This is a genomic window from Butyricimonas faecihominis, from assembly GCF_033096445.1.
Taxonomy (GTDB): domain Bacteria; phylum Bacteroidota; class Bacteroidia; order Bacteroidales; family Marinifilaceae; genus Butyricimonas; species Butyricimonas faecihominis.
This window is the reverse complement of the sequence record NZ_AP028155.1, coordinates 4,750,880-4,808,550: the sequence shown is the minus strand read 5'-3', so window position 1 is coordinate 4,808,550 and position 57,671 is coordinate 4,750,880. Positions and strand designations below refer to the sequence as shown.

The 57,671-nt window shown below is 41.8% G+C and carries 46 protein-coding genes (2 of these 46 running past the window's edge); 6 read left to right on the top strand and 40 right to left on the bottom strand.

Annotated features, from left to right (window positions below; all coding sequences use genetic code 11):
* From R8806_RS19885 to R8806_RS19855, 7 genes are all read right to left on the bottom strand, one after another.
* Positions 1-827, bottom strand: partial view of a RelA/SpoT family protein gene (locus R8806_RS19885; RefSeq protein WP_087421716.1) — the beginning only. It extends 1,381 nt beyond the left edge of the window; the window shows 827 of its 2,208 coding nt (coding positions 1-827); its start codon is at positions 825-827; the stop codon falls past the left edge of the window.
* A 110-nt stretch (positions 828-937) separates the two neighbouring features.
* Positions 938-1,762, bottom strand: a complete 825-nt coding sequence (gene murI / locus R8806_RS19880; RefSeq protein ID WP_087421715.1) for a glutamate racemase — start codon at positions 1,760-1,762, stop codon at positions 938-940.
* Between the two features lie 104 nt (positions 1,763-1,866).
* Positions 1,867-2,403 carry an OmpH/Skp family outer membrane protein gene (locus R8806_RS19875; RefSeq protein ID WP_087421714.1) on the bottom strand — a complete coding sequence of 179 codons (537 nt, stop codon included), beginning with the start codon at positions 2,401-2,403 and terminating at the stop codon, positions 1,867-1,869.
* Between the two features lie 168 nt (positions 2,404-2,571).
* Entirely contained in the window at positions 2,572-5,118 is a 2,547-nt protein-coding gene (locus R8806_RS19870) for a BamA/OMP85 family outer membrane protein (protein ID WP_087421713.1), read from the bottom strand.
* Between the two features lie 5 nt (positions 5,119-5,123).
* Positions 5,124-5,852 carry an isoprenyl transferase gene (locus R8806_RS19865; RefSeq protein WP_087421712.1) on the bottom strand — a complete coding sequence of 243 codons (729 nt, stop codon included), beginning with the start codon at positions 5,850-5,852 and terminating at the stop codon, positions 5,124-5,126.
* 81 nt (positions 5,853-5,933) lie between these two features.
* Positions 5,934-6,839: an NAD kinase gene (locus tag R8806_RS19860; protein WP_087421711.1), complete on the bottom strand. Its 906-nt coding sequence runs from the start codon at positions 6,837-6,839 to the stop codon at positions 5,934-5,936.
* Positions 6,840-6,873: 34 nt separating this feature from the next.
* Positions 6,874-7,539, bottom strand: a complete 666-nt coding sequence (locus R8806_RS19855; RefSeq protein WP_124317108.1) for a CBS domain-containing protein — start codon at positions 7,537-7,539, stop codon at positions 6,874-6,876.
* A gap of 136 nt (positions 7,540-7,675) precedes the next feature.
* Here R8806_RS19855 and R8806_RS19850 point away from each other — a divergent pair, with 136 nt between their 5' ends.
* The 4 genes from R8806_RS19850 to R8806_RS19835 all read left to right on the top strand — a co-directional run bounded on the left by R8806_RS19850 (position 7,676) and on the right by R8806_RS19835 (position 11,604).
* Positions 7,676-7,930: a hypothetical protein gene (locus tag R8806_RS19850; RefSeq protein ID WP_087421709.1), complete on the top strand. Its 255-nt coding sequence runs from the start codon at positions 7,676-7,678 to the stop codon at positions 7,928-7,930.
* Positions 7,931-8,105: 175 nt separating this feature from the next.
* Positions 8,106-9,671: a DUF4301 family protein gene (locus R8806_RS19845; protein ID WP_124317109.1), complete on the top strand. Its 1,566-nt coding sequence runs from the start codon at positions 8,106-8,108 to the stop codon at positions 9,669-9,671.
* A gap of 120 nt (positions 9,672-9,791) precedes the next feature.
* Positions 9,792-10,715 carry a polyprenyl-phosphate transporter gene (locus R8806_RS19840; RefSeq protein ID WP_164719684.1) on the top strand — a complete coding sequence of 308 codons (924 nt, stop codon included), beginning with the start codon at positions 9,792-9,794 and terminating at the stop codon, positions 10,713-10,715.
* A gap of 148 nt (positions 10,716-10,863) precedes the next feature.
* Positions 10,864-11,604 (top strand): shikimate dehydrogenase family protein, encoded by a 741-nt coding sequence (locus R8806_RS19835; protein WP_124317111.1) that lies wholly within the window; start codon positions 10,864-10,866, stop codon positions 11,602-11,604.
* A gap of 12 nt (positions 11,605-11,616) precedes the next feature.
* Here R8806_RS19835 and R8806_RS19830 read toward each other — a convergent pair whose 3' ends face one another.
* From R8806_RS19830 to R8806_RS19715, 24 genes are all read right to left on the bottom strand, one after another.
* On the bottom strand, positions 11,617-12,150 hold the full coding sequence (locus tag R8806_RS19830; RefSeq protein WP_118304875.1) for a hypothetical protein: 534 nt from the start codon (positions 12,148-12,150) through the stop codon (positions 11,617-11,619).
* A 143-nt stretch (positions 12,151-12,293) separates the two neighbouring features.
* Positions 12,294-12,674 carry a hypothetical protein gene (locus R8806_RS19825; protein ID WP_087421705.1) on the bottom strand — a complete coding sequence of 127 codons (381 nt, stop codon included), beginning with the start codon at positions 12,672-12,674 and terminating at the stop codon, positions 12,294-12,296.
* Positions 12,675-12,733: 59 nt separating this feature from the next.
* Positions 12,734-13,654 (bottom strand): S1 family peptidase, encoded by a 921-nt coding sequence (locus tag R8806_RS19820; RefSeq protein WP_221230354.1) that lies wholly within the window; start codon positions 13,652-13,654, stop codon positions 12,734-12,736.
* A gap of 190 nt (positions 13,655-13,844) precedes the next feature.
* Positions 13,845-14,348, bottom strand: a complete 504-nt coding sequence (locus R8806_RS19815) for a TlpA family protein disulfide reductase (RefSeq protein ID WP_124317112.1) — start codon at positions 14,346-14,348, stop codon at positions 13,845-13,847.
* Between the two features lie 39 nt (positions 14,349-14,387).
* On the bottom strand, positions 14,388-15,473 hold the full coding sequence (locus tag R8806_RS19810) for a thioredoxin family protein (protein ID WP_164719685.1): 1,086 nt from the start codon (positions 15,471-15,473) through the stop codon (positions 14,388-14,390).
* A 14-nt stretch (positions 15,474-15,487) separates the two neighbouring features.
* On the bottom strand, positions 15,488-16,018 hold the full coding sequence (locus R8806_RS19805; protein ID WP_124317114.1) for a DUF4843 domain-containing protein: 531 nt from the start codon (positions 16,016-16,018) through the stop codon (positions 15,488-15,490).
* Between the two features lie 8 nt (positions 16,019-16,026).
* Entirely contained in the window at positions 16,027-17,472 is a 1,446-nt protein-coding gene (locus tag R8806_RS19800) for a RagB/SusD family nutrient uptake outer membrane protein (RefSeq protein ID WP_151412148.1), read from the bottom strand.
* 17 nt (positions 17,473-17,489) lie between these two features.
* The gene (locus R8806_RS19795; RefSeq protein ID WP_151412149.1) at positions 17,490-20,756 is read right to left on the bottom strand and encodes a SusC/RagA family TonB-linked outer membrane protein; all 3,267 of its coding nucleotides are present in this window, start codon (positions 20,754-20,756) and stop codon (positions 17,490-17,492) included.
* Between the two features lie 143 nt (positions 20,757-20,899).
* Complete coding sequence (locus R8806_RS19790) at positions 20,900-22,066, bottom strand: FecR family protein (RefSeq protein ID WP_124315767.1); 1,167 nt, start codon at positions 22,064-22,066, stop codon at positions 20,900-20,902.
* Between the two features lie 96 nt (positions 22,067-22,162).
* A complete protein-coding gene (locus tag R8806_RS19785) occupies positions 22,163-22,702 on the bottom strand; it encodes an RNA polymerase sigma factor (protein ID WP_124315768.1) in 540 nt (179 codons plus the stop codon).
* 158 nt (positions 22,703-22,860) lie between these two features.
* Positions 22,861-23,964, bottom strand: coding sequence for a TlpA disulfide reductase family protein (locus R8806_RS19780; protein WP_124315769.1), 1,104 nt, complete (start codon positions 23,962-23,964; stop codon positions 22,861-22,863).
* On the bottom strand, positions 23,957-25,066 hold the full coding sequence (locus R8806_RS19775; protein WP_164719547.1) for a thioredoxin family protein: 1,110 nt from the start codon (positions 25,064-25,066) through the stop codon (positions 23,957-23,959). The genes R8806_RS19780 and R8806_RS19775 overlap by 8 nt, the downstream gene beginning before the upstream one ends.
* 11 nt (positions 25,067-25,077) lie before the next feature.
* A complete protein-coding gene (locus R8806_RS19770) occupies positions 25,078-26,214 on the bottom strand; it encodes a TlpA disulfide reductase family protein (protein WP_124315771.1) in 1,137 nt (378 codons plus the stop codon).
* 49 nt (positions 26,215-26,263) lie between these two features.
* Positions 26,264-27,742: a PKD-like family lipoprotein gene (locus R8806_RS19765; RefSeq protein WP_124315772.1), complete on the bottom strand. Its 1,479-nt coding sequence runs from the start codon at positions 27,740-27,742 to the stop codon at positions 26,264-26,266.
* 17 nt (positions 27,743-27,759) lie between these two features.
* Positions 27,760-28,458, bottom strand: coding sequence for a DUF4843 domain-containing protein (locus R8806_RS19760; RefSeq protein WP_124315773.1), 699 nt, complete (start codon positions 28,456-28,458; stop codon positions 27,760-27,762).
* Between the two features lie 17 nt (positions 28,459-28,475).
* A complete protein-coding gene (locus R8806_RS19755; protein ID WP_164719548.1) occupies positions 28,476-29,936 on the bottom strand; it encodes a RagB/SusD family nutrient uptake outer membrane protein in 1,461 nt (486 codons plus the stop codon).
* Between the two features lie 29 nt (positions 29,937-29,965).
* Positions 29,966-33,361 (bottom strand): SusC/RagA family TonB-linked outer membrane protein, encoded by a 3,396-nt coding sequence (locus R8806_RS19750; RefSeq protein WP_124315775.1) that lies wholly within the window; start codon positions 33,359-33,361, stop codon positions 29,966-29,968.
* 105 nt (positions 33,362-33,466) lie between these two features.
* Positions 33,467-34,630, bottom strand: a complete 1,164-nt coding sequence (locus R8806_RS19745; protein ID WP_124315776.1) for a FecR family protein — start codon at positions 34,628-34,630, stop codon at positions 33,467-33,469.
* A 308-nt stretch (positions 34,631-34,938) separates the two neighbouring features.
* Positions 34,939-35,514, bottom strand: coding sequence for a sigma-70 family RNA polymerase sigma factor (locus R8806_RS19740; protein WP_087421690.1), 576 nt, complete (start codon positions 35,512-35,514; stop codon positions 34,939-34,941).
* A gap of 56 nt (positions 35,515-35,570) precedes the next feature.
* Positions 35,571-36,641 (bottom strand): A/G-specific adenine glycosylase, encoded by a 1,071-nt coding sequence (gene mutY, locus R8806_RS19735; protein WP_124315777.1) that lies wholly within the window; start codon positions 36,639-36,641, stop codon positions 35,571-35,573.
* Positions 36,642-36,764: 123 nt separating this feature from the next.
* Positions 36,765-37,250, bottom strand: coding sequence for a Dps family protein (locus R8806_RS19730; protein WP_229782459.1), 486 nt, complete (start codon positions 37,248-37,250; stop codon positions 36,765-36,767).
* A gap of 131 nt (positions 37,251-37,381) precedes the next feature.
* On the bottom strand, positions 37,382-39,001 hold the full coding sequence (locus tag R8806_RS19725; protein WP_124315778.1) for a SusD/RagB family nutrient-binding outer membrane lipoprotein: 1,620 nt from the start codon (positions 38,999-39,001) through the stop codon (positions 37,382-37,384).
* Between the two features lie 12 nt (positions 39,002-39,013).
* On the bottom strand, positions 39,014-42,103 hold the full coding sequence (locus tag R8806_RS19720) for a SusC/RagA family TonB-linked outer membrane protein (RefSeq protein WP_124315779.1): 3,090 nt from the start codon (positions 42,101-42,103) through the stop codon (positions 39,014-39,016).
* A gap of 168 nt (positions 42,104-42,271) precedes the next feature.
* Positions 42,272-44,377 carry a M3 family metallopeptidase gene (locus R8806_RS19715; RefSeq protein ID WP_124315780.1) on the bottom strand — a complete coding sequence of 702 codons (2,106 nt, stop codon included), beginning with the start codon at positions 44,375-44,377 and terminating at the stop codon, positions 42,272-42,274.
* Positions 44,378-44,549: 172 nt separating this feature from the next.
* Here R8806_RS19715 and R8806_RS19710 point away from each other — a divergent pair, with 172 nt between their 5' ends.
* The gene (locus R8806_RS19710) at positions 44,550-45,749 is read left to right on the top strand and encodes a C1 family peptidase (RefSeq protein WP_229783026.1); all 1,200 of its coding nucleotides are present in this window, start codon (positions 44,550-44,552) and stop codon (positions 45,747-45,749) included.
* A gap of 49 nt (positions 45,750-45,798) precedes the next feature.
* Here R8806_RS19710 and R8806_RS19705 read toward each other — a convergent pair whose 3' ends face one another.
* The 5 genes from R8806_RS19705 to R8806_RS19685 all read right to left on the bottom strand — a co-directional run bounded on the left by R8806_RS19705 (position 45,799) and on the right by R8806_RS19685 (position 52,896).
* A complete protein-coding gene (locus R8806_RS19705; RefSeq protein WP_124315781.1) occupies positions 45,799-47,586 on the bottom strand; it encodes a vWA domain-containing protein in 1,788 nt (595 codons plus the stop codon).
* Positions 47,587-47,596: 10 nt separating this feature from the next.
* The gene (locus tag R8806_RS19700; protein ID WP_124315782.1) at positions 47,597-48,445 is read right to left on the bottom strand and encodes an AAA family ATPase; all 849 of its coding nucleotides are present in this window, start codon (positions 48,443-48,445) and stop codon (positions 47,597-47,599) included.
* Between the two features lie 106 nt (positions 48,446-48,551).
* Positions 48,552-49,460, bottom strand: coding sequence for an Rpn family recombination-promoting nuclease/putative transposase (locus R8806_RS19695; RefSeq protein ID WP_124315783.1), 909 nt, complete (start codon positions 49,458-49,460; stop codon positions 48,552-48,554).
* A 139-nt stretch (positions 49,461-49,599) separates the two neighbouring features.
* On the bottom strand, positions 49,600-50,817 hold the full coding sequence (pepT, locus tag R8806_RS19690) for a peptidase T (RefSeq protein WP_124316020.1): 1,218 nt from the start codon (positions 50,815-50,817) through the stop codon (positions 49,600-49,602).
* 111 nt (positions 50,818-50,928) lie between these two features.
* Positions 50,929-52,896, bottom strand: coding sequence for an OPT family oligopeptide transporter (locus R8806_RS19685; protein WP_124316008.1), 1,968 nt, complete (start codon positions 52,894-52,896; stop codon positions 50,929-50,931).
* Positions 52,897-53,021: 125 nt separating this feature from the next.
* Here R8806_RS19685 and R8806_RS19680 point away from each other — a divergent pair, with 125 nt between their 5' ends.
* Positions 53,022-53,390: a DUF1622 domain-containing protein gene (locus tag R8806_RS19680; protein WP_124316009.1), complete on the top strand. Its 369-nt coding sequence runs from the start codon at positions 53,022-53,024 to the stop codon at positions 53,388-53,390.
* Here the strand turns inward: R8806_RS19680 and R8806_RS19675 are convergent.
* The 4 genes from R8806_RS19675 to R8806_RS19660 form a co-directional block, all read right to left on the bottom strand.
* Positions 53,387-54,163: a glucose 1-dehydrogenase gene (locus R8806_RS19675; protein WP_206513568.1), complete on the bottom strand. Its 777-nt coding sequence runs from the start codon at positions 54,161-54,163 to the stop codon at positions 53,387-53,389. The two genes, R8806_RS19680 and R8806_RS19675, sit on opposite strands and share 4 nt — an antisense overlap.
* A gap of 524 nt (positions 54,164-54,687) precedes the next feature.
* A complete protein-coding gene (locus tag R8806_RS19670) occupies positions 54,688-55,128 on the bottom strand; it encodes an FtsZ/tubulin family protein (RefSeq protein WP_124316010.1) in 441 nt (146 codons plus the stop codon).
* A 48-nt stretch (positions 55,129-55,176) separates the two neighbouring features.
* A complete protein-coding gene (locus tag R8806_RS19665) occupies positions 55,177-56,151 on the bottom strand; it encodes a FimB/Mfa2 family fimbrial subunit (RefSeq protein ID WP_124316011.1) in 975 nt (324 codons plus the stop codon).
* Positions 56,152-56,272: 121 nt separating this feature from the next.
* A protein-coding gene (locus R8806_RS19660; RefSeq protein WP_124316012.1) for an Mfa1 family fimbria major subunit crosses the window boundary here: on the bottom strand, positions 56,273-57,671 show its 3' portion. It continues 269 nt past the right edge of the window; 1,399 of the gene's 1,668 nt are visible here — the last part of the coding sequence; its start codon lies beyond the right edge, outside the window; its stop codon occupies positions 56,273-56,275.

Genomic DNA, 57,671 nt, shown 5'->3' with positions numbered 1-57,671 from the left:
GGATCGAACACGATCCTCACGGCAAGCAAATCATATATCTCTTCAAAAGAAATGTGCCTACGCTGCATCTTGGACCACACAGAATAGACACTTTTCGTTCGTGCTGTTATATCATAATGATACCCACTCTCTGTTAAACGCTCCCGAATCGGAGCAATAAATTGCTGATACAAACCGGTATGTTCATCCCGGTAATCATGAATTCGTTTCTCCAGTTCCTGGTATTCAACCGGATTCTCGTACTTCAGACTCAAATCCTCTAACTCCGTCTTGATCGCATGCAATCCCATACGATGCGCCAAGGGGGCATATATATAGAGTGTTTCACTCGCTATCTTCACTTGTTTATGTTCCGGCATGGAATCAAGCGTTCGCATATTATGCAAACGGTCAGCAATCTTGATCAGAATTACCCTCACATCATCTGCTAACGTCAGAATCATCTTACGAAAACTCTCGGCCTGCTTGGTCGTATTAGACCCCATAACCTCGCTAATTTTCGTCAACCCGTCAACGAGTGAAGCTATTTTAGGGCCAAAAAGATTGGCAATATCCTCCACCGTGTAATCGGTATCTTCCACCACATCATGCAGGAGTGCAGCTACAGCCGATTTCGTACCCAATCCGATCTCCTTTACCGCAATCTTCGCCACGGCCAAGGGATGCAATATATAAGGTTCCCCTGACTTACGTCTAACTCCTTGATGAGCTTCCCGGGCAAATTCAAATGCCCTGCGAATCATTTTCACACTCTCCTCAGTCGTCCCCTTTCGCAAAGATTTTATCAAATCATCGAAAGCCGTTTCAATCATTTCCTGCTCGTCCATAACCTAAAACAATTTTAAATTTTAGATTTTAAATTTTAGATAGAAGAAGACAGCGATTCCATTCATTCTAAATTCTAAACTTTAAATTCTAAATTATTGAATCTCTATTTTTACAGTTCTACATGCCGGGATGTCACTTCCGCCTGCATAAATAGCGCTGCCATCTTATCAAACATTCCACCTTTCTCCGTGGTCAAGAATTCAATCTGCCCCCCCCGGGAAAGTTCTCGTTCCATCTCCGGGTGCCGACACAAATAGTCTTTCAAACTTCGTGCTACAATTTCACCCTGCTGGATGACGGTTATCCCTTCCGGAATAAAGCGGTCAATAACACTTCTCAACAACGGATAATGCGTACAAGCCAACACGAGAGTGTCAATCTGCGAATCAGCTTGCAGAATTGTATCTATATACTTCTGTACAAAGAAAGCCGCCCCCGGAGAATTCATCTCGTTATTCTCCACGATCGGCACCCACATGGGACAAGCCTGCTGCGTGACCAGAAATCCCTTCTCCGAATGAATTTTGGCAATCTCCAACAAATACGACTCAGACGCCACGGTCCCCGAAGTTGCCAAGATACCGATATGCCCATTCCCGGTAAAATCCGCCACAGCCTCGACGCTGGGACGAATAACCCCTAACACTCTTCGTTGAGGATCTATCTGGGGCAAATCGACTTGCTGTATCGTCCGTAGTGCTTTCGCCGAGGCCGTGTTACAGGCCAGAATAACCAGCTTACACCCCATCCCGAACAACTTTAAAACCGCCTCTCGCGTGTACTTGTAAACAACATCAAAAGAACGAGTTCCATAAGGTGTACGGGCATTATCTCCCAAGTAAATATAATCATACTCAGGCATCTCTTTTACAATATCTTTCAATATCGTCAATCCCCCATATCCGGAATCAAACACCCCAATCGGACAAGACATATGTCTATTATATTAAATTTATAGCTGCTAATATACCTTTTATTCCCAAAGAATGCAAAAAAAAAGCCGCCCAAAGGGCGACTTTATTTCATTATATATATAAATTATTGAATACCTAATTTTTTCTTTACCAGCGGTAACACATCCTCACTATTATCAGCCATGTACAATAATGCACCTTGACCAAAATTAGGAGTTGCAGCAAAAATATAAGTGAAACCACCTTCTTTACCTACGGCTTGAACTGCATTTTGAATTTTAGTAATAATCGGCGCTAATAAATCTTCCTGAGTCTTAGCCATTTGTTCTTGAGCTAATTGTTGAAAGTTTTGAATTCTCTCTGCCAATCCTTGAATTTCTTGTTCTTTAGCTGTACGGCTTAATTCAGTCAGTGTTTTAGCATTGGCCTGATATTCTTGCATCAATTTTTGATAATTCTCGTGCATTGCAGTCAATTCTTTTCTAATCTCTTGCTCCTTAGCTGCTAAATCATCCTGTGCCTTTTTAAACTCCGGCATACTTGTCATCACCTTTTGAACATCAAGATGACCTAACTTAATTGGTTTTGCAGTTTGAGCAGAAGTAGCAAAAGCAGCAAACATAAATGCTACTAAAGCAAATAATTTCAACGTATTCTTCATAATGTTTGTCTTTAAAATGATCTACAAAAGTAATAAAATAAAATTCCTTTTCCTAGCCTACATACATAATGTATGCAAAGAAGCTCAAAATTATTTAGAGATTCAGTGATTTACGATTATGTGATTGTATTAAATCACGAAACCTGCAATCACTAAATCACTCCATTTCTAAAATTCTTGTCCTAACACAAAGTGGAATTGTGAACCACCAGCACCACTACGTCCCGGCACATCGTCAAATCCATACCCCCAGTCAATACCGAGCAAACCAAACATCGGGAGGAATACACGCAAACCGACGCCGGCAGAACGATACAAATTGAAGGGTTCAAAATCTTTCAACTCGTACCAAGAGTTACCTGCTTCCAAGAATCCTAAAGCATAAATCGTTGCTGATTGTGCCAAAGAAATCGGGTAACGCAACTCCATCGTGAACTTGGAATACAAGCTTGCATCTGAAGATTTCGGGGCAATAAAAGATGAACCGGCATTAGTCAATGATCCGTTTTCATAACCGCGCAATCCCACGTATTCTCTACCATACAAGCTATATCCTGACATTCCGTCACCACCCATCTCGAATCCCTCGAACGGAGATTTTTTGTTCTTATCATAGTAACCCAAGTACCCGTACTGTGCCGAAGCATACAACACTAACGGACGTTTCTCACTACGAGTCAACGGCATGAAAATCTTTCCGCTGAATTTCCACTTATGATATTCGATCCATCTATACTTCACTTGATCCTTCTCTGCCTCGAAATGACGGTTTGAGAACAAGGAATACGGCGGGGTCAATGTCAATGAGAATGTGAATTCACTACCCATTCTTGTAAACAGCGGGTTGTCAATAGAACTTCTCTTGATAACCGTTGCGATAGACAAGTTATTAGAGTTACCATCACTGAAGATATAATACGGCCAATTCTTCAACTGATAACGCTGGAACGAAATCTCATTATACATCGTAAACCAGTTATCCGGCCAGTTAATTCGTCGTCCTAATCCCACGCTAAGACCGTAAGTCAACATTAACTGACGAGAGTCGTACATCTGAGAAGTATTACTCATATAATAAGAGTTCCGGTAACTACTGGAATATCCCGTTTGCCGAGAGAAATACAATGATACACTCAATGAATTCGGCTTTCTTCCACCTAACCAAGGTTCACGGAAAGACAAACTGAAAGAAGTATAGTATTTACCATTCGTCTGAGCCTTCAAACTAAACGTCTGACCATCTCCCTGCGGCAGAGGCCGGTAAGAATCCCAATTAAATATATTACGAATAGAGAAGTTCGTGAAGGTCAATCCCACAGAACCAATGATCATACCGGCTCCCCAACCTCCGGAAAGTTCGATTTTATCATTCGCTTTTTCAACTAAACCAAATACGACATCAGCCGTTCCTGCCTCTGCATTCACATTTGCCAAATCGGGTTTAATCTGCTCCGGGTCAAAATGTCCCATATTCGCCAACTCTCTGGCACTTCGTATAATATCCTCACGACTGAACAATTCTCCCGGGTAAACATATAGTTCCCGACGAATTACATGCTCGTGCGTTCGATTGTTTCCTTTGATGATTACTTTATTAATCGTCGCTTGAGGACCTTCAACTACCCGGACTTCCAAGTTAATGGAGTCTTCTCCGGATATAGTCTCCACCGGGACTAACCGGGAGAACAGGTAACCATTATTCTGATATAGATTAGAAACAGCATCATCATCAGATGTCATTCGTTCCTCAAGATATTTACTATTATAAACATCACCTTTCTTGATATTCAACACATCACTCAAAACATCTGAACCATAAATGGTGTTACCCACCCATGTAATATTATTGAAATAGTATTTGTTTCCTTCTTGTACATCAATATAAATTTTTACCCGCTTAGGTGAAATCTGTACCACGCTATCCGAAAGGATCACAGCATCCCGGAAACCTTTCTCGTTATACTTATCAACAAGAAGGAATTTATCTTCATCGTAATTTTTTTCTATATAATTAGCCGACTTGAAGAAATTACGAAGAGATTTCTCTTTCGTTTTTTTCATAGCTCCTTTCAGACGCCCATCTTTCATTAACTTGTTTCCGGTAATGATAATCTCGTCAATCTTGATTTTGTTATGTTTTTCCACGATAGCATCCAAGATCACGAAATTACTATGGTCCGGATCATCACGTTGAATAATCCTGATATTCGTGTTATAATATCCCTTTTCTTTCAGATACTTCTCGATCTGCATCTTTAGATTTGACTTCATCAAATCTGTCACCTGGGCACCCGGTAACAAATTCATCTTTTCCTTGATTTTATTCTCCTCTGCTTTTTTCAGCCCGACATAATTAATCTTGGAAAGTTTATGACGCTCCTTTATATATAAAGCCAAATAAACTTTATCCCCTTCGATCTTATCTATGGCAATAGATACATCTGAAAAGATTCCATGCCCATACAATCTCTTAATTGCACGAGTGATTGTTTCTCCGGGAATCTGTACCGCCATCCCGATTGACAATCCAGCCATCTGTGCCAAATAATCCTCATCATAATTCTCCCCTCCCCCAACAGCTCGCACTCCAGCTAGTTCGTAAGTTTTAGGCGAAGAATAAAAAATATCATATTGTTGTGTCGTATCTGCGACTTGGGCCTTTGCCCCATAAACACACAGTATAAAGATTAATAAAAGCGTTATTTTTCCTGTCATCTGAGTCACTTTTTTAGTTGCTCTCCGGTTAACCCGAATCGTCTTTCTCTTTTTTGAAAATTACGAATGGCCAAATATAAGTCTTCTTTTTCAAAATCGGGCCAAAATTTATCAAGAAAATATAGTTCAGTATACGCTAATTGCCATAAAAGGAAATTACTAAGCCTACATTCACCACTTGTTCGGATCAATAAATCGGGATCAGGGATTCCCGACGTCGTCAGGTAAGTGGAAAAATCTGCGTCTGTAAATGCCTCAACATCTTCTATTTTGCCATCCCGCACATCTTGAACTATCCGCTTGGCCGCTGTCAAAATCTCCCATCTTGCCCCATAACTTAATGCCAACACTAGAGTTAACCCGGTATTAGATGCCGTTCTCGTTATTAATCCCTGTAACTTGTTATATACCTCTTCCGGCAAATCCGACAAATTCCCGATAGCCTTCACCCGGACTTGTTTTCTCATCAAATTATCAGTTTCAGCCAAAATAGCATCCACCATCAAACCCATCAACACGTCTATCTCTTTCTTCGGACGATTCCAGTTCTCTATCGAAAAAGCATATAAAGTCAAATACTTCACCCCGATCTCCCCGGCAGCCTCCATTGCTGTTCTTACCGCATCTACTCCTTTTTTATGACCTTCCCATCTCTCCAAACCGTGACTTTTGGCCCACCTTCCGTTTCCATCCATAATAATTGCCACGTGTTCCGGTATATTCTCTTTATCCATAATTAATTGAAAATTGAAAATTGAAAATTGAAAATTACTTTTCACTCTCCAATAAAATTAACCCTATTATTTAAAATTGTTTCAACTTTTATCTTTCTTGTTTCTCTTGTCCTCGCCCCAATTCAATTTATTCCGTAACGTGTCGTAATAACTATGATCAGGCATTTTCACAACATTCATTTTAAAATCGCCCGAAGATATAAATAATTCGTGATTATCCGACATTCTTTGCATACGAGAATCAGCACTCAACATGAAGTCTCCTGAACGACTCTCAACTTTTAAACGGATTTGCACATTACCGGGCAAAATCAAGGGACGCATATTCAAATTATGCGGGCTTACCGGAGTTATGATCAAGTTATCGCAACCAAAAGCCACGATCGGTCCCCCGCAACTTAACGAGTAGGCAGTAGACCCGGTAGGCGTGGCCACGATCACGCCATCAGCCCAGTATGTGGTGAGATATTCTTCCCCGATATAAGCATGAACCTTCAACAAAGAGGAACGTTCTGTCTTCAATACACTTATCTCATTCAATGCATAATTAAATTCAGCAAAAGGATTATCTTTCATCTCGAATTTCACCAACGCACGCTGTTCCACGTCAAAGTCTCCGGCACATAACCAATGAATAGCCTGAGGAATCTCTTCTTGAGCTATATTAGCCAAAAAACCCAACCGCCCGCTATTGATGCCCAACACAGGAACACCATGATTTTTCACTCGCATCGCAGAATCAAGAAATGTCCCGTCTCCTCCCACGCTGAACAAAACATCCGTATCCCGATCAACATCCTCCTCATAAAACGCTTGAAACACATCAGAAATACCACATTTTTCCCTCAAAAAATCATAGAAAGGTTTATAACAAGTCAAACAAACCCCTCGCTCATTCAGATCACGCAACATTTGTTTGAAATAAGGATAAAACTCTTCATGAATCACCCGTCCGTAAATCGCAACTTTACTTATTTTTGAACACATCTATTTATTTTAGATTCAATTAATTTAAAACTTCCTACATTTCCATAAACTTCAACAACTGCCCGTAACGATCTTTCATCTCTTCATTCATCTCTTCACCGGAAACAAAAGTATTTTTGATCACATAACGATAACGAATAAAAGTATCCAGAATCGGTTCTATCCGGGCCGTATTCACTTTAAGAGTAATCACCACTTTATTAGAATCCGGCATACACGTAACATAGCAACTCAACACCTTCGCCTCGTTATACTCCACGATTTGGGCGACCTCGGCCAAAGAATAATCAATTTTATTTACTTCCAACACGATAATTCCGCCAGGATCGTCTATACACAAAAGTTTATCAATATTATGCAAGATGTCTGTTAACAAAATAGCTCCCTGATATACCTCTTTTCGGTTCAAAACCGGTACCACCGACAAAAGCCGTGAAGAGGCAACCCCGATAACATCATACATATGTACATCTTCGTAAACGAAAGTCATTTCCCTGGGTATATCCAACTTACCGATCGGATCATGAATACTCCCGTGCGCATACATGATTTCATCAGATAACAACCCCACGTACGTTTCTCCATCCAAGACAGGCAAATGAGACACCCGAAACAAGTCCATCCACCCCAATGCCTGGGCACAAGTATCATCCTTCTTCAATACCGGTACAACATTTGATAGTAAACTTGATGCGATCATATTTATTTCATTTCTCGCCCTAAAGATACATTATTTTCCCCAGTAAATTCCACCCTTAAAATAATTTTCAATTTTCAATATCACCGTTTTCAATTATTTCTATATTTGCCACGTAAATTTAAAAACAGTGAACATCATGTTACCAAAATTTCTTATTGCAGACAATTCCCAGGAAGCACCAGATCTAGTATATGTTGTGCACACGGAAAAGCCTCAATGTATTATTCAATGTGACATGGATGGCTTTTACAGCAACCAGAAAATTTACTGGATTGACGAAGAGCCTCTCTGCACAGACGACATTGAATCTCTCATGGAAGAAGCGGAAGAATTTTTCGAAACCGAATTAGAGAATCAAGAAGAATTATATGACGAAGAAGAAGACAATTAATTGTCTTCTTTCTCGTATAAATAACAAGCTAACAAGTTACAAGTTCACGATAAACACCCATAACCCTCAGAGTCAGAGACTCACCCGGCAGCCTGCAACGCAAAAGACAAATTTTGCTTTCTGCACAATAATTCGTAACTTGCAAAACTATTTACGTACTTACAAACCTGAAATTATGTACACGAAAAGTGATCTCAAACAATTTAAACGCAGGGGAATAAAACCCGAGCAAATTGAAAACCAGCTTGAAAATTTCAAGCAGGGGTTTGATTTTGTACAGATTCGGGATGCGGCAACAATAAACAACGGAATCTACGGTTTGAATGACGAACAAGCCGATGAATTCATCCGCATCTTCGAGGAAAGAATGAATTCATTGAAAATCGTGAAAATGGTTCCGGCCTCCGGTTCCGCATCACGCATGTTCAAAACGCTAAATACGTTTTTCAACACGTACACGGGTAGCGATGAAGACTATTTGAAATTCCGGCAAGACAAGGAACCCGGAAGTATATTCTCGTTCTTCGAGAAATTGAAAGAATTTCCATTCTACCCACACCTAAAAGAGGCTCTTTACAAAGATCGCCTTGATTTAGACAAATTACTCTGGAAGAATCAACTCATTGAAATTCTAGAATACATCCTTACCCCCAAGGGGCTTAATTACAATGCCACACCCAAGGGATTAATTGATTTCCATATTTACAGGGACCATATCCGCACGGCTGTTGAAGAACACTTGGTAGAAGCGGCACTCTACGCCAACGACGGTAAGGAAGCTCATATTCATTTCACGGTATCAGAAGAACATATAGGCAAATTCAAAGCCCTCATGAAATCTGTTCTCAAAAATTACCAGAAAGAATTCAACTTGAAATACGACATTACGTATTCTGTCCAGTCGCCAGCAACAGATACTGTGAGTCTTGATACGGAAGGTAATCTCGTGAGAGACAACGAGGGAAACATCGTGTTCCGCCCCGGTGGTCATGGAGCATTGATTCATAACCTCAATGACCTGAAAGAAGACCTAATCTTCATCAAAAACATTGACAACGTGGCACCCGATCGTAGCAAGGCAGACACAGTAAAATACAAGAAAATCCTTGCCGGAGTTTTGTTAAAAACACAGAACCAGATTTTCAATTACATGAAAATCTTAAGCAAGAAAAACAGTATTACAGACGAAAATTTGAATGAAATCGAGCAATATATCTACGACCACCTCGGTTATAAACCCAAAGAGGGATTAGTTCATACTGACCGTAAGGAAAGAGTCGCTTATTTAAAACAATTACTTGATCGACCATTGCGTGTATGCGGAATGGTGAAAAATGAAGGAGAACCGGGTGGAGGACCGTTCTGGGTTGAAGACCACGAACATGCAACACGCTTGATGATCGTGGAGAGCGCTCAAGTCAACCTGAAAGATCGAAATCAGAAAAAAATATTCACCCAATCAACCCACTTTAATCCCGTGGACATCGTATGTAGTACCTATAACTATAAAGGTAAGAAATATGACTTGGCTAAATACATCGATAACACACAGGGATTCATCACCAGCAAATCACTAGGCGGGAAAGATATTAAAGTTCAAGAACTACCCGGATTGTGGAATGGTGCCATGGCCAACTGGAACACGATATTCGTGGAAGTTCCGCTATCCACCTTCACCCCGGTAAAAACTGTCTTTGACTTGTTGCGTTTTGAACACCGTAACGTGTTTAAAGTAGAATAAATGAATTTAGATTTACGATTTATGATTTCAGGTGATTCATAAATCGTAAATCAAAAATGTTGATTCGTGAAAGGAAATCTAAAATTTAAAATTTAAAATCAAGAAATTAATTTGTTGTTCATGGAGAAGAAAAAGAACTACTTACTATTAGTACTTAGAGGATGTGCCATGGGTGCCGCAGACGTAATCCCGGGTGTTTCAGGAGGTACTATTGCATTTATCACGGGTATCTATGAAGAGTTGATCGAGTCGATTCGGTCAATAAACCTGAAAGCATTACGTTTGTTGGGAACCTTCCAGCTAAAAGAGTTTTGGAAACACATTAACGGAAACTTTTTAATTTCTGTCGTTGCAGGTATTGCCATATCCATATTTTCACTGGCAAAATTGATGAAATACTTGCTAGAAACCCACCCGTTATACATTTGGTCCTTTTTCTTTGGTCTCATCATTATTTCTGCCCTCATGGTTTCAAGAGAAATAAAAAAATGGGATATACTAACCATCACCTCGTTAATCGTTGGCGCCATCATCGCGTACACGATCACGGTTCTCTCCCCAACCAGTACTCCGAATGACTGGTGGTTTATTCTCCTTTCCGGGGCTATCGCCATTTGCGCCATGATCCTACCGGGAATATCCGGTGCCTTCATTCTGTTACTTTTAGGGAAATACGAATACATCATTACCGCCGTCAGCGAATTCAACATTCCCGTTCTACTTACCTTCTTAGTTGGAGCTGTGGCTGGTATAGTCGCTTTCTCACACTTGCTATCCTGGTTATTGAAAAACTATCATGGAATGACAGTAGCCCTATTAACAGGATTCATGGTCGGATCACTCAACAAAATCTGGCCCTGGAAAATTACAGATACAGAACTGGTTAACGGGATTGCTTTTAATGTTGAAAAAAACGTTCTCCCCAATACCTTCGAGCAAGTTAACGGGAGCGATCCTCTTGTATGGCAGGCAATCCTCATGTGTATCATTGGTATTTTACTCATCTGGGGTATTGAAAAACTAGCCGTAGTACTAAAAAAATAGTTCATCAAGGGTTTATAAAGTTCGTCAGGTTCATAAAATGACCGTGTCTTTATCTGCCGTAAAACAGTTGTAGATGAAATACTCCATAGGGAATTATGCCTCCCGAACTTTTTAAACCTTATAAACCTTACAAACTTTATAAACTCCCATGCAACTTTTCGGATTACTCGGTTTTCCTTTGGGACATTCATTTTCAAAGACTTACTTCACGGAGAAGTTCAAGGCAGAAAAAATAGATGCAGAATTTGTGAACTTCGAATCTGATAATATTGAACAGACACTACAAGTCATTAAAACAACCCCCTCGCTAAAAGGATTTGCCGTCACGATCCCTTACAAGGAGAAGATCATTCCCTATTTAGACCATATCAGCGAGGATGCCAGAAAAATCGGAGCCGTTAATTCCGTGAAAGTAGAACACACGATTTCCGGTTCCATCCTAACCGGATACAACACTGACATCTTAGGTTTCAGAGAATCTTTATTAGAATTTATCCAGACACCGCCTACACAAGCTTTACTTTTAGGCACTGGCGGAGCGTCCAAAGCCGTCCGGAATGCACTTGCCTCTTTGGGAATAGAAGTATTCACGGTTAGCCGTACCCCCCATTCTTCCTCTGAAATTTCCTACGACCAAGTTGCCCATTACCTACCCAACACTCCTTTAATTATTAACGCCACCCCCGTGGGGATGTGGCCGTATGTAACCGATTGTCCGGACATTCCTTATCATCTTCTCTCCTCAAATCATTATCTTTTCGACCTTATTTATAATCCGGAAATAACCGAATTCATGCACCGTGGAGAGCAACAAGGAGCACGAATAAAAAACGGCTTACAGATGCTCCATCTGCAAGCCGATTATTCGTGGAAACTCTGGACTACTTAATAGTTCAGAGTATTATTTTAAGAAATAAGCTACTTGTTTCGCCTGAGTCCCCTCACATACTTTGACAGGAGTCATCGGCACGTCATTGTAAGGAATGAATTCCATGACTTGTAACAAAGCATATTGTTCATCTTCACTACAATAAGCCTCCAAGCTTAAATTAGATTGTCCGGAACGGGTCAATGATTGTAAATCATCATACCTATTTTGCTCCAAAATATCATACAATCGTGAGGACTGATTTGCAGCCACATACACTTTATGTTTCTTCAACACCTTTCCCGTTGGTTTGTAAACGTAACGCTCTTTCTTTACCAAAAATGCCACGACTCCCCATGCTGCAACACCTAAACCGATCATAATAACAACAGAAGAAAGCGTATCACTCTGAGCCGTGTTAATATAATTCGCACCATACCAAAGGATTGCAGCACCCAAGATCAACAATGCCAAAGGCTTTATAGGAGATTTTTTCTTTTTTTCTATTTTATCTTTATCTACATTCAAGAGAACATCATCGATATATTCAAATTTACTATCACTCATGACTTTATAATTTTTGTATAATTAAATAGTTTATTTTTTCCACATATTCATGCGTATGTTCTTGTTCCCGAATACAATTCAGTCAAGACACAACTCTACCCGCTAATAATTAACGAGCAGCGTTTTTACAAATAAACCCAAAATCATACAATGATTTCGCGCAACGCAAAGACATAGTATCCAACGTCCTGCTTTAACGCAAAAGAGTCGAGATAATCGTTTTCAATATACCTAAAATAAGGAGTAAAAACCCTTTTATATTCTTCTAAATAAACAGAAATATTATTTTTTTGCAAATAACGAAAAGTCGGTTGCACATTTGTTACATCCTGAACAGTGTTGACCGGTAATGCATTTCCGTTCATCGCCGTCAGCATGGCTAACCGTTCAAAATCATCCTTCTCATGTGAAACAAGTCGCTCTTGCCCCGTTGCCTTTGCTAAATAACGAGTAGAATCTATCCCTTGTCCAAGATAGATTACTGCCACCAAAAGCAACACGCAATATTTCACAAAAACTTTCATTCGATATACCTACAATAATACATGACAAAGGTAAATATTTTTTCGAATATATACTAGTTTTATTCATTCTTTCCCTGCATCAACATTCTCAATGAACTCACAGGAATTGTCAGTTTCACATTCATCTGCTGGCTATAAGGCGGCTGATTAGAATAAAATATCGCACGTATACTAGACACCATCGCCACCATGTTTCCACAATCATCCATGATCGGTCCCCCACTTGACCCCTTGGCGTAATCAACCGTAAGTTCCATCCGGCGTGCAAAGGGATCTTTAGCGTCAGAAGTCGTTGTTCGCATAACCACCCCGTTCGTGTATGCATACGGATATCCTTCCGGATGACTTAACAAATGTACCCCTGTCCCCGCCGGGAGGTCATTTCCCAATGGTATCGGGGTAAGCATATCTCCCCGTGTATCAATCTTGAAGAAAGTCACATCTGCAGCTTTGTTAAAACTCAAGATCTCGGTAATCGGGTATACTCTCCCCTCTTCCGTGGCAACAAACATAATACTATCCCGTGGATTCAACTTAGCTGTTGAGTCCAGAAATTCCCAAAACACATGGTAATTCGAGACACAAATCCCGTCGTTCGATAACACGACTGCCGTTGCCCAGCCTGTCACTCCTTCCGGATGCATCATCGCACGATGATACTTGTTGACAGTCAACACGCTGCCCCTTCTCTTCTCGATCATATCTTGTGGGCTCAATTTTTTCTTCTCTACCCGTTGAGATTCCAACCGGACCGGAGTACTCTCTTTTACCTGCTGAGCCTGCTGCCGTAACACATGCACCCCACGGAATAACGTTTTTACCTCATCCCGTTTCAAAGAATCCAACAGATCTGCCTCCATGTGCGTATAATCACGATACACAACCTCTTTCCCCTCTTGAGCAAGACCATTCACGCCCCCGATCACCACAATAATCATAGTAATACATACTAAACGATAATACTTCCCTATTATATTCATAACACTTATTTCAAGTTCTGATAATCACAATACATTTAGACCCAAAAAATAGATATATTCCTATGTTTCAAAAGGAATTGATTCATAATTGGTATTAAGATTATCTCTTTAATTTATTTGAGAAACATCATTTTAAAATCTCGTTCATATATCACTACAGAGTAAAGGGGTTCTAAAAAGCCCCTTTGCTCTATAATCCATTCAATCCATTTAAAATAGTTTCAAACTCCGGATCAGAAGGTTTAGGTAATTTTAAATCCATCACCTTTCCTTTCCGATCTAACAAAATCAAACGAGGAATTGTCGTCACCCGAAAGGCTATCATAAAAGCATTATCATTTGCAATCCACCACTGATTCCCGACCATTTTCCCCCAAAAAAGCTCATTGAGCCATCTCTGCTCTTGGGTATCACAAGAAATACTCACGAATTCTATATTTTTATCTTTATACTTCTCAGCCCATCTCTTCAATGTTGGGTATTCCTGTTTACAAGGATGGCACCATGAGGCCCACACATCAATCACCACATACTTTCCTTTAAATTGTTGCAAAAAAACCTCTTGTTTGGAAGTATCTCTAAATACAAATTTAGGACACACCATTCCTTGCTTCAATTCTATGGTATCTCGCAATTCCCGAGCTCCCAAGAACAAAGGCAAACACGATAAAAAAATGAATAAAAATCTTTTCATACTATTCTTCTCTCTTTCAAATAAACCTCATAAAATCATTCAAAACTTAGGCAATGCTTCCACAAAATTTTGCATTGACAATTGCATCACTTGTGATTCCATTCGCATAATCAATTCATTGGTAAAATTTATAAAACCGATCTTTTGCTTTTCGGTCCATTTCCCCTGCCCTTGAAAAAGAAGAATTGGACGAAAATACAAGTAACTCAATTTACTCTCGCTCATGTTCTGGTAAACTTTCCTATACAAAGAATAAATTTTATCCGTATCTTTCGCATTAATAGCCCTCATCATCTCTATATAATTACTCAAGTCCTCCTGCTCCAAATCATGTTTCTTCAACTCTTTTTCCACAAGGTCTAGGTCGGCATTGGTTGCAGGCATCCTTCCTCGCAACATCTCTTCCAATCTACTAACATATAAAAATGTCAATTTCGCATTCACCTTCTCTACCCCCACACCCCTGCGAAATTGATCAACGTGTTTCAGGAAAAAGCGTAAATTCTCTGAACCTACTAAAGATAAACGAGGGTTATCATAAATAGGCCAGTAAGTCTCCGTACATCTCTTCTCTACTGACAGTGGAGCCAAGATCTCACCAGCAACTTCCCGAGCCTTCTCGTCTAACCCAGAAGCCAGTAACGATTTCAGGAAATCAAATAAATACCCCTCTTCCCTATCTCCCTTCAGGTAACGTTCTTCCATCCTGAAGGCTGATTTCTCCCCGAAACCTTCCTCCACCTTGGAGATGAACTCGTCGGCCCCTTCTGTTCCTCCAACGATTCGGTAAATTAACGTCCCGTCTGTCTTCAAGATCAAAAACGTGGGATAAGCAGAAACACTATACTTGCTGGCGATATCCACGCCCTCGCCCTGCTCCGCATTAATCTTCAAGCTCACGAACCTATCGTTCAGGTACTTCCCCAACTTTTTTTGTGGAAACACTTTATCAGCCATATACTTGCAAGGACCGCACCAAGAAGTATAACAATCCACAAACACCATTTTGTTTTCCTCTTTTGCTTTCTTCAACGCTTCAGAGAAGCTTATATCTTGAAAATTGGTCTGAGCAAATACAGACAGACAAAAGCACACACATCCAAACAACAATACAAACTTTTTCATCTCCAAATTATTTATTACCATTGAGAAAATTTTAATCTTCCTTTCATTAAACAAGTATCACCCACTACCAAATCTTCCGTATCAATCAATTTAAAATCTAACTGAAAATAACCACTGGAAATCGCTGGGTTATATTTCACGATCACGGGAATATTCACATAAGCAGAATCTCCCGGAATCGTCAGATAAGGCTTCATCAAAGGATCATCGAATGCGATATAATTTACGTTAGCCACAGCCGGTTCGTAATAACTATACTCCATCTCTGTTTCATAAGATTCAAACATCACTTTTCTCGGCTGATTAGACTTCCTCCCGATCAAGTGCAACCGGAAATAAACAGTATCCTGAAGCTTTGTTGAATTCAAGGATGGCATATACCCCTCATAAGGTAGATGAACCGGAGCTATATACGGATTCTGTACAGGCCACAAATAATAAAACTGTACCCAATTATTCTCCCCCTCATAATACCCAGGACGTTCTTCCGTGCAAGCTATACACCAGAATGTACAACACAACACTATAATTAAAAAATTTTTCATAATTCAAATCATTTATCATTCAACAATTCAGATTCCGGGAGTGGTAATTGATACTGCTCTTCCGTACACTCTCGCACTCCAAACAACATATTTTTAGTATTATACCGCTTGTATGTATAAAAATTCTGTCCTTCACCTGTAAATTCCCGGATAAATTCCAACAAGATTCTCTCCTCTCGATCGCTTTCTGTCAATGGCACGTAAGTCAAATTGCGAGCTTTACAATACTCTTCATAAATTATATTCGCTTCTTCCAATGGTGCATTCTCCGCAATAATCAAATACATTTCTGCTAATCGCACAATAGGGAAATTTTTTTGAGAAGTAGAAGAATTATAAAAATTCAAATATTTCCGACAATAATATCCACTCGTTCCAAAACGGTTATAATAATATGCCCAAAACCATTGATACCGCATATCTTCAGCGTTTCCTGCAAACAAATCCTCAAAAAATGTATCACTATAGTTTAAAATCGAAACATTCCTAGCTAGCCAAGCTGTACCCTGCGTATAATCATAATTATCACATTTCACTCCGCAAAGATGTTCACTATAACATGTCAAATCCGTAGTCTTATTATTCCAAAGTCCTTCTGTAGTATTATCATCTGGTGTCATCAAACGGACCTTGGCAGTTCCATCCCCATTCTTTGCTTCTTTCACCAGCCGAGCGTAACGCAACGCACCTTCCACCTCTCCTTTCCATAAGCGAGCCCTAGCCTGTAATCCTAATACCCCATAATAATTTATATGATTTTTACGAAAAGACCAAGAAGCGCTTGAAACTTCCGTTTCCTCAAAGGTCCCCGTAACGACAATATCCGATTTCTCTAATAATGCTTCAGCTTCATCCAAATCCGCCAACAAATATGTCATGTACTCTTCAAATGTATTATATTCGTAATCTTTAATATCATTCACCCTTACATAAGGTAAATACTTCTCACTCATATCCACATTCGATGGAACTGGCCCGAACAAACGTATCAAATCCAAATGAACCAAAGCCCGTATTGCCAAGGCTTCCCCCCGACCTATATTATAAACCTCATCCTTTAACTTGTTCTTATTTGTTTCTGTTCCTAGTATTAAAGAATTCGCATTCGTAATAATATTATACAACCCCACAAATATCATAGCTATATCTGAATCACCGGATAAATCATTATAATAATGTCCTGCCCACCTATATCCAGGAGTACCTTCTGCAAAAGTATGTGTACAAGCCATTGATTCCAATACTGATGCACCGCCCAAGCGGCCTTCCGGGTAATACAATCCTCTCATGTTAAGATAAAGTCCGTTTAGTCCTTCCTTTACACCTTCATTCGTTGTATACAATTTCTCTCCCGTAATAGCAGTTTCGGGCTCAACAGTCAGCCAACCTTCACATGCACTACAAACCAATGTCAATACAACATATAACAATAAATAAAATTTTCTTTTTTTCATACCATTAACTATTTGAATTAGAAGGAACAAGATATTGATAAATTCGGATTAATTGAGTAAGGATAAGACGTTCCCCGTTCTCGATGAATTGTCGAAAAATAAAAAATATCTGTCAAATCTGTAGAAATAGATAACATTTCCATTCCCAACTTCTTTATCAACTTTCGTGGAAAATTATAGCGAACATTAATACTATTCAAATTAAATATATTATTCTTGTGGATAAACATATCACATCCATAAGTATTCACGACATAAGCTCCTTGCCTTTTATATAACGCTTCATCTCCAGCTTTTTTCCAACCATCTTTTAATACTTGACGATCCACATTATAGGTTAAGTTTAAATTTTCTCTCTTATTCAACTCGGTGAAGTTCTCAGCGACACCGCCCCATTGTAAACCAAAGCCCAATGATACAGAGAGTCCACCATACGAGATTGTCGTGTGGATGGAACCATTCACCTTCGGTTGTGAGTCTCCCAAATAAACTAAATCTTTACCATTCTGATACATTGTCATTTCTCCATCTTTAGTTAAAAATACCCTCTGACCAGAAAGAGGATCCACGCCAATCGTACGCAAACCATAAACAGCCGTCATAGAATGCCCTTCTCTATAGCGCAAATACGTCGTAGCTGATCCCATTGAAGTATCATAATATTTTAACGAATTCTTAAAACCTTCGGCCAACTTCACTAAAGTCTCCTTGTTATGAGAAAAGCTACCACTTAAATTCCAATTAAACTTTTCTGATCTCAATACATTGAAAGAGATGCTACCATCATAACCTTCATTCCGCACTTCACCCACATTTCCTTTTACAGTGGTAAAACCGTGTGATGCAGGAATATATATATCAGTTAAGGTATTATCCGTCAATTTTCTATAATAGTTTAAATTAAATGTTATTCGGTCTTTAAAAAGACTCAAATTCATCCCCACATTATGTTGAAATGTATTCTGTTGTTTCAGATTCGGGTTTGCGAAAGTTGCCATCTTTACTCCCACACCTCCATTATAAGTGTAATTGGTTTCTCGATTAAAAACCTCCATTGACTGTTCCGGGGAGAATGCCATATTACCGGAAACCCCATACGAATAGCGGAATTGCCAATTTGAAATAAAAGGTAAGTGTTCAATTATAAACTCTTCCTTACTAAGCGTCCATCCAACACCTAAAGCATAAAAAGAAGAAAAACGACTATTTTTCCCAAAAGAAGAACCTCCGTCTAAACGATAAGTCAAATCTATAAAATAACGCGTATCATAATAATAATTACAAAAACCACTTAATGATACTCTACGAGAGGTTGATTCTGAACCATAAGTTCCTCCCGTAGAAGGATAACCTAAAGAAGTTGCCAAATGGTCAATATCCGATGTTAAAAATCCTGTTGCAGACCAAGAAACATTATCATATTTTGTTTCAGACATTTCTCCAGCAATACCTACTGTTAGCATATGTTTTTCGTTAAATGTTTTTGCATAATTCAACGCCCATCTCGTTTCCCACAATGATTCCGTTTTCTCTCCTCTACCATAACTTCCTTTTTGCTCTATATTCTCCTCACTATCATAATATTTATGCGTTGGTGGGATAAAAGAATCTTGTGTTCCCATTTTTTTAGTTAAACCCAACATTGCTGTTATTTGAAAAGCCTCTGAAATATCAAAACGAGCCTGCGTTGTGCTACGTAATGACGTGTATTTTGATTCATTCCAACACCCAACCTCCTTATTATACATCGGATTATCTATAAGAGCCGTTGCATTAGGATGATAATATTGTTCTATCAATTCTCCATTTTCATCATAAGGTTCCCAATATCTGTTCATCCTCACGTAATCAGAAAATTGTCCATAAGGACTATCTTCACTTGTATTCAATCCTATCGTTAAAAGTTGACGTACATTCCATTTACCATGCACGTAATCAATTTCCATCGAACCGTTGAAATTTGTACGATCAGATCCCTTCATAACGCCAATTGTTTCATCATAAAACAGATCAAACCGAAAACGCCAAGCCTCAACTCCTCCCATGATATTCAATATATGCTGTTGTCCAACTCCTGTACGAAGAGGCTCTTTAGCCCAGTTATAATTCACACCTGAATCAACCACATCTTTTAAAGACTGGTATAACTCCTGAAGACTTGAATCATCCCACACGCCATACACTCGTTCTAACTCTAATTTTTCTCTAGCATTCGTTAAGTTGTCATACGAACTTAAATCTGGAATTTCGACTTTAACTTTTCCCGAATATGTCACCGAAATTTTTCCTGCTTTAGGACGTAACGAAGTAATCACTATGACCCCATTCGCCCCTCTAGAACCATAAAGAGCTGTAGCACTCGCATCTTTCAAAATAGTGATGCTTTCAATTTCATTATCATTCAAGTCCATTACTCGTTCTAACGTTACCTCGAAACCATCCATGATAAACAAAGGTTGATTCAATTCATAATTACTCTTTTGATCTCGTATATCGTCTGCACTAAGTAATGTGGATGCCCCTCGCAATTGTAGTTCCGGTAAAGCATTCGGATTAGATCCTTGTGCGTTATTCTGTATAATTCGTAAACTAGGATCTAAACTCGCTAATGTCTGAATCAAATTCCGAGAATAATGAGTTCTGATCTCTTCTTGAGATATAGTTGTCACAGCCCCTGTAAAACTCTCTTTCGGTTTATTGAAAATACCTGTCACAACCACCTCTTCCACCTGTTGGAAATCCTCCTCCATCACGATCTGCAGTGTATCTGTTTTTTCTGTGAAAGTAATTTTCTGTTTTTTATATCCCACGAAAGAAAACTCCACCTCCCCTTTCGTCACAGGTAAATCTATCGCAAACCATCCTTGAGCATTGGTTGCCGTTCCCAAGCTCACCCCCACCATTCTTACCGTCACCCCTGGTAGCGGTTCCTTTTTCTTATCACGGACCCACCCTTTTAATCGCAGGGATTTCTTTTCTTCCTTCGTTTCCTGAGGTTGAATCACGATCACATAATCTTCAATCTGGTAAACGAACCCCGTGTTTCGAAGGACTTCATCCAGAATCTCTTGGATAGTAGCCTCGTGCACGTTTATTGACTTCACCCGAATATTTCTCACGTCATCCATATTATAGATAAACGTGAACTCACTACTTTTCCGAATAGTTGAAAAAACATCTGTTAATGCGACATTTTCCAACGTCAGAGTAAACCTTGCATTCTGTGAATAACTTGCTGCTGATACCGAAACAGACAACAAGAAAAAAAAGCACAAAAATTTCATAACCAACAATGTTTTTCGCAGCCTTATTTTCATAAGACCACCAGAATTACATTTTTTTTTCATAACTTTGTTCTTGAGTTTTACATTGAATTAAATATTGAATGTATTCGGACAGATAGCATGGGGGTGCTGTCTGTCTTTTTTTATTCATACACGTTTATAGTTCTATCTTTTATTTCAAATTTTACACGTTTAGTTTGTTCTATTCTTCTCAGGATCTCGTTTATATCCCCATAACGTCTAATCTCGACAGAGAATTTCATCTCTTTCAACGCTGGGTTCATATAAAAAACATTCACGTTATACCAGCGGGCCATATCATCCAGAATTGTCTCCAAATCAACATCTTCAAAATAAAAAATCCCCTCTTTCCATAACACATAATTACGGGCATCTACCTGTTTCACTCTAAACTCGTCATCAGACCATATTGCTTGCTGGTTAGGCGATAAAATAACCTGTTCATTACCTTTTTTCAACTGCACCTTTCCTTCGACCAACGTGGCCACCACCTCTTCTTGATAAGCCGAAACATTAAAACTTGTTCCCAAGACCCGAATATCAACCCCATTCACGGTTACAATAAAAGGTTTTTCCTTATTCTTTGCCACTTCAAAATAAACCTCTCCCTCCATCTCAACTTTTCTCTCCTTACCCGTGAAAGCCACCGGATAACGCAACCTCGACTCCGCATTCAACCACACCCGAGTTCCATCTGCCAATTCCAACGAAAATTCACCTCCTCGCGGCACGATCAACGTATTATACTTTACTTCTGTCGATTGTCCGGCTAAAGAATCCTTCCCCGAATACTTTACCCTATTATCTGATGTCAAAATTCGGGTTCCCCCCTCCTCTTCTAATTGTAAGCTTATTTCTGGCCTCAAATCCACCTTTTTTCCATTAGCAAGTACAAGCTGCGCTTTCATGCTACCATGTTCAATTTGGGCAACAGTACCATTCTCCACCTCCTGCTTTTCTTCATTTACAAGCCAAAAAATTCCAATGCTCACGAATAACACGATAACCGCCACATACTTACTCCACGTAATCCACCGGTCAGTCTTCCGAACCGTATGAGATTTCACTGTCCCCCATCGGGATTCCATTAACTGCCTCCCCCGCTCCTGATCCTTCCAAGCCTCGTTCCCAGCCTTTAATGATTCTAAAATATTCGCATATTCCCCCCGGTGTCGTTCGTCCTCATCCAACCAACGGGCCAACACGAGCCGATCCTTTTCATCAATCGTTCCGGTCAACTCTTCGGCAATAAGCCGGGCAATATCCAAACGTTTTTTTAGTAAATCCATACTTTTACATTTGTAATTTTATCATAGAGATTACTTCAAATGAAAAGTGGGTAGGTCAGACTAGAAAAAAATTCAAAAAAAGAAAAGATTTAACATTTACACCCCTAACAGGAACATCAAAATCACAAAGTAATTTTTGGATAGGGCCTCCCTTAATGTCTCGTAAGCCGACTTTTTCAAACACTTCACCGTGTTCACGGAAATACCTAATTCTTCCGCAACCTCAGGGTTCGTTTTCCCTTCCAGATTCAAAAGGATCACGTTACGAGTCTGTGGTGGCAACTGGTCAATAGCAACATATAACATTCGCATGGTTTCCTGCCGGGTAACCTCCTGCAAGAAATCGTAATCATCCACGTTACTCTCATCCAATTGTGCGAAATAATTTTCCTTCGCCCGTTGATGCTTACAATGATTCCAGTACAAATGACGTGCAACCGTGTATAAAAAAGCTTTCCCGTAATCAACAGAAACAATCTCATCCCGCCGTTCATAAACCCGGATAAAAGTCTCTTGTGCTAAATCTGCTGCTAATTCATCATCCCCCGTGTAGCGTTTCATGAAAGCGTACACGGATGGAAAATTCTCCCGGAAGAATACTTCAAAGTCTTTATTGGTCTGAATAATAGCACTCATAGTGCTACAAAAATAACTATTCCTCCGAAATATTCAAATACACGATAATTGAATCATCACAAAATCCGATACCATCTTGTAAACAACCCTATAATTTCTTTCACCCTTAAAATAACATAGGGGAAAACTTTCAAATCTCGTTTCCCCCTGTTATTAAATTACTCAAACAAAGCATTTATATATTCAATCATCTCTTCCCGACGTAATCCTTTCTCCTTTATTTTTCCCTCCGGATCGATCAGATAAATCATCGGAATACCACTCACGTTATAACTCTTCGCCACGGGACTTTCAAATGCTTTTAAATCTGAAATAACCTTCCACGGTAAATTATAATGTTTTACATCTTCCTCCCATTTCCCTCGCTCGTCATCCAGATTAATCGTAAACATTACAAAATTCTTATCTTGCGTATTCTTATAAACTGTTTCAAGGAAAGGTATCTCCAATTTACACCATCCGCACCAAGATGCACTAAACTCCAGCAACACATATTTCCCCCTATAATCTGACAATTTGTAAGTATTACCCTCCAAATCCTCTAACGTGAAATCATACGCCATCACTCCCGGTTGTACCCGTTTTTCCTTTTCTAATTTTACCCGGCAATTAGCGATATATGCGTTCTCGGCTAGAGAAACATCGAAAGCATTCAGCGCTTTTTCCATCAAGGGAAGATTATCAGCACTAATGTATTCCGAAACAAAATAAGGAGCCACCTCACTACGTGCATACCCCGGAAGATTCAGAATGTAATCCACCACCTTATCATAAGCCTGCTTGTAAGGATCTGCTAAAGAATCATATAAAGTCCGGTTATCTTTAAACGCCTTACTCCGGTCGTAACCGATTCTGCCATACTCTTTCATAAACTCTTGCCCGTTTTTTTCTATGGTAACAAATTCATCATGTGTTTTACTCCCAGTAATTGTTAGACTCTTCAAATTATTAAAATCCCCTTGAACTTCAACCTCACTATTATCCAAAAATATACTGAAAGAACCCACAAAATCATCTTCTCCCTTCTTAACAACGAAAGAAACCAAACGAGGGTAATCCACCTTACCCGTGTAAACCACTTGGCCATCTTTCAACTTCAAAGTATCTATATACCACTGGGCAGGATTCGGAACCCTTTCACTCACGAAAATTTCACACTCCGGAGCATTTTCCAAATGCATTTTTACCTTAAAACCATCCGTTTTGGATGCGCACGAAAAACAGAACAAACATCCTGTCAACAAAATCAATAATCTATTCATCTTTATTATCTTTAAATTTATCTTTCAATCCGGAAACCACGGCTGCAAACAAAGGATTATCCTCCGACCACCCGCAATCTTTCATTGTTCTCTCAATCAATTCCAATCCTCGCTCACACATTTTTGCATCCCCCTTACGAATCAACATTCCATTCAACTGTAAGGTTACATCAAAACGAGCATCATGATCCAAACGGGAAAACTTCCTATCATACATTTTTAATGCTTTCTTCAAATCACCGGACAAAAAGGCTCTGGTAAACTCCACAATATCCAACAGATAATCCTGTCCGGCAATTCCCGATTGAGTAACACACGTTTTATATGTATCTAAAAGTTCAGCTGCATTTACTTTATCATGAAAAATAATTTCATTACAATCATTCACGATCAACGGGAACAAATCATCATATATTTTACGATCCACGCTATCTTTACTAACCGCCGCATCAAAATCCTTTTTATATTCCAGAAGATACTTGTATTCTGGTAACGACGGATTCTTCACGAATCGTTTCACGAGCATCCAATTTTCTTTACCACTTTTCTCTTGATCCGTCAATGTTCCCCAATATTCGTGTAACACCTCTTCCATCCGTTCCTTCATAAAAGCCCTGGCCAAAGTCTCTATATAACTATACACGAATTGCGGATCACGCTCCCCGTTGGCATATCTCTTCTCATAAGAATACAAAGAATGTTCTCCAATACCATTTTGCACATTCTGTAAAAATTCCTCTGCTTTCATTCCTCCCACCATTTTATGAATCACCTCTCCATCTTCATTCAAGATCAAAAAAGTCGGGTAAACCTTCACTTGATACTTCTTAGCCAATTCCCGCCCCTCCCCTTTTTCCATATCCAATTTAACATTTACAAAATGCGTATTCATAAATTGTCCCACGTCTTCCCGGCTAAAAACATCCTGCACCATCATTTTACAAGGGCCGCACCAACTCGTGTAGCAATCCATAAACACCATCTTTTTTTCCTGTTTTGCTTTTGTCAGAACCTCCGTGAAACTTCCCTCATCAAATTGTATCTGACATTTTGCCTGCAAGCACAATACAGATAAAAACAAACCGATTAATATCTTATACATGATTTTTTCCATTAATTACACAAGGTAGATAATGTCTCCAATACTTCATCCCCCCTCAAGTCCCGACACACGATTCGCCCTTCCGGATCTACCACGAAAGAGTCTGGAATCCCTCCCAAATTATATGCTTTAGCCAAAGGACTGTTTTTCATCCCTTTCAGATCAGACAAACAATACCATTCGATATTATACTCTTTGATCTCATGTAACCAAGCCTCTTTCCGATCATCCATCATCATCGTTACAAAAACAACATTTTTATCTTTTAAAGCGTGATATGCTTTACGAATAAAAGGGATCTCTTTTTTACACCAGCCACACCAGGATGCACTAAATTCAACAAATAAATATTTTCCCCGAAAATCAGCCAAGGTGTACTTCCTACCATCTTTATCAAACACCTGAAAATCTGGGAAGACTTTTCCCGGCTGTAAAGCCGTTTCCCGCTCCACGCTTTCTTGCATTCCGTTCAGATAATAAGAATCAGTTAAACTCGGGTCAAACTTTTCCACGATCTTCCCTCTTTGCACAACATCCAGAGATGCGGACAATTGAGCCACCAAATAAGCTGCTGCCGGACTTTTAGAAACTCCCGGCTCAAAAGCAAACAACCGGTCAATAATCACCATTTGCAACGAATCTCGCTTTCGACTCATCTCTCGTACTTCTTCCATCCTAGCCTCGGCAAAAGCCATCTGGATTTTTCCATTAAACTCTGCAACCAATTGTTTCTCCGGTAAAGACTTCAAATAAACATTATACCTGTGAATATCTTCATTAATCGGGGCTGAAGTAATCTTCAACGTTTTCTTCACCTCATCCAATTCGCTGTACACCTTCATATCCTCCGGCTCTATAAATATAGCCACCATCGAGGCCCCCAATCGCTGGTATTGCGGTTCCATGTCAAAAAACAATAGACCGGCCTGAGGCTCCGTGATCTTCCCTTCTAAAAAGTACTTTCCATCCTTAACCTCGCAACTATCCAATAAAACATTTCCCGGCGGATTCGTGTACAACTTCACGACACCTTTAGGTAATCCCTTCATCTCCCCAGAAATCGTGAAACGATCATGCTCCCGTTCTTTACATGCACAAAACAGGCATAGCAAGCTAACCAATAGCCATACATTTTTACATACTTTCATCACCTATACATTAAAGTATTCTCCCGCTAAGCGGGAGAATACTGATTTATTAATAAGTATCCCACTGATTACCTATCTTATAAATTAAATCCACCACACGACCGAACTTTCCGATAAATTCCATTCCTTCCAGAGTTTTTCCATCCCCAACGACCGAAACATCCAGTACCATAAAGTCACTCTTCGACGTGTCATCCGCATTCTCCAAAGCAATACCCAAACGTTCATAATTCGTGGGACAAACAGCAATATCCCGAATCGTCCGCCCAAAATCAGAACGTAATGGTTTTACCGTATTATCCTTGTGATTATAAACATACAGCACGTTACCTGATGCAATATACACGTAAGGACGATTCTGGCAAACAGCAAATTTCGTATTCTCATTAATGATTGAAGGATCAGGAAACTCCACCTCCGAGATCGACCGATACGTCTTCGCTCCCCATCCGGAGAATCGGAATTTTTGCACGTATGCCTTGTTTTCCGAATTCGATTTCAGAACTGTCAGGAACTCATCCGTCGGGGTTTCTGTCGAGATCGGTCCTCCATCCAGCACCGTTTTCCCCATATCGTAAGGAATAAATGCCTTTTCCGAATCATTCGTGTAATCAAATCGTTTCATTTCCCCGGTTCGCACCAGCATATAACTTGAAGTTTTCTTATCAAAACAGATAATATCATTACTAAAAAGCAGGTTTCCCCGAATGCCCAGATTCGTTAATTCATAATCACCCGGATAAGGGAAATTTGGAAACAGACCATCCTGATAAAGAGCATCATATGATGCTTGAATATTACGCACATACAATTTACCATTACTGATAAGATAATCGTAATTCGTCACGCAATTCATTCTCATAGGCTTGAAATCCTTGGGTACATCCCCCACGAACTCATCTTTCGTGGCGACCATTTTACTAAACGTGTTTCCATCCAATTCCACAGAATATTCCGGTCCGTTCTGACAAGCCACGAAAATCTGTCCGATCTCTTCTGATGTCGGCAACCAATGTTCCATCAAGGCACAAGCACCCCCGGCCAAATCCGTCCCGTTCACGTTTTTATAAATATCCGCATAAAGGCCCCCATCATCCCGAACATAGGACAACTCGGAAACGTTACCTTTATCCGCCAAGAGCATCCATCCGGAATAATATGTGGAATAAACCGACACGTTAAAACGGTTGATATACTCTACCCCTAAATCCTCATTCGTAATCGTAAACTCGGCATACAATCCAGCTTTCACGGGAAGGTCACCCACAACAAAATTCAGACTTTCTTCCTCGCAAACCACCTTATTGTTTATTCTCCAAGCATAAGAAACCTTATCCGGCTTGCCATTTGTCCAGGTCACGGTTGGGGTAATCGTTTCCTGTGACCCCACGTAAAAATCATAACTTTTCTCTATACCGCTCACGGAAACCAGCGGCACGGTCTCATAGTCATAATTTCCTTTATCTTCATAACATCCGGCAGCGAACAACGCCATTACCGTGATGATATATATAAATAATCTCTTCATAACTTCATCTTTAAATATTAACCTCTCATTGCCACTTTCATCAAACTACCATCCTCATCTTCAGTTGGATGTTCTTGCAACCAATATTTGAATTGCAGCACGTAAGCCCGCATCGTCGAGTAATTCATCTCTCCCCCGTCGGCCTCTAACGTCATATCCGTCACCCCGATTTCCCGGATAAAAGTTTGATATTTCAAGTCCGAATAAGTACCCAACCCGTTCGCCTCGTGCCAGTCATTCCACCACCCCGGACGAGTTAATTGATTCGTGATAAAAATCCGTCCTTTCCGATTCGCTTCGATTCCCGGCATAAAATCATCTGACCCCTGCACCTCAAAAACCGCTAGCACACTCCCTTTAAGAGCCTCGTTTCTCGTTACGGTAACATTCAGATAAGCAACCGAATCATTCGCCGCAATCACCTGTTCTTCCACCGGCATCTCAAAATCCACCCCGGCTTGGGCAGAACTTTCATCCTGCAAAAACGTCACGTTATACTTCCGATCACGATCTACCAGAGGCGAAATCATCACTAATTTCAAAGCCACCGTTCCCGACTCCAGCGTCTCATCATAAGCAAACGAGAAAACGGTACTATCTTTTGACAACTTATCAAATTGTATATAGTTACTACTGGAATACCCTTTCAGGTTATCTTCCGAACATGACATCATTCCAAGAAACAACATCATGATAATTACATATAATATTTTCATAGCCAAATATTAATCTACTACTTATTATTTAAATAATCTTCCTTACGCCCGCCAAACTCTACTTCAGTGGCCGGCAATGGCAAACAGAATTGAGACGGTTCAAGCGTTATCGTGGTACTCCCCTGATCAACCGGTAATCCCAAACGTTTATACCAGTAAAACAACTGACCTTCCCCGATAAATTCCCGACGAGCCTCTTTCGTCAACTCCTTCACGAAATTATCATAAGTAATCGTCGTTGAAATCTCCCCGGCTATCCCCCTATTTTTACGCAATTCTTCGAGTAAACCGATAGCAACCTCCTTATGGGCATTAAAACCGCTCTCCGCAGCAATCAGATACATTTCAGACAAACGGATCATCGGAACTTTCCCGCCATTTTCAGAATCCACATCCGCATATTTAACCGATATATCATACCCGTTACTATTCGTGATTACCAAATATTCCTTCCGGAAATCATCAGAAGAAGGATAAATGGAAGTAACATCATTTATCGTGTAATAATTATCTTGAGAGGCGTCATAAGAGTACCACAAATCATGAATACCAGCATAATTCAAAGCAAACAGAATCTCGTTTTGCATCACGACATCCCGACTCTTCAAAGGGGCACTCACCGCACTTTCCTCGGTGAAAGGGAAGAACCCGTCTTTCCCGGCCTGAATAACTTCTTGGGCATACGTGTAAGCTCTCTCATCCCCCATGTAATGATACACACGGGCCATCAACCCGGTAATTGCCCAATAATTCATGCGATATGCCCGGGCCGTTGTAAAATCATTCCCGATTTCCGTCACGTAATGGTTATACATCTCCTTAAAACTCTCTTCCCGAGCCGGATCAACCGTACTTAACATCATCCGGGCGCTATCAAGGTCCGTCAGAATCAATTGAACAATCTCGCTCGTCTTTTTTTGACCATGCACCCGGTCCGTGAAGTTATCGGCATAAGGCAAACACAAAGCCTCCGAATTCTCCTTCCATGACGGGGCAAATGCTCTCAACAAGTCGAAATGCAAGTAAGCCCTTAATGCTTTCGTTTCCGCAACCAAAAACTTATACTCTTCACCTTCAAAAAACGAGGGGGACTTCTCGCTCAAGTAATCCAATAAAACATTACAATTCGCAATACTATTGTAATTTTTTAACCACAAATTCTTAATCACATCTTGAGAATTCGAATTTTTATAATTATACCGGGACGCCTCGTAAAGAAGATGATACTTGTCCTGGTAAACATCATAATACTGGGCCAACGCATCCATCAACCCGAATGTCATGTGCGTTCCATACGAAGATGCATCCGTCATCGAAGTATATATACCATATAAGGCATTCTCAAACCCCTTGGGTTTAGAAAACAATTTCTCTGCATTCACCTGTGCTTGCGGGGTCACATCCAACCAACTATCACAACTGCTGTTCGTCACAGCAAACACGAATAACGTAAAAATAATCAATATTCTCTTTTTCATATCATCCATTATTTTACATTTCTACAGGATTAGAATTGTACCTGTAATCCCACGTTAAAAATTCTAGCAAACGGGTAATCCAGACCTCGTTCCCGTTTCACGTTAGATATTCTGAAAATATCTTCCATCTGGAACGTCAATTTTAAACGTTCCAAGCTCCATCTTTGAATCAACTCGGTCGGGAAAGAATAAGAAAATGACAATGATTTGAATTGCAACACGTTCTCATCCTGAACAAAACGAGAAGAAACCTCCGTCCGATCCCGGTTCTTAATATCTTTAAAGAAAGTGTGATCTCCCGGTTCTTTCCACCTGCCTTGCAACACCCGGCGATCCACGTTCCAACTCAAATTTGCATCCTCCACCCGATCTACAAGCGTTTGGTTATACACCTGTCCTCCACATTGATACAAGAAACTAACATTAATATTAAATCCTTTCCAGTCCGCATTGGCACCAAAAGCTCCCGATACCTTGGGTTCCGTGTCCCCGCACACTATCTTGTTGGCAGCACTCCATTCATAAGTCAAGTTACCTTTCAAATCCTCAAACACCTCTTTCCCGTTCATCGGGTTTATTCCGTGGGATTTTACCGCGTAAATCGCCGTAGTTGACTGTCCCTCTTTAAATTGTACCTGAGGTTTGGCTGTCTCTATCGCTTCACCCCATCCCGGTTCATAATTATCCTGCTCATCATCCACTTTCTTGTTGTACGTTTCCAATGAATTGGAAATCTTTTTAATCACGTTCTTATTATGCGCGATCGATCCGAAAACATTCACGATTAAATCCTTATCCCGTACCACGAATCCTCTCAACGAAATTTCATATCCTTTATTCTCCAGCTCTCCCAAGTTATCCCTGTAACTTTCAAAACCTGAAGAAGGCGGTAAAGTAATATCTGCAAGCAAATCTTTCGTTGTCTTCACGTAGTAGTTCATATTAGCACTGACCAATCCATTCAAAAACTGAATTTCAAAATTCCCGTCAAACGTGTGTGTCTTTTCCCATTGCAGGTTTGTATTTCCCATGTTGTTCATGATCACACCCAACCCCCCGGCATACCATTGTCCCTTGTAATACTCGTACACATCCTGGGCCTCATATGCCTCGAAAGAAGCTTTACCGGTAGCCCCGACATTCGCGGAAAATTTCAAATGATTAATCACACCTTTCAATCCTTCAAAAAATTTTTCATTATGCACGTTCCAACCAATACCTGCCGACCAAAACGGGGCATATCTCTTCTTGGAACCGAATTTTGACGATCCATCTAGACGACCGGATAAATCCAGTAAATAAATATTATTCCAAGTATAGTTCAAGTTCACAAACAAACCTACCAAACGGGATAATCCCTCACTTCCTTCCGGGGTTAAATCCTTAAACTCCTTACCAAAAGAAATGTAATCCATACTACCCGACGGAAAACCGATCACGCTATATGATTCATTCTCAAACCGGGTCTCGATAACATTACCTCCCAACACGGCATTCAAAAAGTGACTCCCCAACTGCTGGTTATAACTGAACACCACGTTCATATCCAAGTTAGAACTCTTCTCGTGGAAACTATACGCCTCCCCTCTCTTCAAAATTCCTTCTCCATCCTGATAGTCAGACTCATTGTAAATCGCTGATTCCGGGTCCGTGAATTTCTCTTGCTTATCCGTACGTTCCGAGTATGACACTCTGGCCTTCAACCTGAAATGCTCGCTGATAAACCAGTCAAAATCAAAATTATCCGTCCACTCCGTGTACGTCGTGTTATCTTTATGATTCAACGTTGACTCGTACAATGGATTCAAGAAACGATTGCTCGTACTCACGTGCGGTTGGTATGATTTAATCAAATTTCCATCCTCATCATAAATCTGGTCATACGGGTTCGCCTTGGCATAATCCTTGAAGGAACCATACGGTGATTCTTTCGCTTTCACCTTATCCACCGTCAACTTGTTTCTAAACAACAACTTATTATTCAAATTATAAGAAAGTAGAAAGCCTATCCCGAACCGGTCTCTCGAAGATTTTTTCATCACTCCCGGATTAGCCTGGTAATTCACGTCAATCCCGTAACGCACGCTTTGGTCACCCCCCTCTACATACAAGGAATGTTTATGTCCGACAGCAACGTGCAAAGGTTGAGACAACCAATACGTGTTTACCCCTTTTTTCACTCGTTCCAAACGCTCTGCATAATCCATTCGTAACAACTGCTGGGTATAAAGATCATCCGAATCATATAACCCGGCATCCAACTCGGCCTGCAATTTTTCCTTGGCATTCATCAAGTTATAATCAGACAAATCCGGAGCATTGATCGCCATATTCATATTATAGGACACTCTCAACTTTCCTTCTTCTGGAGCTTTCGTCGTCACCACCACGACCCCGTTTGCTGCCCGGGAACCATAGATCGCGGTAGCCGAAGCATCCTTTAATATTGTCACGTTCTCGATCCGGTCAATATTCAAGTCAAAGATTTTTTCTACATCGACCTCATAACCATCCAAGATAAAAGTGGGTAAATTCGGATCATTCCTAAATGTGGCCTCAGACACGCCTTCCACCCCGAAACCGGAATTACCGCGAATACGAAAATCAGGTAAACTATTCGGGTTCGATCCCATGTCAACATTCTCACGCAGCCGGAAAGAAGGATCAAACACCTGCAAAGCACTAATCAAATTATTGGACGACACCTTGGCCAACTCCTCTTTATTCACGGAAACCACGTTACCCGTGAAACTTTCCTTGCTCTTAGAAAAATAACCATTGACAACAACCTCTTCCACTTCCAAGGCATCTTCCTCCATCACCACGTTAAGATATTTTTGGCCCGTGTACTTCACCTTCTGCGTTTTCATTCCGATAAAGGAAAAAACAAGTGTCCCCTTTTCCATGGATAACGTCAGTGAAAACTCTCCATTCACGTCTGTTGCGGCACCTAAACTAGTACTATCCAAGCGTACCGTTACACCGGGAATCGCCTCACCTTTTTTATCCGTCACTTTTCCCTTTATCTGGAATTGTTTCACCGTACTATCCCGCATCGTCTTCACCTCGGGAACTATAACGATATAATCATCCACGAAACGATAAGTCATCCCGCTACCAGCCAACACCTTATCAAGCACAGCCCGTACATCTGCCTCTTTAAAATCGGCCTTTACCACCCGCTCCAAGGCTAAACGATCATCATTATAGATAATGATCTTTCCCGTTTGCCGTCGAATTTCCTCAAAAACCGTTTTAATTGACGTCTTCCCTAGATTCATGTTCACTCTCTGCTGCGACATCACATTTGCAGACAGAGAACACACGAAACAGACGCACAAAATCCAAGTCAATTTCATAATTTTCGACAATTGTTGCTGCTTATTTTTTGACAAAACAAGCCACAAGACATTACTTTTTTTCATACATTTGTAAATTAAGTGATACTTAAATACTTCTTCGGGAGTGATTACCGGATCGTGGTCCTAACACTTTCCGGTATTTTTATTCCTCAGAAGTAATCCTATTCTCTATTTTTCATTAACAACAATCACATCTTTATTGATTTTAAAGGTAACATCAGTCGTTGCCTCGATTAAAGAAAGTATGTAACCAATCTCGTTATATTTCTTAAACGCCCCCGAAAACTTTAACCGTTTCAAGCTCTCTTTCGTGAAAAAGAACTTCACTTCATACCAACGTCCCAGTTTATCCCCCAACTCTTCCAACGGCATTCCGTCAAAATTAAGTACCCCGTCCTTCCAGTCCACGTAAGTAGCCACGTTTACGGTCTTTACCTCGTATTCACGGTTCTCGTTATTCATCACGAATTGTCGGCTAGGAGTCAATATTTCGTTGATTTTCCCGCTTTTTACATCCACCTTCCCCTTCACCAAGGTGACCTCCGTTCGGGGATCTTGTTTATAGGCCATCACGTTAAATCCTGTGCCTAACACCATCACGTCCAATCGTTCCGTACGCACGATAAAAGGATGCACCTCATCTTTGGAGACGTCAAAATACGCCTCCCCTTCCAACTCCACCATGCGATCTTTCCCGCTAAACATCACCGGGTACTTTAACCGGGATTCGGAATTCATATAAACCACCGTGCGATCGGCCAGCACTAGCCGATACTCTCCCCCCGACGGAACGATCAACTCGTTATACACAACATCTCCCTGTAAGGAATTTTCCTGTTTACTATAATCAATATACTCTTTCCCGTTCAGAATTGGGAAACCCTTTTCACGGATCGTATCTCCATTCGTGCATCCCAACTCAACCTCAAATCCAGATGACAACACCAAGCGAGCTTTCGCCTCACCCGGTTTTACCACCGGGGACTGAGCCACAACCGAAGAGGGAATTTCTTCTTCCCACGATCCCACAAGCCATGTAATCCCAATCAGCACAGCCACACTCGCAGCCACACTCCACCCGATTCGTCTGAAATGACGCCTTTGCCTCTGTTCCCTCCTGTGTTCCACTGCTTTCCATGCGGCACTCATCTCCACGTTCTTCCACCGGGCCACATACTTTCCCGTGTACCAGGCCCGCTCTATTTTTTCAAAGAAGACACGGTGTTCAGCATTTTCCCGCAACCACGTCTCGAACTCCTCCCGTTCCTCCACGCTCGCCTCTCCCACTAGAACTCGATAAATTAAGTCTTCCATATAGTCTGAAATAGCCATACTTATTCTTATTTTTTACAAGTAGGACTAAATAAAAATCAAAACGGGTGAATGGAGGCACATTTTTTTCGAAAAAATAAACTTAAAAAACGATAACTCCTACCATTCTCTCTAATTTTGAGTGACTGTTACCTGACCGTTGCCTGACTGTTGGGCGCTATCGCCGCCTTGTCGCCGCCTTATCGCCCACTTATAGCCGCCATTTTAACAGACATCATACAAATTAAACAGACCTGACATTACCACCTAAGTGATCTATAAACACGTAACAATAAACCAAACATAATACATCAGAGAATAGCAAGGGGTTAATCTCCCAAGCTCTTGGATAGGATAAGTAACAGAATCAATTCTTCATCTCCCTTTAATTCTTCCCGCAATATACGCATTCCATTACGTAACAACGTTTTCACCGTGTTTAGAGACACCTGTAACTCGTTGGCCGCATCCTGATATTTCATATCCCGCATCAGAACGCAATCCACCACTTTCCTCGTTTGCTCCGGCATCCGAGCGATAACAGTCGTCACCCGATCCACAATTTCCTGATTCAGCACCGTGGCCGTGTCTGCGGCCACGTCAATAGCCGTGTAATCCACCCGTCTACGCAACACATCCTTCTTGTGCGTGTAAGTGTAACAACTATTGCGAACAGAAGAAAAAAGATAAGAACTAAGAGCCTTTTCCTCAATATGCTTCAGATAATCATCTTCCCATAAACGCACGAAAAATTCCTGAACGAGATCTTCTGCCATCGTATCATCATCAATCAAACTTCCCGCATACAGCACGAGAGGACGATAATATCGATCAAACAACATCCGAACTCCTTCCTTACGGTTCTTCACGAACACATCCAATATATCTCGATCACTTTTTCGCATTAGTGCAAAAATAAACTTTTTTCAACAGCGATCGACAAACAATGAACTTTTATTTCTTAAAACAACAAACCATCTCGCACTTCAAGATATGACTGAATTAATCGGGAAACGGCATATTCTCCCACCCGATCATCAGGCACTTTCAAATATTTTTCCATACTCTCTGAAAACGAATCGACCCGGATTTCATAAAATACAGGGTATATCACCCGATGAGACAAAACGTGTTTCTTTGCCACATACTCCCGGATAATTTCAACCTTTTCGATACCATCAAATAACTCTTGAAAAACAGCCATCCCGGACAATTCCTCCCACGTAACCGCACGTTCCGTTTCGATTAACGGGAACTCGTAGAGATTACGCCAAATATCATTCCCCGTTCGCTTAAATAAAAGGGTCATACCTTGCCCATGTATATACAAATAATTAAAATAACGGGGTTTCACCACGGTCTTCCCACTTTTCACGGGTAATCGCTCCACTTGCCGGGCGGCTAATCCCAGGCACTTCCCATTTAGAGGACAATGCTCACAATCTGGTGATTTGGGTACACATTGCAATGCCCCGAACTCCATCATTGCCTGGTTGAACAAATCCGGACGACGTTCATCCAACAGAGATTGAGCCAATGCCGTAAAATATTTCTTCCCCTCTCCCCCGTCAATGGGTAAATCTATATCAAACAACCGGGCCAATACCCGGAATACATTTCCATCCACGGTTGCATAGGGTAACCGGTAGGCAAAAGAACAAATAGCCGCCGCCGTGTAATCACCAATTCCTTTCAACGAAAGCACTTCTTCACGTGTACGGGGAAAAACACCACTGAAATCATTCATGATCTGCCGGGCTGCCGCATGCAGGTTCCTAGCCCGGCTATAATACCCCAACCCTTGCCAGTACTTCATCACCTCGTCCTCATCCGCCCGGGCAAGAGCCGCCACGTCGGGAAATCGCTCCGTGAATCGGTTAAAGTACTCCAATCCTTGTACCACCCTAGTTTGTTGAAGTATGATTTCCGAAATCCAGATCAGGTAAGGATCGGAAGTCCTTCGCCACGGTAAGTCCCGTTTATTCTCCTCGTACCAACGAATCAATATGTCGCTAATCTCTCTATCTTCCATCTCGTGTAATTATTCGCCACGAAGATACAAAAACATCGGATTAGAATATTATTATACACACAACAAAAGGGATCACCATCACAGCAATCCCTTTCCATTCACTAATAACAAAAAAATCTATCCTTATTCCAAATGAGCCCGGATCATCCAAGTTACTTTTTCTTTCTTCTCGATCATATCCTCCAAGAAATTGGATGTCCCGAAGTCCTTTGATCCTTCTTTCTCCATGGTTTCCAAATCGGTACGAATTTGTCGAATCACCTCGGCATTATCGTCCAGCAAAGCTGCCAGCATACCCTTTGCATCGGGAAGCGGTTTTTCATCATCATGTTCTTTGATACGATTATGCTCCAAACATCCCTTCAAAGAACCGATAGGACGTTCGTCCAAATCACGAACACGCTCGGCAATGCTATCTATATCTTCAATCAAGCCGTTATAAAGATCTTCCAAAAAAGTGTGATAAGACCTGAAACTCGGGCCCTTCATATTCCAGTGGTAATTCCAAGTTTTAGCGAGTAAAACAAAATGATCAGCCAACAGGTTATTCAAAATGGTTTTGCTGGATTTAATCATTGCAGCATCTAAACCGATATTTCCTTTCATCATAACTATAAATATTTAAAAGTTCGTTTTTATTTCGTTTTCAACACCTATAGAAACGAAAAGAACTTGATAAAGTTTCGATTTTATAGCCTAAAATTTTATATCTTTTTCTCTTGCCGCAATAAACAAGGTGCCTAAAAATTCCGTCCAGTATCCCACCACAAAGGAGTTCCGGCATGATCCGGACCTCCCAAGGCATCGACCAACATCTCGTATTGCCCGTTATCATTATCAAGAATAGAAGAGGGATAATTCAGACGACGAATCATCTTTTCCATGTCAACACACCCGTTACGACTATTGTTATACCGTACGGGGAATAATCTCGGATAACCTGTCCTTCGTTGTTCTGCCCATGCCTCGCAACCTTCCGGGAAAACTGCCAGCCATTTTTGCGTGATAATCCGTTCCAGTTTCATCTCGTCAGAGGCGGCATCATCCCAACGGGGAGTAACCAAACAACGAGCCTTGATATTATTCCCGGGGGTAAAGGCATCCTCGAAATCAGTCGCCCGACAATCACTCTGTAAATAAGTTTCCACACCGGGCACCTGCCACTGGGAGAATGAACACCGGATGCCCTGTTCGTAACAAATTCCGGGGTCCTCCGTCGTCCATCCCCGCAAAGCGGCTTCCGCCCGCAGGAACCAGACCTCGGCAGCCGTCATCAGAATCGGTTTCGTCCGGACATTCACGTATATTTTCGACAAAGCGGAATAAAGCGTGTGAGCAAACATGGTTCCTTGACGGATTCCCCGATACTGCCCTTTCAAGGGGATACGAACCGAATCCCGTCCATCTCGATCCTGCAAAAGAACATCATCGGGACAAGGTTCGAAAAAAGCCTCTCGCCGGGGATCATCAAAACCATTCAGAATAGATTCCATGGACGCATTCATGTACACCTCGCCCCACACCCGGTTAATCTCGCCCAACGGGTTAGTATATTCATTGTCTGTCGTCACGGCCACCTGTTGCGTGGGTTCTTCAAAAAAACCGTGGGGATCAGCGAAAGCGTCCACGAACTCTTGCCGGGCTCTATCCGGATTGGCCATTGCCATCCGGATTGCCAGACGCAAACGCAACGAGTTGGCAAACCGAATCCACGATTCGACCTTACCATCCAACAACAAGTCGAAACGGGAAAATTCAGGTGTGTAGCCAGCTAAATTCACGTGATTTTCCAATATCCCCACCGCCGTTTTCAAATCATCCAGAAAACGATAATAAACATCCTGTTGCGAATCCGGCAGGTATATCATTTTTTTATTTCCGAAACTCGTGTAAATGACAGGACCATAATAATCAGAGACCCGATGCATCACTTCCACTTTCAATATTTCAGTGACAGCATAGACGGCAGGGTATTTTAACCGGGTAGAATCCTCCAGTCGTTTAATCTGGGGCATGATGTAAGCGTAGGTATTCTCCCACAACGTCCCGTTCCACCCGTCTTGCAGGTTATAATCGGAGTTATGACTTCCACCGTTTAGAGGTTTGTAATCGTGCATGTACCCGCTAAACATATCGGCACTCAGATTCTGCATCAACTGATAAGGCCAATTCTTCCCCTTCCCGTAATCATAGTTAAAATAAATCCCTTGCTGAATCACGTTTAACGGTATGCCCAGGTGATTCAGATCGACTTGCATATCCTCATCCGTGATTCCCGTATTATCCGTGTTCAAGTCCTTGAAACGTCCCGTGCAAGAGACGAACATCAACCCCATTATCATGTAGATTAAACCTCTCATTCTTTCTTCCAATTAAAACATGACACGTAAACTGAATCCCATACTTCTCGTGGTGGGCATCCCGTACACTTCTATCGCTTGGTTATCATTCCCCGTGGAAAGAATCAGATCCGGGTCAAAAGGCGCTTTCTTGTATATAAAAAATAAATTTCGGGCAATAAAAGCCAGTTGAACATCCCGGAAAAACTTCGTTGCCTCCATCCAGCGCTTCGGGAAGGTATAGCCCAAAGCCAACTCCCGCAAACGGAAATTAGTGGCATCATACATATAATATTCCGTCACCCCGGAACGTCCCCCGACGATAGACTTGTAGAACCCTTTCACGTTAGTAATCTTCTCTCCTTCCAGCATCACGTACCCCCTGTCCCGTGCATCCCCAGTAACTTTTGTCACCCCGTACATATCCATGTCGGCCTGTGTCTGCGACAACACTTTACCCCCGTACCGACCATCTATCAGCAAGCTCAACACCAATCCCTTCCAAGAGAAAGTGTTCGTCCATCCCAACGTGAAATCCGGATTAGCATTTCCCACTTTCACCGTGTTCCCATCTCCTTCAATCATCGGCAATCCCTGATGTTCTCCATCCGTCTCGTAAAGAATTTTCCCGTCTGCATCCCGCTTGAATGCCTTACCGTATATATCCCCGAAAGCCCCTCCTTTCTTCAATTTCATTGCGTAACTGGATGAAAAACCATAAGGCCCGTATTGAAACACGGGTAACTCGGCGTGCAAACGAACCACTTTATTCTTGTTGAAAGCGTAATTTATTCCTGTTTTCCAACTGAAATTTTTAATCTCAACCGGAGTACCCTCAATCATCAGCTCGACACCTGTATTCTGAATATTTCCAGCATTCACGTAACGATAGGCATACTCGTCGCCATCTTTTGCCGGTAATTTGAAAAACTGATTCTTGGTATGCGTCTGATAATAGGTAAAGTCAACGTGCAGGCGAGAGCCAAAGAATTTCCATTCCGTTCCCACCTCCATTGACAAGCTCATCTCCGGTTTCATCTCTTCAAAAGGAGCCGCATCCGATGCCTGTATTCCCCCACCGGCCAGAACGTGAGCCACGGGATTCGTGATATACAAGGGAATGTCATTTCCCACCTTACTCCACGTGGCCCGCACCTTACCACTCGTCACCTGTTCGGGTAATTTCAGCACCCGGTTCACCAACCAAGAAAAACCAACGGACGGATAGAAAAAGCCTCTCGATTCCCTGGTCGTGTACGCTAAAGTAGAACTCCAGTCATTCCGGGCTGAAACATCCAGAAATAGATAATCTCGAAACCCTACTTGTGCCGTGACAAACAATGACTGCATCTCCCGGACGGCATCAATCTGCTCTGAAATATAGGCAGATGTATTCATGTTTATGTTCGCTATATTAAACACGTTAGCGAATTTCAAAGAGGCGGTCTTCGAATCGTATCGAAGTTCATTGACTTTTTTCCGGTTAATACTGGCCCCTAAAGATACATCCAGCGAAAAGTCATTAAACTTTCCTTTATAAGTTCCAATCACATCCCCGTACGTTTGCACCTGTTCGTTCCCGGAATCTATATAACGCCCGTTATCTCCTGCCAGCGCGGGGGCCGTCGAGGCATAATATTTTTGACGGAATTTATCGTTCACGTAATCCACGTTTCCACGGGCCTGAACTGAAAAACAATTTGTAATTTTCAAGTTCAATGCGAGGGAAACAATAGCCCGTATTCGTTGATCCCGGCTCGTGATTCGCTCCTGTATCCAATATGGATTCTGCTCGAAATCCTCTGTCGGGGCATGCCAATTCTGCACGTTCAAATGCCGTTCTTCATTCCATACTTCAAAATGTTCTTTATATTCGGTTATATCCATTCCCCGGGGGAAACGATACAGACCAACTAATGGGTTCATGTAGAATCCTCCCGGAACAGGACGATTTTTCACGTGCTGACTCAATAGATTCACATTCCCGTCTATTTTCAAACGTCCCTCGTAAAATGTCGCCGTTTCCCGCAAGTTAATATTGTGTTTTGACAACTTATGATTCTCCAGAATCCCTTTCCCCGTGGTATTAGCATACGAGAAATAAGTTTGTACTCGCTCATTCCCTGTCATGAAGGACAAAGAGTGAATCGCTGTTACTCCCGTCCGAAAAAAAGAGGGTATCGGGTTACCCGTGGCTATATTCTCTCGCTCTCCCCAACTCTCGATTTCATCGCTCATCCCGTAATGATTCTGCAACTTCGGTAACATCATCGCCTTATCAAAAACCACGCTGGAAGTAAAAGAAACCTCTTGTTTCCCGACCGATCCTTTCTTCGTGGTAATCAAAATAACCCCGTTGGCAGCCTGTGTCCCGTAAAGGGCCGCGGCCGGGGCCCCTTTCAAGATGCTGATACTCTCTACATCTTCCGGGTTCAAATTAGAAATTCCATCTCCGGCATCCCGATTTCCCGCATCAGCCGTTCCCCCGATAGCCGTGTAAGGTTGTTCACTGCTTTCGTTCAACATCGGTACCCCGTCAATCACGTACAACGGTTGATTATTCCCAGCCACGGATCGACTTCCCCGCATCACGACTTTCACTGAGCCACCCATTCCCGAAGAACTCCGGTTCACTTGCATTCCGGCCACTTTTCCCATCAACGCCACGATCATGTTCGGATCTTTCACCCGGACTAACTCATTCTTGTTCACCTGAACAGCGGCGTAAGACAAGGCCGATTCTTTCTTTTGCAATCCCAATGCCGTCACGATCACGTCATCCAAAAGAATATAATCATGCTCCAACGTGATCACTAAATCGGTTCTCCCGTCAATCGGGATGATCTGGGTTCGATAGCCAACAAAAGAGACGATCAACGTTCCATGCAAATCTACCTCAAGCGAGAATTTCCCTTCTCGATCGGTAGTTACCCCGTTCATCGTTCCTTTTTCAATAATATTGACCCCGGCTATCGCCTCGCCTTGTACATCATACACGACTCCTGTTACAACAGCACATTTTTCATTCCGAGCCAATGAATCAATTCCCCGTACCACGGCAAACAGTCTTCCACCCTGTACAGATAATAAACAAAGCAAAAGAACAAATACACGCACACACATCGTAATTAGTTTATAAAGTCCGTAAAGTTCATAAAGTCAAAAGTTTTTGGTATCCTTCAGACTATTTATTGGCAACAATGCCATCATGAACAAATCATCCACAAGGATTCACAAACTTTACAGACCTTATAAACTTTATAAACCTTACGAACTTTACGGACTTTCCTGTTATTTCAATCCTCTCTTATGCAACAAAGGATCTTCCGATGGCTCCTGACCACGGAATTTGATATACTGCTGCATAGGGTCAGCATATCCGCCTTCTGACAGAACATATTTTCTAAACTTGGCTGCCAACTCTTTGTTATAAATATCCCCAGAAGATTTGAAAGCTTGGAAAGCGTCAGCGTCCAACACTTCGGCCCAGAGATACACGTAATATCCGGCACTGTAACCGCCATCAAAAATATGAGAGAAATACGTGGAACGATAGCGAGGTAATATCTCTTTGATCAAACCGTATTTATCCATAGAGGCTTTCTCGAAAGCGTTCACGTCAAAATCTTTCACTTCTGTATTAGAGTACCAATCCATATCCAGTAAAGCCGCTGCCACGTATTCTACCGTCGCAAATCCCTGATTAAAATGTCCGCTCTCCTGAATCTTCTGGATTAACGCGTCCGGCATAGTCTCGCCAGTCTGGTAATGTTTTGCATACATTTTCAACACTTCCGGTTCACTCGCCCAATTCTCCATCACCTGCGACGGTAACTCTACCATATCGTGAGGAATCGTACCCGCAATCCGCTGGTAATCGCCACGAGTAAAGAATCCGTGCAAGGCGTGTCCGAATTCATGGAACATCGTTTCCGTGTCATCCCAACTCAACAAAACGGGAGCATCCCCCACGGCCGGAGAGAAATTATAAACCACAGAAACTAATGGCATTTCTTCCTGTCCGTTCACTTTCGTGTAGTGACGGAATTCGGTCATCCATGCTCCTGCTGACTTGCTGGCACGAGTGTAATAATCCAAATACAAAATTCCGAGAGAAGTTCCGTCAACATCTTTCACCTCGTAAGTTTCCACTTGCGGGTGATATAACGGAATATCCGTTCTTTTATGCATGGTGATTCCATATAATTTATTGGCAACCGCAAACATTCCATCCCGCACGTTTTCCAATTTCAGATAAGGAGCCATCTCGGATTCGTCCAGATCATATTTCTGTTTCCGCAATTTCTCCGCGTAATACCACCAATCCCAACTTTCCAGTTTAGACGTCATCCCCTCTTTCGTGGCAATAGCTTGCATTTCAGCCAATTCCTGTTTGGCAACTTTCAATGCTGGTTCCCACACACGTCCCATGAAATCATAGATAGCCTTCGGGGTTTTGGCCATGTTCACATCTACCACGTAAGCGGCATAAGTGTCAAATCCCAACAATTTAGCTTTTTCCGTTCTCAAGTTCACCATTTTAGCTAACACGGCCTTGTTGTCATTAGCATTGTCATTATTCCCGCGCATATAATATCCCTTGTATAACTTCTCCCGCAAATCACGATTTTGGGCATACGTCAGGAAAGGAATCATACTTGGTTTTTGAACCGTGAAAACCCATTTACCTTCCATGCCCCGGTCTTTAGCCTCGGCCGCAGCGGCGGCAATAGAAGTTTCCGGAAGTCCGGCCAAGTCTTTCTCGTTATCAACAACCAACGTGAAAGCATTTGTCTCTTTCAATAGGTTATCACCATATTGTAAACTCAATTTAGCCAACTCACCATTAATCTGCATCATCTTAGCCTTATCGGCATCATTCAGATTCGCACCACCACGCACGAAATCATTGTAATACAGTTCCAACGTACGCAAAGCCAGAGCATCCAATCCCAAAGTCTCCCGTTTGTCGTACAATGCCTTGATCCGAGCAAACAATTTAGGATTCATGTTAATCTCATCCCCGTGGGCTGTTACGGCAGGACTGATTTCCATGGCTAATTGTTGCATTTCATCATTCTTCATCGCCTCGTACAGGTTAAAGAATATCGATGAGGTCTGATTCAGCAACTCCCCGGCTTTATCAAGAGCCACGATCGTGTTCTCGAAAGTCGGTTCTTCCGGGTTATTCACGATAGCCTCAATTTCTGCCTTGTGTTGTTTCATACCTTCCTCGAAAGCCGGCTTGTAATCCGCCGGTTTTATCTTATCAAAAGGCGGAGCTTGAAACGGGGTTTCAAACTTCTGCATTAATGGGTTGTTTACCTGCTTAGCTCCATCCTTACAAGACGTTACTAATGCGGTAACACTCAAAAGTAATATAACGCTCTTTTTCATGAATAAAGTAATTTATATTTAAGTATATTTCTCCCCACGTCCACAAAAACAAGGTAAAGATATAGATTATCCGCTACAAAGCATTCGTTTTGCCGGTAAAAGATTATTTTTAGTGTATGCAAAATTTTAATTAACTTCGCCACCAAAGTAAAAATACCAAAATTAATCAGATATGATAAAACATTCGTTCTTATGCATGGTCATCCTGCTTGTTTCTATCAGCACGGCCGTGTTTGCACAAAAAGGCGGACCTCGTTCCGGCTACAACTTTACAACAGTCGTTGACTTGAAAACGACCCCGGTGAAGAATCAACAAAGCGTGGGAACATGCTGGGACTACGCAACTCTCTCATTCTTAGAATCCGAATTACTGCGTAAAGGCAAACCTGTCTATGATCTCGCAGAACTTTACGTGGCTAAAAATGCCTACTTCGAGAAAGGATTACGTTACGTTCAATTCCACGGGAAGACAAACTTCAGCGAGGGAGGACAAGCTCATGACGTAATAGATATGATCAAAAAATACGGAATTGTTCCGGAAGAAGTATATACCGGATTACAATACGGACGAGATTTCCACATTCATGCAGAAATGGTGGCTGCTTTGCAAGGAATCCTTGACGCCGTGAACAAAAATCCGAACCGACAAATTACACCCGTGTGGACAAAAGGTTTCATGAGATATATCGAGGCTTATCTGGGTGACACCCCGGAAACATTCACTTACGAGGGCAAGGAGTATACCCCGCAAAGTTTTGCGGCATCCCTAGATCTAAATTTAAATGATTACGTGGAATTGACTTCTTTCCAAATGTACCCTTTCTACGAAGAGGTGGAACTCACGATTCCCGATAACTGGATGCACGCCCGTTACTACAATCTACCGATTGACGAGTTAATGGAAGTGATGAATAACGCCTTGAAAAACGGGTACTCCGTATGCTGGGATGGAGACGTAAGCCACAACGGTTTCAGCCATCCGAACGGGTTGGCCATTCTCCCGACCAATAACCCGGAGGAAATGATCAATGCCGAGATCGACAAGTGGACCACACTTAGCGCAAAAGATCGGGAACGTAAAATGCAGTCTTTCGAATCTCCCGTACCGGAAATGAGAGTAGATGACAACAAACGTCAATTTACTTTTAACAACCGCCAGACAACAGATGATCACTTGATGCACATCACCGGAATGCTAAAGGATCAGAACGGAACGATCTATTATAAGACCAAAAATTCTTGGGGAGAAGATCGTAACCCGTTCGGTGGTTATCTTTATATGTCCGAACCATTCTGTCGCTTGCAGACCGTGGCAATCATGGTTCACAAAGATGCTATTCCGAAAGCAATACGTAAGAAATTAGGATTATAATAAGAAATGAAAAAACAGCATCGGTTTTGATGCTGTTTTTTTATTATCGTTAAAATGAATTATCATCCGCTATCGACATGAATTTCTTACGAATCCACTGAGAGATTTTCGTTGTGATCTCCGGACCGGAATAAGGAATAAACTCTTCATACATATCCGCCTGTTCGAAATTATCAATCCCCACGGACAGAACCTCGATTCCTCTCTTCTTTCCTTCCCGCACGACCTCCCACACGTGTTCACGGGCATCCTCCCCGTCATACCCCGTGGCTGAGGGAGCCCCGTCGGAAATCATGAAGAACAATTTATTCTTGGCATCCGACTTGAACTTATCAAAACAATACAGCATGGCATACCCGTCAGCATTGGCATTTAACGCTTGTTGAGAGAACAGCTTCCCCAGTTGCAGTTTTTCGCCCCGATCGTGGAAACGAATAATCTCGATGCCCTCATCTCCACAGCGATGCCCGTATATCGAGTAATACACCACGTTCGGATACTTGTTGAAAGCCAAGGCTAACGCAGAAGAGATCACAATTTGCGTGGAAATCTTGTCTCCCGTACACATCGAACCGGACAAATCCAAAAGGATAACCACTTCCAAAATAGCCGAAGGAGCCATTACTTCCTCAAAAAATATATTCCGGTTATATCGGGATTGATACAATTCATCCTCATCCAATTCCCCGGAATCCTGCTCGTAGATCACCCGGGCTCGATCCATTTTTCCGGAGAACATGGCTAGACTCAACTGTATTTTGGCCGCCAGTTCCTTTGCCCGGTTCAATAAATCATCCGAAATTTCGGCTACATCAGCCTCGAACTCCTCGATACGGTCACAAACACCCAATGTCCCCTTCCATTCCAGCTTTGACCGTTCCGGACTCACGTATAACTGGGTCGAAAAGACAGGCTCTTGATTCAACGTTTTCCGCAAATCACGAATAACGGATTCAGCCATTTTAATCTGCTTATCCGTCTTGAAATCCTCGATCCCCTTCATCGCCTTCTTCATCTCCTGTAAAAAGAAATGATCCGGACATATCTCCTTTTCTTGAAACAACTCGGTCAACATTCCCGCATACCAAACAACCTCCTTGTAAGTCAATTCCCCATAATCCTTGATCGATTTCAAGATCGCATTCACTTGCCGTACTTTCCCGTCATTACCGGGAAAAGACAATACTTCCCGCATATAATTACTCTCGTCCAGAAGATTCGGGTACAATATTTTAGAACAGATATAATCATACAAAGCCTCGGAACCGTCCATTCCCCGATGTACACCATCTTCACTCTGTCCACCATAAAATCCCATATAATGTTCCACGGCATTCAATCCCATCGCCAACCCCAACTTACGAGCCGCATACAAATAATAGTGATAACCGGGAAAATCCTTTACGAGTTTCGACTCCACTCGCCGATCCTCAATAAAATGAATCATATCATAATGCATTGGTGTGTAGCGCAATTCATCGTCACTCAACTCTGCAATATCTTTTCCCGTGTAAATCAGATGTGCCAACTCGTGAACGAAATACCCGAAAAAGACAAATACTCTTGTCTCGTCCGACACGCCCAATCGCAACAATTTTAAATTCAGGGCTATATGTTTGGGATTCATCGACAAACTAGGAACCCGATTGGAAAGTACCATTTTAGGAATCTCCCCCGTGACATGAAAAGCGATCCTCGCACATACCGGGACCAATTTCAATAAATCCGTGGTTCCCAAATCCCGATCCAGTAAATTTCGAGCCATGGGAAAATTTCCCCACCAATCCCGGTCGATAAACTGTTCGTCATATATCTCTTCTATCCGTCGATAATCCATGACCGCACGTTCAAAGGGTCTGTATTAAGGAACGAGCCACTGTCTCTTCCCCTGTAATCACGTAGTTTGTGAGAATCACCCGCTCGATCACCTCATCCAGCCTGTACCCTAACGGGATATAAGCCGCCGCATCCAGCACCTGACGAGTCGAAAGTGAAACGGATAGCGTTTCTTTCTGTTCGGCCAAACGTAACACCTCGGCGACCTTGGCCAATTGAGTAGCCGCATCACGAGACACCTTCGGGAACCGAGCCTGAATCAATGCAGCCTCTTCTGCCGTGGTCAAGTAATTTAACCGAACTTTGATAAACCGATCTTCAAAGGCTGTATCCAAACGCTGCGTGGAAACATAGGCAAATCCCACGTTACCTGCTGCCACGAAAAGCACATTTCCGCCTTTATTATAGCGTTTCCCAGAATCCTCATCATAGATATACGATTGTTGACGATCCAAGATAGTCATCAGGAAATTCGCCGCCACCATCGGGGTACGTGTCAACTCATCTAAGAATATTAACGTTGGTTTAGTCGACACAAAAGCCTTAAAAAACTCCGAACGTACCGCTTTCGTTTTCCCGTCATCCCCGATAATCAATCCTCCCACGAACATCTTTTTCGGCTTAAAAGCCTGCCCCATATCGAAAGCAAAATACTCCATCCCCATGGCATCCGCCAATTCCTTAGCAATGGAAGACTTCCCACATCCTTTCGGACCGAGTAAAAAAGGATACCGCTTTAAATAGAGCGTGTGACATAAAAATTCCCACGTCTGTACGGGAATACACAAACTATCCGAATGTTTCGGCGGGGTAAAAGGGAAAAGAGTAGCCTGTTCGGCCACATACGCATTATTTGTCATTATTTAGTTTCTTAGCATTTTACCTATCAAAGGTAAACTTTTTATGGAAAAAAACACTTGAAACCAAATAACGTTCAAGTGCTTTTTATTATTCAAATATATTCCGTCATTCCAAATGTTCAATATCATCAATAGACAACCCCGTGGCTATTGCAATCTTCTCAACAGATAACCCCATCTGTTTCAAGGAACGAGCTACCTCAACCTTACCCTCTTTCATTCCCTCTTTCATTCCCTCTATCTTTCCCTCCTTTATTCCCTCGGCTTTTCCTTCTGCTTTCCCTTCAATCCATCCTGTTTGAATAACACTACGCTGATAACGTAATGCTTCCATGTGACGCTCGTACTCTTTCTGTTCCGCATCACTCAACTTATCTACCCGCAAACGTTCCCTTGCCTCCCGCAAACCACTTGCCGTCACATTCTCCGCAATCTCACCCGTCTTCAAAAACAATATCCATTCATCCAAAGGAGTTTTGGCCAACTTATCAAATTCATCTACCCGTAACACGTAATATTCCGGGAACAAATCTCCCGCATCATGACAAACAAATTGCTCCTGTTGTTGAACAGATAACCGTAACACATCTTTCGTATGAACACCCCGAAACTCCGTATGCCCATGATACACATAATCATCTCCTTGGCCTAAATCAAAATAAACAATATTGACAGAATACACTTTCTTCACGTTAGCATAAGGGTCTCCCTGATTTATGTATTCTGTAATCGCTTTAGAAGTGCCATACAACATCCGGTGAAAGTAATCCAGTTCCCGATTATTTTGAACCTCAATAATAACCAACTCTCCCTTCGAATTTTCAGCAAGCATATCAACCCGATTAAACTTGTCATCAAACTTTTGCTGGTTACCTTCACTTTCCAAAATTCGCTCGATACGGATCTTATCCTCTAAAAGCACGGATAAAAAACCTTCCAGTACCACAAAATTAGACTTGTTTCTCAATAATCGTTTGGCAGCCCAATCAAAACGAACTAAATTAGATTTCCCCATAGTATACAATTATTATATATACAAATGTACACAAAAACTGCGACTTATAGATTCAATCACAAAAAATATATTCAAAATATACAAGAAAAGCCCTTGAAACAAGAGCAAGTTTCAAGGGCTTTTCTAATGACTAAATTCTTTATTCCGCCCAAAGTTGAATCAAGTTCAAAATCGTCTGCTGCGCACGTCTCATCGTGTCCAGAGAACAGTACTCGAACTTACCGTGGAAGTTCATTCCCCCGGTGAATAAATTCGGACAAGGCAATCCCATGTATGAAAGACGGGCGCCATCGGTACCTCCACGGATCGGACGGACAATCGGGGTTACCCCGGCTTGCTCCATAGCCTTGAACGCCTTGTCGATCACTTCCGGATGCGGCTCAACCATCTCACGCATATTATAATATTGATCCTTCAAAGTTAACGTCAACACACCTTCGCCATACTTCTGAGTCAACAATTCTACCACTTTCATCATGAATTGTTTTTTAGCCTCAAACTTCTCCCGGATATGATCCCGAATGATATAACTGATTTCCGCGTTCTCCACGGAACCGCTCAATCCTACCAAATGATAGAAACCCTCGTATCCATCAGTATGCTCCGGACGCTCCCAGGCAGGTAACAGGCTATTCACCTCGGCAGCTACCTGCAAAGCATTAATCATCTTATCTTTAGCATAACCCGGATGCACGTTACGTCCTTGAATAGCCACCTTGGCACTGGCGGCATTGAAGTTTTCATATTCCAATTCGCCCTCGAACCCACCATCAATGGTGTAAGCGAATTTAGCGCCGAATTTCTCCACGTTGAAATAATCCACTCCCCGGCCCACTTCCTCATCCGGAGTGAAACCGATACGGATCTTCCCATGCTTGATTTCGGGATGTGCCATTAGATACTCGGCAGCCGTCATGATCTCGGCAACCCCCGCTTTATCGTCAGCACCCAACAAAGTTGTCCCGTCGGTTGTAATCAACGTATGTCCTTTAAACGCAGACAATTCCGGGAAATCCTTCACCGTCATCATCAGATCTTCGTTCAAACGAATATCCTTTCCATCATAATTCTCGATAATCTGCGGTTTGATATTCGCCCCGCTCATATCCGGACTCGTATCCACGTGAGAGATAAAACCAATCACCGGACGATCCTCATAACCCGGAGTAGCGGGAATTGTACCCATAGCATAACTATGCTCGTCCATCTCCACTTCGGTTAACCCAAGAGATTTCATTTCCTCTACCAAGTATTTCAGCAACACTTTCTGCTTTTCGGTAGAAGGGAAAGTCTCGCTCATTTCGTCACTTTGCGTGTCGAAACTCACGTATTTCAAAAAACGATCTTTTAAATCCACCATTTTTATTTTAGATTTTAAATTTTAGATTAAAACAGCTTAATCATTATTTTAGATTGCAAATTTCCAATTGCATTGTCCAATTTAAAATTTACAATCTAAAATTTAAAATTAATCCGCCAGTTTAGCTTTCATAGAATCGTAGATGAAGTAAAGGATGATCAAAATATACATCACGACAGCCAATACTTCAGCACCACTCCAAGTGATAAACCAGTCAGCACCGCAATATTTCAGAATAGCACTGATCACACCCATTAAAGCCCCACCAGCAATAAATCCGGAAGCAATTAATGTACCACGTTCACGGCGAGCTTTATTCACATTCTCGTCCTTACTACGAGTACCCACGTACCAGCTAACCAAACCACCAATCAACAGCGGAGTATTCAAATCCAACGGGATAAACATTCCTAAAGCAAAAGCCAATGCGGGAACACCGATCATCGTCAAGATCAATGCCAAAGCCGCTCCGGCAAAGTACAGCAACCAAGGAGTTGCTCCGCCTTCCATTAAAGGCTTGATCACGGCAGCCATCGCATTTGCCTGCGGGGCAACCAACGCGTTCTCTCCCACGAAACCATAAGTCTGGTTCAACACCATCATTACCCCGGCAATCGTGGCGGCAGAAACAGCCGTACCCAAGAACTTCCAGCCTTCCTGTCTCGCAGGAGTTGTCCCCAACCAGTAACCGATCTTCAAGTCGGTAATGAAACCTCCGGCCATAGACAGTGCGGTACAAACCACCCCACCGATGATCATGGCAGCCATCATTCCGCTCGTTCCACTCAACCCGGCACTAACCAATACCAGTGAACTCAAAATCAACGTCATCAACGTCATTCCGGATACCGGATTCGAACCCACGATAGCGATAGCGTTTGCTGCCACCGTCGTGAACAAGAAAGAGATAACGAATACAATCAACGTCGCGATGATCGTGTGAGTTAAATTACCCAACACGCCAAATTGGAAAAACACGAAAGTAGCGATCAGCACGGAGATAATCCCGGACAGGATAAACTTCATGGAAATATCACGCTGTGTACGCTCCACCACACCATCTCCTTTTTTCTTACCACCTAATTCACTAACGGCCAATCCTAAAGCCTGCTTGATAATACTGGAAGAACGGATAATACCGATAACACCGGCCATAGCAATACCACCGATACCGATATGACGGGCATAATTCGAGAAGATCTGCTCCGGGGTCATATCCCGCAACAACACTGTAATTCCCTCCCCAACAGCTAATGTCTGTCCATCAGCGAAATGACTAATAAAAGGAATCAACACGAACCACACGGTGAAAGAACCGGCACAAATAATCGCCGCGTATTTCAACCCAATAATATATCCTAAACCGAGTACTGCCGCACCCGTGTTCACTTTAAATACCACTTTCATCTTGTCAGCAAGCACTTCTCCCCATCCCATAATACGGGTTGAGATTCCTTCTGCCCACCAACCAAAGGTACTCACGCAGAAATCATAAAGACCTCCGATCAGTCCACTCACGGCCAATAGTTTAGCTTGGTTACCTTTCTTTTCACCGGAAACCAGAACTTCCGTGGTTGCTGTTGCCTCCGGGAAAGGATATTTCCCATGCATGTCTTTCACGAAATATTTCCGGAAAGGAATCAATAACAAGATACCCAAAAAACCCCCGAACAGAGAAGAAAGGAATATCTGGTAAAATTGAGCCTCCAGTCCTAAAATGTAAAGAGCCGGTAGCGTAAAGATTGCCCCGGCCACGATCACACCGGAACTAGCTCCGATAGACTGGATAATCACATTTTGTCCCAACATATTTTTCTTCCCCAACATATTGCCCACACCAACAGCAATAATAGCGATAGGAATCGCAGCCTCGAATACCTGACCTACTTTCAGTCCAAGGTAAGCTGCTGCCGCAGAAAAAATGACCGCCATGATAATACCGAATGTCACGGAATAAGGCGTAACCTCCTTGGGTTTCGTGTTCGCCGGCATCATCGGCTTGTACTCCTCGCCCGGGGCGAGCTCCCGGTACGCGTTATCCGGGAGTGAATTCATTTGTTTGTTCTCTTGCTCCATTGTTTCTTTATAGTAAGTGATTTATTTTTACAACACCCCAAAGATAACGATTTTAGCGAAAAAACGGGAATTGTAACAACCTTTATACAAAAAATCCGTAATTACGACATTATAAATACCACATCATGAAAATCATGCACTATCTTGAAATACTATCCACGGGTATCAGCGTCATCAGCCTGATCATCGTTATCTATGGGGCGATAATTGCTTTTTGCGCGTTCATCCGTAATGAATCCCGACGTTTTACCGGGAAATACTCGTTCACGGCAACTCGTGAACTTCGTGCCGATCTAGGAACTTATTTACTATTAGGCCTTGAGTTTTTGATTGCCTCCGATATTCTAAAAACAGTTCTGGAACCCAGCTTGAATGAATTGGCTATACTTGGGGGAGTTGTAATTTTACGGACAGTCCTGTCCATTTTTCTCAACAAAGAAATCAAAGAATTACAAGTACAAAAAGAAGGAACGGGTGGTCCCGAAAAGGATTAATCCAACGTTTGGACACCGCCCCCGTTCACAAATAACACCTGCCCAGTGATCCAACTGGAAATCGGTGCTGCAAAAAAGAGGACCGCCCCGGCAATATCCTCTATTTCACCCAATCGCTTGATTGGAGTGTGTTCCAACATCTTTTTCTCGATCTCCGGAGTCAGCACGGATGCGAGTGCTTGCGTTTCCACGGCTCCCGGTCCCACGGCATTAATCCGTACATCGGGTCCGAAATCCATTGCCAAGTTGGCTGTCATGTGATTCAAAGCCGCTTTTGACGAGGCATAGGCACTCATGTTCGGACTCCGATTGATACTTCCCATGGAAGTAATGTTCACGATCGAACCATAACCAGCCTGTTTCATATAAGGTACGGCCAACTGGCACAATCTCCAAGCACTGAACACATTTACCTTGAAAATACGTTCGAAATATTCCACCGTCACCCGAAAAGGATTTTCACGGCCTCCCCCGCCAACTCCCACGTTATTCACCAGAATGTTCAATTTACCGAACTCCACGATGGTCCGTTCCACGAGATTCATCAAATCCGCATCTCTCGTCACGTCACATTTCAGAGCCAGAGCCCGACGCCCCATTTCACGTATATCTTCTGCCACCTCTTCGGCTGCCGCCAGATTCACGTCACCAATCACCACATCAGCTCCCGCCTCTGCCAAAATACGGACACTCCCGCAACCGATACCATTACCGCCTCCCGTCACGAGAGCTACCATTCCCGTCAAATTCAACATTTTATTCAAATCCATCATCTTTCTTGTTTAATTTTCACACATTACGCTTTTTCCCCTTTCAAGGTTACTTCGAAACGAGAAAATTCCAAAAACAAGCGACGGGAAACGCTATCTATTTCACGTATTTTCAATCTTTCTGATATAGGTTTACTCTAGTTTACAATAAACTTTTTCAGGGTAATAACCGTGTTTACCCGTTGCATATTCGATGCACTTAGGGATTAAAGACGTATCAACTTCGCTACAAAGACGTATCAAAGACGTTCGTGAACGTCTTTGATACGAACTTGATAGGCTTTTACTCTATGATTATCTGGTAATTACCTTAAATACTCATTCCTTCTTCATTTGATAACGGGTAGTCCTATACGCATTCTTGCATTTAGGAATTCACATTTCACTACAAAATTGTATACAAGTACCTTAAGTTACACTTCTATGTATTTTTCTCTTCGCCAGAAAAGAATACCATTCACGGGAATCTTGAAAAAGATTTCCGTGAATACTTTATTTTATATGACCGATCTGAATCCCTCAGGTAATTACTTCCACCCGGCCAACAATAATATTTCCAATTGATTCCCTAATTCATCATTACGCCCGGCTCCCCAAACCATTTCCACTTCATTTCCTACTTTTTCCTCAAAATAATTCATTACCCGGACCAATTCATCCATCATCAAATCCTCCGCACCATATTCAATGTACATCAAATACCTAGCATGATCCGCTTCTTCGATAACCGATCCCAATTTTGTCAGCACATCTCCGATTGCATCTATGGCTCGACTTTCGCCGACTCCCGTCCCGATCTTCAACCGAAACTTATTATTACCATCCATAAGATGCTCCACATCCCCTCGATCCAGACCTACCAAATTCTCTCCATGCACGAGAGGTACAAGGTCTTTTATAAATACATTTCTTAATTCTTCAACTGTGAGTGACGAATTATTAAACAATTCCTCCAATCTTTTTTCCATGCAATATTATTGATTACCATTTTCTCAAAAGTAATCAATTTTTGGAAATTACAAATCCTCTCCCTCATCTTGAATGTGCCACGTCCAATCATTAATGATCACTTGCACGGCATGCCATAGGCCTTCCCCGTTCTCCCCGGCAAAATAGAAAACAACATCCCATTCATCCTGACGATCAAAATACTCTTGGGTACTCCAATTACGCCCGGCCATCATGGTCTTGCTAAAATAATCAGTAAGACTTATATTAAACACCGGCTTATTCGTGGCTTTCTCCGTCACGACAAAACGAGTCGGTCGATCATCCATCAAACGCATCGTGTTCAATTCCACACCGATGGCCGCAGGACTGATCTGTTTGCTATAATAAGGACGAAAACTCAACTCATCATCATCCTTCAATTGATTCTGATGATCAAGATACCCGTTTGATTCAAGAATCTCGTAATCATAATCATCCACGGCAAATCCACCTCCACCATTCTCCGGCTGTTGGAAAATAAATCTTACGGTATTTGTATTCTTGATCAAGTTAATTGTCTCGACAAGATTGATATTACCGGTAAAGTTTACATCATTGATTTCACCATACCAAAGCGGTTCCAACGCTTTATCAATAATAAGCGATGACGTTCTCTTCAATTTTAATTCCAACTCCGTGATCGACGTACCCGGGGCTAACTGAGGAACATCGTACGAATCATGCACCCCGGCCCAAGCCATCAACTTGTATTCTCCCAAAGGAAGTGCCACGGACATCTGGTAATTACCGGTAGCTAACGCATCCCCCTCTTCGGCTTGTTGGAAAAGGAATTTGCCATCCTTGTCGAAAACATAGAGCTCCACTTTATCTACCTGTTTATGAAAAGCACAGACGGATAGCATATTATAGTCATATTTAAACTTGACAAACAAGCGACACTCCGGCAAATCTTCATTAAAGGCATCACAGGATACGAGTATCCCAGCACCAATCATCAGTAGCCCAACGATCAGTAAATTTATATGACTTTTGAAATTCATTTCTTTCTTTTTTGGCGTTCCATTCTACTAATGGCAGACAACATCTCCTCCCATACCAAGAGGTATAAGCTTGTGAGGGACAAACGTCGTCCCCCACAATTTGACAAAATCATCGAACTGATTATAATTCTTCAGTTTGAGTATACCAAGTCCAAGGATTCACGTTAATTCTGATAGACAAATATTTGTCCTCATCCTCATCTTTCGTACCCGGATCCGGTTTCGGAATATTCGGATAACCCGGATTGTTTACCTTAGAAATATGCACGTCGTAAACAGAGTTACGAACCACTCCGAATTCTCCGAATTCATTGTAAACCTGATCAGTATCGTCATGTTTAATCATAATCGGATAGTAATTTACTCCACCCTTGTAGTAAGATACGGTTCCATGACGGTAAGCTCCATAATTTTCCACGTTACTTCTTTTCAGATTAAAATTAGCAACCACCTCATCAGCTCTCGCTTCGGGAGTTCCACTACCCCTGTCAATCGATACCTCCGGAGTTCCGATAGCTACCAGATACTTATTCACAGTTTGGGATAATGCTGCAGTATAGATAATACTAGGATCCTTATCCTCGCTGGTGTACTTGTACAACAATTCCGCTTTAATATAATCCATCAACAAATTCCAAGTATAGTACCCGCCATTAACCATAAGCCAATCTGCACCTGCCATCAATTCTCCATGATTCACATTATCCGCAGGATTATCGTAAACATTCTTATCCGGAGTAACCAATCCTTTCGGAGAGTAAATAACTTTAAACAGGACCTGAGTTGTGTAAGCCCACACGTTATGCTCGGCTGTTTGGGTGTTCTCAAGACAATACTCCACGTTGTTCACGGATATTTCAGTCGGATGCCAAGCTCCGGAAGCTATATTCGCTGCATCCATCTCGTAATTATATTCTTGCAAATAACTTGTAAAATTCGGGTCGGACATCAAGGGTTGTACGTCATGATTCGGATCCTTTCTATATGACCCCAGATCATACTGGTCAAAAGGAGTGATACATCCTCTCGGAGTCTCTTCCATCCATGTCTTCACACGCTCAGATACCGGGAAATATTTCTTGTTCGTTGCATTCAAAACCCAACCGGGTTCAGAGATATTCGCCTGCAAATTATTAGCTGCGATATTACCGTTGTCAGTATATACCCGAACCTTTGCCACGGCACGGTCTATATGAATAGAAAGCGGTTGGCTCTCAGCCTTTGATGCTGAATTATAAAGAGTCAGATCTGTCTCATCTCCATTGGGAAGAGATGGCTCCAAACCACCTTTAGCATTCGTCATCATGAAATAAGAGGGTGAGGATAACGAGGCTATAGCCACAATAGCTTGATTAAACTCATTATAAGTACTAACGTTCGTAGGTAAATCTGGACTTGGATTTGCAATCACCAGAATCCGTTTAGAAGCAGCCGGAACTTTAAAAGCCGTCCCCAGAATTCCTTCCGGTTGTCCGGGTTCTCCCGCTTCTGTATCAGAACCTACAGTAAAAGACTTATCA

Excerpts from the sequence above, each read along its gene's own strand:
- R8806_RS19680 (WP_124316009.1), top strand. The coding sequence starts at position 53,022 with ATGAAAATCATGCACTATCTTGAAATACTATCCACGGGTATCAGCGTC.
- R8806_RS19750 (WP_124315775.1), bottom strand. The coding sequence starts at position 33,361 with ATGAAAAAAAGTAATGTCTTGTGGCTTGTTTTGTCAAAAAATAAGCAG.
- R8806_RS19870 (WP_087421713.1), bottom strand. The coding sequence starts at position 5,118 with ATGACAGGAAAAATAACGCTTTTATTAATCTTTATACTGTGTGTTTAT.
- R8806_RS19715 (WP_124315780.1), bottom strand. The coding sequence starts at position 44,377 with ATGAAAAAGAGCGTTATATTACTTTTGAGTGTTACCGCATTAGTAACG.
- mutY (WP_124315777.1), bottom strand. The coding sequence starts at position 36,641 with ATGGAAGATAGAGAGATTAGCGACATATTGATTCGTTGGTACGAGGAG.
- R8806_RS19825 (WP_087421705.1), bottom strand. The coding sequence starts at position 12,674 with ATGAAAGTTTTTGTGAAATATTGCGTGTTGCTTTTGGTGGCAGTAATC.
- R8806_RS19770 (WP_124315771.1), bottom strand. The coding sequence starts at position 26,214 with ATGAAAGTATGTAAAAATGTATGGCTATTGGTTAGCTTGCTATGCCTG.
- R8806_RS19840 (WP_164719684.1), top strand. The coding sequence starts at position 9,792 with ATGGAGAAGAAAAAGAACTACTTACTATTAGTACTTAGAGGATGTGCC.
- R8806_RS19700 (WP_124315782.1), bottom strand. The coding sequence starts at position 48,445 with ATGACAAATAATGCGTATGTGGCCGAACAGGCTACTCTTTTCCCTTTT.
- R8806_RS19695 (WP_124315783.1), bottom strand. The coding sequence starts at position 49,460 with ATGGGGAAATCTAATTTAGTTCGTTTTGATTGGGCTGCCAAACGATTA.
- R8806_RS19815 (WP_124317112.1), bottom strand. The coding sequence starts at position 14,348 with ATGAAAAGATTTTTATTCATTTTTTTATCGTGTTTGCCTTTGTTCTTG.
- R8806_RS19740 (WP_087421690.1), bottom strand. The coding sequence starts at position 35,514 with ATGCGAAAAAGTGATCGAGATATATTGGATGTGTTCGTGAAGAACCGT.
- R8806_RS19705 (WP_124315781.1), bottom strand. The coding sequence starts at position 47,586 with ATGGATTATCGACGGATAGAAGAGATATATGACGAACAGTTTATCGAC.
- murI (WP_087421715.1), bottom strand. The coding sequence starts at position 1,762 with ATGTCTTGTCCGATTGGGGTGTTTGATTCCGGATATGGGGGATTGACG.
- R8806_RS19685 (WP_124316008.1), bottom strand. The coding sequence starts at position 52,896 with ATGGAGCAAGAGAACAAACAAATGAATTCACTCCCGGATAACGCGTAC.
- R8806_RS19720 (WP_124315779.1), bottom strand. The coding sequence starts at position 42,103 with ATGTGTGTGCGTGTATTTGTTCTTTTGCTTTGTTTATTATCTGTACAG.
- R8806_RS19675 (WP_206513568.1), bottom strand. The coding sequence starts at position 54,163 with ATGATGGATTTGAATAAAATGTTGAATTTGACGGGAATGGTAGCTCTC.
- R8806_RS19810 (WP_164719685.1), bottom strand. The coding sequence starts at position 15,473 with ATGAAAAAGTTTGTATTGTTGTTTGGATGTGTGTGCTTTTGTCTGTCT.
- R8806_RS19855 (WP_124317108.1), bottom strand. The coding sequence starts at position 7,539 with ATGATCGCATCAAGTTTACTATCAAATGTTGTACCGGTATTGAAGAAG.
- R8806_RS19805 (WP_124317114.1), bottom strand. The coding sequence starts at position 16,018 with ATGAAAAATTTTTTAATTATAGTGTTGTGTTGTACATTCTGGTGTATA.
- R8806_RS19755 (WP_164719548.1), bottom strand. The coding sequence starts at position 29,936 with ATGAAAAAGAGAATATTGATTATTTTTACGTTATTCGTGTTTGCTGTG.
- R8806_RS19775 (WP_164719547.1), bottom strand. The coding sequence starts at position 25,066 with ATGTATAAGATATTAATCGGTTTGTTTTTATCTGTATTGTGCTTGCAG.
- R8806_RS19760 (WP_124315773.1), bottom strand. The coding sequence starts at position 28,458 with ATGAAAATATTATATGTAATTATCATGATGTTGTTTCTTGGAATGATG.
- R8806_RS19865 (WP_087421712.1), bottom strand. The coding sequence starts at position 5,852 with ATGGATAAAGAGAATATACCGGAACACGTGGCAATTATTATGGATGGA.
- R8806_RS19725 (WP_124315778.1), bottom strand. The coding sequence starts at position 39,001 with ATGAGAGGTTTAATCTACATGATAATGGGGTTGATGTTCGTCTCTTGC.
- R8806_RS19820 (WP_221230354.1), bottom strand. The coding sequence starts at position 13,654 with ATGAATATAATAGGGAAGTATTATCGTTTAGTATGTATTACTATGATT.
- R8806_RS19780 (WP_124315769.1), bottom strand. The coding sequence starts at position 23,964 with ATGAATAGATTATTGATTTTGTTGACAGGATGTTTGTTCTGTTTTTCG.
- R8806_RS19785 (WP_124315768.1), bottom strand. The coding sequence starts at position 22,702 with ATGAGTGCTATTATTCAGACCAATAAAGACTTTGAAGTATTCTTCCGG.
- R8806_RS19790 (WP_124315767.1), bottom strand. The coding sequence starts at position 22,066 with ATGGATTTACTAAAAAAACGTTTGGATATTGCCCGGCTTATTGCCGAA.
- R8806_RS19875 (WP_087421714.1), bottom strand. The coding sequence starts at position 2,403 with ATGAAGAATACGTTGAAATTATTTGCTTTAGTAGCATTTATGTTTGCT.
- R8806_RS19835 (WP_124317111.1), top strand. The coding sequence starts at position 10,864 with ATGCAACTTTTCGGATTACTCGGTTTTCCTTTGGGACATTCATTTTCA.
- R8806_RS19710 (WP_229783026.1), top strand. The coding sequence starts at position 44,550 with ATGATAAAACATTCGTTCTTATGCATGGTCATCCTGCTTGTTTCTATC.
- R8806_RS19795 (WP_151412149.1), bottom strand. The coding sequence starts at position 20,756 with ATGAAATTTTTGTGCTTTTTTTTCTTGTTGTCTGTTTCGGTATCAGCA.
- R8806_RS19765 (WP_124315772.1), bottom strand. The coding sequence starts at position 27,742 with ATGAAGAGATTATTTATATATATCATCACGGTAATGGCGTTGTTCGCT.
- R8806_RS19745 (WP_124315776.1), bottom strand. The coding sequence starts at position 34,630 with ATGGCTATTTCAGACTATATGGAAGACTTAATTTATCGAGTTCTAGTG.
- R8806_RS19665 (WP_124316011.1), bottom strand. The coding sequence starts at position 56,151 with ATGAATTTCAAAAGTCATATAAATTTACTGATCGTTGGGCTACTGATG.
- R8806_RS19850 (WP_087421709.1), top strand. The coding sequence starts at position 7,676 with ATGTTACCAAAATTTCTTATTGCAGACAATTCCCAGGAAGCACCAGAT.
- R8806_RS19730 (WP_229782459.1), bottom strand. The coding sequence starts at position 37,250 with ATGATGAAAGGAAATATCGGTTTAGATGCTGCAATGATTAAATCCAGC.
- R8806_RS19800 (WP_151412148.1), bottom strand. The coding sequence starts at position 17,472 with ATGAAAAAAAGAAAATTTTATTTATTGTTATATGTTGTATTGACATTG.
- R8806_RS19670 (WP_124316010.1), bottom strand. The coding sequence starts at position 55,128 with ATGGAAAAAAGATTGGAGGAATTGTTTAATAATTCGTCACTCACAGTT.
- R8806_RS19860 (WP_087421711.1), bottom strand. The coding sequence starts at position 6,839 with ATGTGTTCAAAAATAAGTAAAGTTGCGATTTACGGACGGGTGATTCAT.
- R8806_RS19830 (WP_118304875.1), bottom strand. The coding sequence starts at position 12,150 with ATGAGTGATAGTAAATTTGAATATATCGATGATGTTCTCTTGAATGTA.
- R8806_RS19845 (WP_124317109.1), top strand. The coding sequence starts at position 8,106 with ATGTACACGAAAAGTGATCTCAAACAATTTAAACGCAGGGGAATAAAA.